Origin of the sequence: Roseovarius sp. (genome assembly GCF_030373445.1) — a bacterium.
GTDB lineage: Bacteria > Pseudomonadota > Alphaproteobacteria > Rhodobacterales > Rhodobacteraceae > Roseovarius.
In genome coordinates this window covers 55260-110125 of record NZ_JAUCYU010000016.1, presented here as the reverse complement: position 1 = coordinate 110125, position 54866 = coordinate 55260, and the positions used below count along the sequence as shown (strand labels likewise).

Annotated in this window: 59 protein-coding genes (2 of these 59 cut by a window edge); 42 read left to right on the top strand and 17 right to left on the bottom strand. The window is 66.0% G+C overall.

Going from position 1 to position 54866, the window contains the following annotated elements; all coding sequences use genetic code 11:
- The 3 genes in view from rpoB to rpoC are tightly spaced (at most 5 nt apart) and all read left to right on the top strand, a layout consistent with a single transcriptional unit that may run on beyond the window.
- Positions 1-699 carry the 3' end of a DNA-directed RNA polymerase subunit beta gene (gene rpoB, locus QUV18_RS22805; protein WP_300896462.1) on the top strand. It extends 3438 nt beyond the left edge of the window, so the window shows 699 of its 4137 coding nt (coding positions 3439-4137); its start codon lies beyond the left edge, outside the window; it ends in the stop codon at positions 697-699.
- Between the two features lie 5 nt (positions 700-704).
- Positions 705-1073 (top strand): hypothetical protein, encoded by a 369-nt coding sequence (locus QUV18_RS22800; RefSeq protein WP_300896461.1) that lies wholly within the window; start codon positions 705-707, stop codon positions 1071-1073.
- Positions 1070-5314: a DNA-directed RNA polymerase subunit beta' gene (rpoC, locus tag QUV18_RS22795; RefSeq protein WP_300896460.1), complete on the top strand. Its 4245-nt coding sequence runs from the start codon at positions 1070-1072 to the stop codon at positions 5312-5314. The genes QUV18_RS22800 and rpoC overlap by 4 nt, the downstream gene beginning before the upstream one ends.
- 69 nt (positions 5315-5383) lie before the next feature.
- Here the strand turns inward: rpoC and QUV18_RS22790 are convergent, their stop codons facing one another.
- Positions 5384-6802, bottom strand: a complete 1419-nt coding sequence (locus QUV18_RS22790; protein ID WP_300896459.1) for a DUF4189 domain-containing protein — start codon at positions 6800-6802, stop codon at positions 5384-5386.
- A gap of 157 nt (positions 6803-6959) precedes the next feature.
- Here QUV18_RS22790 and QUV18_RS22785 point away from each other — a divergent pair, with 157 nt between their 5' ends.
- Together QUV18_RS22785 and QUV18_RS22780 are read left to right on the top strand one after the other, a co-directional pair.
- Positions 6960-7331, top strand: coding sequence for a hypothetical protein (locus tag QUV18_RS22785; protein ID WP_300896458.1), 372 nt, complete (start codon positions 6960-6962; stop codon positions 7329-7331).
- On the top strand, positions 7328-7525 hold the full coding sequence (locus QUV18_RS22780; RefSeq protein ID WP_300896457.1) for a helix-turn-helix transcriptional regulator: 198 nt from the start codon (positions 7328-7330) through the stop codon (positions 7523-7525). The genes QUV18_RS22785 and QUV18_RS22780 overlap by 4 nt, the downstream gene beginning before the upstream one ends.
- A gap of 151 nt (positions 7526-7676) precedes the next feature.
- Here the strand turns inward: QUV18_RS22780 and map are convergent, their stop codons facing one another.
- Together map and sfsA are read right to left on the bottom strand one after the other, a co-directional pair.
- Positions 7677-8531: a type I methionyl aminopeptidase gene (map, locus tag QUV18_RS22775; RefSeq protein ID WP_300896456.1), complete on the bottom strand. Its 855-nt coding sequence runs from the start codon at positions 8529-8531 to the stop codon at positions 7677-7679.
- Positions 8532-8722: 191 nt separating this feature from the next.
- Entirely contained in the window at positions 8723-9436 is a 714-nt protein-coding gene (gene sfsA, locus QUV18_RS22770; protein WP_300896455.1) for a DNA/RNA nuclease SfsA, read from the bottom strand.
- A gap of 48 nt (positions 9437-9484) precedes the next feature.
- Between sfsA and QUV18_RS22765 the strand changes: the two genes are divergently transcribed.
- From QUV18_RS22765 to QUV18_RS22740, 6 genes are all read left to right on the top strand, one after another.
- Positions 9485-10207 carry a molybdopterin-binding protein gene (locus tag QUV18_RS22765; protein ID WP_300896454.1) on the top strand — a complete coding sequence of 241 codons (723 nt, stop codon included), beginning with the start codon at positions 9485-9487 and terminating at the stop codon, positions 10205-10207.
- On the top strand, positions 10204-10938 hold the full coding sequence (locus QUV18_RS22760; RefSeq protein ID WP_300896453.1) for a GNAT family N-acetyltransferase: 735 nt from the start codon (positions 10204-10206) through the stop codon (positions 10936-10938). The genes QUV18_RS22765 and QUV18_RS22760 overlap by 4 nt, the downstream gene beginning before the upstream one ends.
- Entirely contained in the window at positions 10935-11507 is a 573-nt protein-coding gene (locus QUV18_RS22755) for a peroxidase-related enzyme (RefSeq protein WP_300896452.1), read from the top strand. The genes QUV18_RS22760 and QUV18_RS22755 overlap by 4 nt, the downstream gene beginning before the upstream one ends.
- A 62-nt stretch (positions 11508-11569) precedes the next feature.
- Positions 11570-12466: an OmpA family protein gene (locus QUV18_RS22750; protein ID WP_300896451.1), complete on the top strand. Its 897-nt coding sequence runs from the start codon at positions 11570-11572 to the stop codon at positions 12464-12466.
- A 5-nt stretch (positions 12467-12471) separates the two neighbouring features.
- The gene (locus QUV18_RS22745; RefSeq protein ID WP_300896450.1) at positions 12472-13311 is read left to right on the top strand and encodes a carbon-nitrogen hydrolase family protein; all 840 of its coding nucleotides are present in this window, start codon (positions 12472-12474) and stop codon (positions 13309-13311) included.
- An 80-nt stretch (positions 13312-13391) separates the two neighbouring features.
- Positions 13392-13847: a methylated-DNA--[protein]-cysteine S-methyltransferase gene (locus QUV18_RS22740; RefSeq protein WP_300896449.1), complete on the top strand. Its 456-nt coding sequence runs from the start codon at positions 13392-13394 to the stop codon at positions 13845-13847.
- Here the strand turns inward: QUV18_RS22740 and QUV18_RS22735 are convergent.
- The 4 genes from QUV18_RS22735 to fsa are packed head-to-tail and all read right to left on the bottom strand — an operon-like array spanning position 13844 to position 16893.
- Positions 13844-14548, bottom strand: coding sequence for a CDP-alcohol phosphatidyltransferase family protein (locus QUV18_RS22735; protein WP_300896448.1), 705 nt, complete (start codon positions 14546-14548; stop codon positions 13844-13846). The two genes, QUV18_RS22740 and QUV18_RS22735, sit on opposite strands and share 4 nt — an antisense overlap.
- A 35-nt stretch (positions 14549-14583) precedes the next feature.
- A complete protein-coding gene (locus QUV18_RS22730) occupies positions 14584-15498 on the bottom strand; it encodes a tyrosine recombinase XerC (protein WP_300896447.1) in 915 nt (304 codons plus the stop codon).
- Entirely contained in the window at positions 15495-16202 is a 708-nt protein-coding gene (locus tag QUV18_RS22725) for a DUF484 family protein (protein WP_300896446.1), read from the bottom strand. Before QUV18_RS22725 ends, QUV18_RS22730 begins: the two co-directional genes overlap by 4 nt.
- A 37-nt stretch (positions 16203-16239) precedes the next feature.
- Positions 16240-16893 carry a fructose-6-phosphate aldolase gene (fsa, locus tag QUV18_RS22720; protein ID WP_300896445.1) on the bottom strand — a complete coding sequence of 218 codons (654 nt, stop codon included), beginning with the start codon at positions 16891-16893 and terminating at the stop codon, positions 16240-16242.
- Between the two features lie 87 nt (positions 16894-16980).
- Here fsa and QUV18_RS22715 point away from each other — a divergent pair, with 87 nt between their 5' ends.
- From QUV18_RS22715 to QUV18_RS22695, 5 genes are all read left to right on the top strand, one after another.
- A complete protein-coding gene (locus tag QUV18_RS22715; protein ID WP_300896444.1) occupies positions 16981-19179 on the top strand; it encodes a primosomal protein N' in 2199 nt (732 codons plus the stop codon).
- A 46-nt stretch (positions 19180-19225) separates the two neighbouring features.
- Entirely contained in the window at positions 19226-20356 is a 1131-nt protein-coding gene (locus tag QUV18_RS22710; RefSeq protein ID WP_300896443.1) for an NAD(P)/FAD-dependent oxidoreductase, read from the top strand.
- A 63-nt stretch (positions 20357-20419) separates the two neighbouring features.
- The gene (locus QUV18_RS22705) at positions 20420-21652 is read left to right on the top strand and encodes an MFS transporter (protein WP_300896442.1); all 1233 of its coding nucleotides are present in this window, start codon (positions 20420-20422) and stop codon (positions 21650-21652) included.
- 22 nt (positions 21653-21674) lie between these two features.
- Positions 21675-22550, top strand: coding sequence for a 50S ribosomal protein L11 methyltransferase (locus tag QUV18_RS22700; RefSeq protein ID WP_300896441.1), 876 nt, complete (start codon positions 21675-21677; stop codon positions 22548-22550).
- 113 nt (positions 22551-22663) lie between these two features.
- On the top strand, positions 22664-23008 hold the full coding sequence (locus QUV18_RS22695; RefSeq protein WP_300896440.1) for a hypothetical protein: 345 nt from the start codon (positions 22664-22666) through the stop codon (positions 23006-23008).
- A gap of 142 nt (positions 23009-23150) precedes the next feature.
- On the opposite strand, the gene QUV18_RS22690 is transcribed toward QUV18_RS22695, so the two are convergent.
- Positions 23151-23339, bottom strand: a complete 189-nt coding sequence (locus tag QUV18_RS22690) for a DUF1127 domain-containing protein (RefSeq protein WP_300896480.1) — start codon at positions 23337-23339, stop codon at positions 23151-23153.
- Positions 23340-23651: 312 nt separating this feature from the next.
- On the opposite strand from QUV18_RS22690, the gene ruvC reads away from it, so the two are divergent.
- From ruvC to thpR, 5 genes are all read left to right on the top strand, one after another.
- The gene (gene ruvC / locus QUV18_RS22685) at positions 23652-24143 is read left to right on the top strand and encodes a crossover junction endodeoxyribonuclease RuvC (RefSeq protein WP_300896439.1); all 492 of its coding nucleotides are present in this window, start codon (positions 23652-23654) and stop codon (positions 24141-24143) included.
- Entirely contained in the window at positions 24140-24808 is a 669-nt protein-coding gene (gene ruvA, locus QUV18_RS22680; RefSeq protein WP_300896438.1) for a Holliday junction branch migration protein RuvA, read from the top strand. The genes ruvC and ruvA overlap by 4 nt, the downstream gene beginning before the upstream one ends.
- Positions 24809-24862: 54 nt before the next feature.
- Positions 24863-25891 (top strand): Holliday junction branch migration DNA helicase RuvB, encoded by a 1029-nt coding sequence (gene ruvB / locus QUV18_RS22675; protein WP_300896437.1) that lies wholly within the window; start codon positions 24863-24865, stop codon positions 25889-25891.
- A 110-nt stretch (positions 25892-26001) separates the two neighbouring features.
- Positions 26002-26631 carry a hypothetical protein gene (locus tag QUV18_RS22670; protein WP_300896479.1) on the top strand — a complete coding sequence of 210 codons (630 nt, stop codon included), beginning with the start codon at positions 26002-26004 and terminating at the stop codon, positions 26629-26631.
- A gap of 11 nt (positions 26632-26642) precedes the next feature.
- The gene (gene thpR / locus QUV18_RS22665; protein ID WP_300896436.1) at positions 26643-27194 is read left to right on the top strand and encodes an RNA 2',3'-cyclic phosphodiesterase; all 552 of its coding nucleotides are present in this window, start codon (positions 26643-26645) and stop codon (positions 27192-27194) included.
- A gap of 6 nt (positions 27195-27200) precedes the next feature.
- Here the strand turns inward: thpR and mscL are convergent, their stop codons facing one another.
- Positions 27201-27614, bottom strand: a complete 414-nt coding sequence (gene mscL, locus QUV18_RS22660; protein WP_300896435.1) for a large conductance mechanosensitive channel protein MscL — start codon at positions 27612-27614, stop codon at positions 27201-27203.
- 91 nt (positions 27615-27705) lie between these two features.
- Positions 27706-28512 carry a mechanosensitive ion channel domain-containing protein gene (locus QUV18_RS22655; RefSeq protein ID WP_300896434.1) on the bottom strand — a complete coding sequence of 269 codons (807 nt, stop codon included), beginning with the start codon at positions 28510-28512 and terminating at the stop codon, positions 27706-27708.
- Positions 28513-28693: 181 nt separating this feature from the next.
- Between QUV18_RS22655 and ybgC the strand changes: the two genes are divergently transcribed.
- The 14 genes from ybgC to QUV18_RS22585 all read left to right on the top strand — a co-directional run bounded on the left by ybgC (position 28694) and on the right by QUV18_RS22585 (position 42253).
- Entirely contained in the window at positions 28694-29080 is a 387-nt protein-coding gene (gene ybgC, locus QUV18_RS22650) for a tol-pal system-associated acyl-CoA thioesterase (RefSeq protein WP_300896433.1), read from the top strand.
- 70 nt (positions 29081-29150) lie between these two features.
- A complete protein-coding gene (locus tag QUV18_RS22645) occupies positions 29151-30413 on the top strand; it encodes a SulP family inorganic anion transporter (RefSeq protein WP_300896432.1) in 1263 nt (420 codons plus the stop codon).
- 175 nt (positions 30414-30588) lie between these two features.
- Positions 30589-31284 (top strand): protein TolQ, encoded by a 696-nt coding sequence (gene tolQ / locus QUV18_RS22640; RefSeq protein ID WP_300896431.1) that lies wholly within the window; start codon positions 30589-30591, stop codon positions 31282-31284.
- 3 nt (positions 31285-31287) lie between these two features.
- Positions 31288-31758: a protein TolR gene (gene tolR / locus QUV18_RS22635; RefSeq protein ID WP_300896430.1), complete on the top strand. Its 471-nt coding sequence runs from the start codon at positions 31288-31290 to the stop codon at positions 31756-31758.
- 10 nt (positions 31759-31768) lie between these two features.
- Positions 31769-32929: an energy transducer TonB gene (locus QUV18_RS22630; RefSeq protein WP_300896429.1), complete on the top strand. Its 1161-nt coding sequence runs from the start codon at positions 31769-31771 to the stop codon at positions 32927-32929.
- On the top strand, positions 32926-34263 hold the full coding sequence (gene tolB, locus QUV18_RS22625) for a Tol-Pal system beta propeller repeat protein TolB (protein WP_300896428.1): 1338 nt from the start codon (positions 32926-32928) through the stop codon (positions 34261-34263). Before QUV18_RS22630 ends, tolB begins: the two co-directional genes overlap by 4 nt.
- Positions 34264-34373: 110 nt before the next feature.
- The gene (pal, locus tag QUV18_RS22620; RefSeq protein WP_300896427.1) at positions 34374-34880 is read left to right on the top strand and encodes a peptidoglycan-associated lipoprotein Pal; all 507 of its coding nucleotides are present in this window, start codon (positions 34374-34376) and stop codon (positions 34878-34880) included.
- 15 nt (positions 34881-34895) lie between these two features.
- The gene (gene ybgF / locus QUV18_RS22615) at positions 34896-35777 is read left to right on the top strand and encodes a tol-pal system protein YbgF (RefSeq protein ID WP_300896426.1); all 882 of its coding nucleotides are present in this window, start codon (positions 34896-34898) and stop codon (positions 35775-35777) included.
- The gene (gene tilS, locus QUV18_RS22610) at positions 35774-37027 is read left to right on the top strand and encodes a tRNA lysidine(34) synthetase TilS (protein WP_366914699.1); all 1254 of its coding nucleotides are present in this window, start codon (positions 35774-35776) and stop codon (positions 37025-37027) included. Before ybgF ends, tilS begins: the two co-directional genes overlap by 4 nt.
- An 80-nt stretch (positions 37028-37107) precedes the next feature.
- Positions 37108-39030: an ATP-dependent zinc metalloprotease FtsH gene (gene ftsH / locus QUV18_RS22605; protein WP_300896425.1), complete on the top strand. Its 1923-nt coding sequence runs from the start codon at positions 37108-37110 to the stop codon at positions 39028-39030.
- A gap of 56 nt (positions 39031-39086) precedes the next feature.
- Complete coding sequence (locus QUV18_RS22600) at positions 39087-39812, top strand: methyltransferase domain-containing protein (protein WP_300896477.1); 726 nt, start codon at positions 39087-39089, stop codon at positions 39810-39812.
- A gap of 105 nt (positions 39813-39917) precedes the next feature.
- Entirely contained in the window at positions 39918-40517 is a 600-nt protein-coding gene (locus tag QUV18_RS22595) for an MOSC domain-containing protein (RefSeq protein WP_300896424.1), read from the top strand.
- A 10-nt stretch (positions 40518-40527) separates the two neighbouring features.
- Complete coding sequence (locus QUV18_RS22590; RefSeq protein WP_300896423.1) at positions 40528-41700, top strand: benzoate/H(+) symporter BenE family transporter; 1173 nt, start codon at positions 40528-40530, stop codon at positions 41698-41700.
- 43 nt (positions 41701-41743) lie between these two features.
- The gene (locus QUV18_RS22585) at positions 41744-42253 is read left to right on the top strand and encodes a L,D-transpeptidase family protein (protein ID WP_300896422.1); all 510 of its coding nucleotides are present in this window, start codon (positions 41744-41746) and stop codon (positions 42251-42253) included.
- Between the two features lie 9 nt (positions 42254-42262).
- Here QUV18_RS22585 and QUV18_RS22580 read toward each other — a convergent pair whose 3' ends face one another.
- The gene (locus QUV18_RS22580) at positions 42263-42652 is read right to left on the bottom strand and encodes a hypothetical protein (RefSeq protein ID WP_300896421.1); all 390 of its coding nucleotides are present in this window, start codon (positions 42650-42652) and stop codon (positions 42263-42265) included.
- Positions 42653-42729: 77 nt separating this feature from the next.
- On the bottom strand, positions 42730-43380 hold the full coding sequence (locus tag QUV18_RS22575; protein ID WP_300896420.1) for a YggS family pyridoxal phosphate-dependent enzyme: 651 nt from the start codon (positions 43378-43380) through the stop codon (positions 42730-42732).
- Between the two features lie 165 nt (positions 43381-43545).
- Here QUV18_RS22575 and QUV18_RS22570 point away from each other — a divergent pair, with 165 nt between their 5' ends.
- Positions 43546-44028 (top strand): DUF3576 domain-containing protein, encoded by a 483-nt coding sequence (locus QUV18_RS22570; RefSeq protein ID WP_300896419.1) that lies wholly within the window; start codon positions 43546-43548, stop codon positions 44026-44028.
- Positions 44029-44045: 17 nt separating this feature from the next.
- On the opposite strand, the gene QUV18_RS22565 is transcribed toward QUV18_RS22570, so the two are convergent.
- Complete coding sequence (locus QUV18_RS22565) at positions 44046-45305, bottom strand: glycosyltransferase family 4 protein (protein WP_300896418.1); 1260 nt, start codon at positions 45303-45305, stop codon at positions 44046-44048.
- Between the two features lie 149 nt (positions 45306-45454).
- Here QUV18_RS22565 and leuS point away from each other — a divergent pair, with 149 nt between their 5' ends.
- Genes leuS through holA form a run of 3 tightly spaced genes read left to right on the top strand, consistent with a single transcriptional unit; the run spans position 45455 to position 49516 of the window.
- Positions 45455-48019 carry a leucine--tRNA ligase gene (gene leuS / locus QUV18_RS22560; RefSeq protein WP_300896417.1) on the top strand — a complete coding sequence of 855 codons (2565 nt, stop codon included), beginning with the start codon at positions 45455-45457 and terminating at the stop codon, positions 48017-48019.
- On the top strand, positions 48006-48494 hold the full coding sequence (gene lptE / locus QUV18_RS22555; protein ID WP_300896416.1) for an LPS assembly lipoprotein LptE: 489 nt from the start codon (positions 48006-48008) through the stop codon (positions 48492-48494). Before leuS ends, lptE begins: the two co-directional genes overlap by 14 nt.
- The gene (gene holA / locus QUV18_RS22550) at positions 48491-49516 is read left to right on the top strand and encodes a DNA polymerase III subunit delta (protein ID WP_300896415.1); all 1026 of its coding nucleotides are present in this window, start codon (positions 48491-48493) and stop codon (positions 49514-49516) included. Before lptE ends, holA begins: the two co-directional genes overlap by 4 nt.
- Here holA and QUV18_RS22545 read toward each other — a convergent pair.
- Together QUV18_RS22545 and QUV18_RS22540 are read right to left on the bottom strand one after the other, a co-directional pair.
- The gene (locus QUV18_RS22545) at positions 49513-50709 is read right to left on the bottom strand and encodes an MFS transporter (RefSeq protein WP_300896414.1); all 1197 of its coding nucleotides are present in this window, start codon (positions 50707-50709) and stop codon (positions 49513-49515) included. The two genes, holA and QUV18_RS22545, sit on opposite strands and share 4 nt — an antisense overlap.
- A 16-nt stretch (positions 50710-50725) precedes the next feature.
- Positions 50726-51154: a GFA family protein gene (locus tag QUV18_RS22540; protein ID WP_300896413.1), complete on the bottom strand. Its 429-nt coding sequence runs from the start codon at positions 51152-51154 to the stop codon at positions 50726-50728.
- Between the two features lie 145 nt (positions 51155-51299).
- Between QUV18_RS22540 and QUV18_RS22535 the strand changes: the two genes are divergently transcribed.
- Together QUV18_RS22535 and QUV18_RS22530 are read left to right on the top strand one after the other, a co-directional pair.
- Entirely contained in the window at positions 51300-51887 is a 588-nt protein-coding gene (locus tag QUV18_RS22535; RefSeq protein ID WP_300896412.1) for a glutathione S-transferase family protein, read from the top strand.
- 71 nt (positions 51888-51958) lie between these two features.
- Complete coding sequence (locus QUV18_RS22530) at positions 51959-52252, top strand: HNH endonuclease (RefSeq protein ID WP_300896411.1); 294 nt, start codon at positions 51959-51961, stop codon at positions 52250-52252.
- Here QUV18_RS22530 and QUV18_RS22525 read toward each other — a convergent pair.
- Complete coding sequence (locus QUV18_RS22525) at positions 52249-53169, bottom strand: LysR family transcriptional regulator (RefSeq protein WP_300896410.1); 921 nt, start codon at positions 53167-53169, stop codon at positions 52249-52251. The two genes, QUV18_RS22530 and QUV18_RS22525, sit on opposite strands and share 4 nt — an antisense overlap.
- A gap of 107 nt (positions 53170-53276) precedes the next feature.
- Between QUV18_RS22525 and QUV18_RS22520 the strand changes: the two genes are divergently transcribed.
- Positions 53277-54512, top strand: coding sequence for a urate hydroxylase PuuD (locus QUV18_RS22520; protein WP_300896409.1), 1236 nt, complete (start codon positions 53277-53279; stop codon positions 54510-54512).
- Between the two features lie 253 nt (positions 54513-54765).
- Here QUV18_RS22520 and arsC read toward each other — a convergent pair whose 3' ends face one another.
- Positions 54766-54866, bottom strand: partial view of an arsenate reductase (glutaredoxin) gene (gene arsC / locus QUV18_RS22515; protein ID WP_300896408.1) — the 3' end only. It continues 241 nt past the right edge of the window; 101 of the gene's 342 nt are visible here — the last part of the coding sequence; its start codon lies off the right edge, out of view — the gene reads right to left on this strand; the stop codon is at positions 54766-54768.

The following is a 54866-nucleotide window of genomic DNA, read 5'->3' as shown; positions in this document are numbered from 1 at the left end:
ACCCACATGGGCTGGGCGGCCCGCGGCCTCGGCATCAAGATCGACGAGGCACTGCAGGAATACCGCCGCTCGGGCGACCTGACCCCGGTCCGCGAGGCGATGAAGATCGCCTATGGCGACGATGTCTACGAAGAAGGCATCGCTCCCATGTCCGAGGAAGGGCTGGTGGAAGCCGCCGGCAACGTCACCCGTGGCGTGCCGATCGCGACCCCGGTCTTCGACGGTGCGAAAGAGCCTGACGTGAACGACGCGCTGAAACGCGCGGGCTTCGACGAAAGCGGCCAGTCCATCCTGTATGACGGCCGCACCGGCGAACAGTTCAGCCGCAAGGTGACCGTCGGCGTCAAGTACCTGCTCAAGCTGCACCACCTTGTCGACGACAAGATCCACGCACGTTCCACCGGGCCGTACAGCCTCGTCACCCAGCAGCCGCTGGGCGGCAAGGCCCAGTTCGGCGGCCAGCGCTTCGGCGAGATGGAGGTCTGGGCGCTGGAAGCCTACGGCGCGGCCTACACCCTGCAGGAAATGCTGACGGTGAAATCCGACGACGTGGCCGGCCGGACCAAGGTCTACGAGTCGATCGTCAAGGGCGAGGACAATTTCGAGGCCGGCGTGCCCGAAAGCTTCAACGTGCTGGTGAAGGAAGTCCGCGGCCTCGGCCTCAACATGGAACTCCTTGACGAAGAGGAGGACGAGTAAGCCGGATGTTCAGGGCGGGCCTGTTTCTTTTGTTGAGCCCCTTTGCCAGCGGCTGTGATGCTGGCAAAGAGTGCAACAACGGAGAAGCAGGAATGGGCCCGTGCTTCGCTGGGGTTCAGGATGAGATTGGCAATGGTTACATGATGCTGCATTCATCCTTTGGTCCGCGTGGTCGCCAGTTAGCTGTCGAAAGGGCTTTGTCCTATTGCGAGCTGCCCCTGAACACCGATCCCTCCGTAGTCGAGTTTAAAGACGCCATCAGTTATTCCGACCTAAGTCTCCCAAACCAACAGGGCCCTGTGATGATCCCCGAAGTAATCGACATAGAAGATTACTACTTCCGCTGCCCTGAGCCTGGAAAGGACACCCAATGAACCAGGAACTCACGAACAACCCGTTCAACCCTGCGGCCCCCGCCAAGGTGTTCGACGAAATCAAGGTCTCGCTCGCCAGCCCGGAACGCATCCTCAGCTGGTCCTACGGCGAGATCAAGAAGCCCGAAACCATCAACTACCGCACGTTCAAGCCCGAGCGTGACGGCCTGTTCTGCGCGCGCATCTTCGGCCCGATCAAGGACTACGAATGCCTGTGCGGCAAGTACAAGCGGATGAAATACCGCGGCGTCGTCTGCGAGAAATGCGGCGTCGAGGTCACGCTCCAGAAGGTCCGGCGCGAGCGCATGGGCCATATCGAGCTGGCCGCCCCCTGCGCCCATATCTGGTTCCTGAAATCGCTGCCCTCGCGTATCGGCCTCATGCTCGACATGACCCTGCGTGACCTCGAGCGCGTGCTCTACTTCGAGAACTACGTGGTGATCGAGCCGGGCCTGACCGACCTGACCTACGGCCAGATGCTCACCGAAGAAGAGTTCATGGACGCCCAGGACGCCTACGGCATGGATGCCTTCACCGCCAATATCGGCGCCGAGGCGATCCGCGAGATGCTGCAGAACATCGACCTCGAATCCGAGGCCGAGCAGCTCCGCGCCGACCTGGCCGAGGCCACCGGTGAACTCAAGCCCAAGAAGATCATCAAGCGCCTGAAGGTCGTCGAGTCCTTCCTCGAATCCGGCAACCGCCCGGAGTGGATGGTCATGACCGTGATCCCGGTCATCCCGCCGGAACTGCGCCCGCTCGTCCCGCTGGACGGCGGCCGCTTCGCCACCTCCGACCTCAACGACCTCTACCGTCGCGTGATCAACCGGAACAACCGCCTCAAGCGGCTGATCGAACTGCGCGCGCCCGACATCATCGTCCGCAACGAAAAGCGGATGCTGCAGGAATCGGTCGACGCGCTCTTCGACAACGGCCGCCGCGGCCGGGTCATCACCGGCGCCAACAAGCGCCCGCTCAAGTCGCTCTCCGACATGCTCAAGGGCAAGCAGGGCCGCTTCCGCCAGAACCTTCTCGGCAAGCGGGTCGATTTCTCGGGCCGTTCGGTCATCGTGACCGGCCCGGAACTCAAGCTGCACCAGTGCGGCCTGCCCAAGAAGATGGCGCTCGAACTCTTCAAGCCGTTCATCTACTCGCGGCTCGAAGCCAAGGGCATGTCCTCGACCGTCAAGCAGGCCAAGAAACTGGTCGAGAAAGAGCGCCCCGAAGTCTGGGACATCCTCGACGAGGTGATCCGCGAGCACCCGGTTCTCCTGAACCGCGCGCCCACGCTTCACCGTCTCGGCATCCAGGCCTTCGAACCCACGCTGATCGAAGGCAAGGCGATCCAGCTTCACCCGCTCGTCTGCTCGGCCTTCAACGCCGACTTCGACGGTGACCAGATGGCCGTGCACGTCCCCCTCTCGCTGGAAGCCCAGCTCGAGGCGCGCGTCCTGATGATGTCGACCAACAACGTCCTGTCGCCCGCCAACGGCGCACCGATCATCGTGCCCTCGCAGGACATGGTTCTCGGCCTCTACTACACCTCGATCATGCGCGAAGGCATGAAGGGCGAAGGCATGGTCTTCTCCTCGATCGACGAGGTGCAGCACGCGCTCGACTCGGGCGAGGTGCACCTGCACGCCAAGGTCACCGCGCGCCTTCCCCAGATCGACGAGGAAGGCAACGAGGTGATGCAGCGGTTCGAAACCACCCCGGGCCGCGTCCGCATCGGCGCGCTCCTGCCGCTCAATGCCAAGGCGCCCTTCGAACTGGCCAACCGCCTCCTTCGCAAGAAAGAGGTGCAGCAGGTCATCGACACCGTCTACCGCTACTGCGGCCAGAAGGAGAGCGTGATCTTCTGCGACCAGATCATGGGCATGGGCTTCAAGGAAGCCTTCCGCGCCGGCATTTCCTTCGGCAAGGACGACATGGTCATCCCCGAGCAGAAATGGACCATCGTCGAAGAGACCCGCGAACTCGTGAAGGGCTTCGAGCAACAGTACATGGACGGCCTGATCACCCAGGGCGAAAAGTACAACAAGGTTGTCGATGCATGGTCGAAATGTAACGACCAGGTGACCGAGGCGATGATGGGCACCATCTCGGCCGAGATCACCGACGAGAGCGGCGCCGTGCAGGAACCCAACAGCGTCTACATGATGGCGCACTCGGGCGCGCGGGGCTCGGTCACGCAGATGAAACAGCTGGGCGGCATGCGCGGCCTGATGGCCAAGCCGAACGGCGACATCATCGAGACGCCGATCATCTCGAACTTCAAGGAAGGCCTGACCGTGCTGGAGTACTTCAACTCCACCCACGGCGCCCGGAAGGGTCTGTCGGACACGGCGCTCAAGACCGCCAACTCCGGCTACCTGACCCGCCGTCTCGTCGACGTCGCGCAGGACTGCATCGTGCGCCAGCACGATTGCGGCACCGAACGCGCGATCACCGCCGAGGCCGCCGTCAACGACGGTGAGGTGGTGGCGTCGCTGGCCGAGCGCGTGCTGGGCCGTGTCGCGGCCGAGGATATCGTCGACCCGGCAACGGGCGAGGTGGTCGTGGCCCACGGCCAGCTCATCGACGAGCGCCTCTCCGACGCGATCGACAACGCGGCGGTCCAGACCGCCCGGATCCGCAGCCCGCTGACCTGCGAGGCCGATGACGGTGTCTGCGCCATGTGCTATGGCCGCGACCTCGCCCGCGGCACCATGGTCAACACCGGCGAAGCGGTCGGCATCATCGCCGCCCAGTCGATCGGCGAACCCGGCACCCAGCTCACGATGCGGACCTTCCACATCGGCGGCGTGGCGCAGGGTGGCCAGCAGTCGTTCCTCGAAGCCAGCCAGGAAGGCACGATCGAGTACGAGAGCGCCCAGACGCTCGAGAACTCGTCGGGCGAAACCCTGGTCATGGGCCGCAACATGAAACTGCGGATCATGGGCGAGAACGGCGCCGAGCTGGCCAGCCACAAGATCGGCTACGGCTCCAAGCTGTTCCTCAAGGAAGGCGACAAGGTCAAGCGCGGCGACAAGCTGTTCGAGTGGGATCCCTACACCCTGCCGATCCTTGCCGAGAAAAGCGGTACGGCCCGGTTCGTCGACCTCACCACCGGTGTCTCGGTGCGCGAGGTGACCGACGACGCCACCGGCATGACCCAGCGGATCGTGTCCGACTGGCGCGCCGCGCCCCGCGGGAACGAGCTGAAGCCGGAGATCCTGATCGCCGACGCAGATGGCGAACCGGTGCGCAACGATGCCGGTCACCCGGTCACCTACCCGATGTCGGTCGACGCCATCCTGTCGATCGAAGACGGGCAGGAGGTCAGCGCCGGCGACGTGGTCGCCCGGATCCCGCGCGAAGGCGCCAAGACCAAGGACATCACCGGCGGTCTGCCGCGTGTGGCCGAACTCTTCGAGGCACGTCGCCCGAAGGATCACGCCATCATCGCGGAAATCGACGGCTACGTCCGCTATGGCCGCGACTACAAGAACAAGCGCCGGATCAGCATCGAACCGGCCGACGAGTCGCTCGAGCCGGTCGAATACATGGTGCCCAAGGGTAAGCACATCCCCGTTCAGGAAGGGGATTACGTGCAGAAGGGCGACTACATCATGGACGGCAACCCCGCGCCCCACGACATTCTGTCGATCATGGGGGTCGAGGCTCTGGCCGATTACATGATCAACGAGGTGCAGGAGGTCTATCGTCTGCAGGGCGTGAAGATCAACGACAAGCACATCGAGGTGGTCGTCCGGCAGATGCTCCAGAAGTGGGAGATCCTCGACAGCGGGGAAACCACGCTTCTCAAGGGCGAGCATGTGGACAAGGCCGAATTCGACGCGGCCAACGAAAAGGCCATCGCCAAGGGCAAGCGCCCGGCACAGGGCGAGCCGATCCTTCTGGGGATCACCAAGGCCTCGCTCCAGACCCGGTCGTTCATCTCGGCGGCGTCGTTCCAGGAAACCACGCGCGTGCTGACCGAAGCCTCGGTCCAGGGCAAGCGTGACAAGCTGGTCGGCCTCAAGGAAAACGTCATCGTCGGCCGCCTCATCCCGGCGGGCACCGGTGGCGCGACACTCAAGGTTCGCCAGGTCGCCCAGGGCCGCGACAACGTGGTCATCGAGGCCCGCCGCGAAGAGGCCGAAGCGGCCGCCGCGCTGGCGGCCCCGGATGCCAACGACGTGGTCGGCGGCGACGATTTCGACAACTTTGTCGAAACGCCGGAAAGCCGCGAAGACTGAGCATCGGCCTGATGGAAACAACAAAGGCCCCGCCACCCGGCGGGGCCTTTTTCGTTCGCGGCAACGCCCTCAGGGCAGGGCGTAATCCAGCACCCGCATCGCCGAATTCGGCTCTGACGCATCTTCCTTCCACGCGCGGATTGTCTCGTCGGTGATCGGGTTAGTGCGCAACAACACCCGGGTCCCCCGGCTTTCGCAACGCGGATAGGCGGCCAGAACCTTCGACCGGAAATCCCGCATGACCCCGGTGATCTCCGCCCTCTTGGCATCGGAGATCGCGCCCGCATGGCGGTTGCGCTTGCCCCAATTGCCGCCCTCGTCGAGGTTGACTTCCTTGGCTCTGTCCGTCCCGCACCCCTCGAGCGCGATGGGCTGTTTCGGCAGCCCGTGGATGGTCACCGACGACAGCTTTTGCCCGTCATAGGTCGCGTTCAGGAAGTTGCTGCAAAACTGCATCAGCCGGGCATAACACCCGCCCTCCGCCACCGGCGCCGCGCTCGCTTCGGGCATCGGCGCGCGCAACAGAACGTCCATCGGCGCCTCGGTGCGGTCGTTGCAGACCCAGGCCGACCCGCCGCAGGCGCTGCCGCCGTTCCGCTTCCGGCATTCTTGCGCCGCGCGGCCTTCCACCGCCGACCGTGTCGCGCCCACGGCCCAGCCATGCGCCGTGGCCGACCCGCCGGCATAGTGATAGGCCATGCACCCCTTGCCCGAGCCGAACAGCTTGATCTGGCAATCTTCCCCGCCGCGCGCCTCGCATTCGCCCTGCGCCCGGGCCCGCGCCTCGGCCGGGTCGGGGAAGTCATGGGCAAACCCGAAGCCGCCGTCGCTGATCGACACCGCCAGCGCCGCGAACTGCCGCGCGGCCACAAGCCCCTCCGGCACAGCGTTGCCCCTTGCCTGCTCGGTCTCGGCAATCCGCCGGACCTTGCCCCGCACGAGGCGCAGCTCGCTCGCCTTCACCCCCTCGTCTTCGGCGATGGCCAGCATCTCGGCTGCTTTCGCAAGGTCGCGCGGCACCCGTCTGCCGTCGGCATAGGCCGCGGCCAGGATCACCGCCGCCTCTCCGAACCCGCCCCGCGCGGCCCGCCCCAGCATGGCGGCACCGGCCTCGGGGTCGTCGGGCACCCCATCGCCTCCGCCCGTCAGCATGGCCTCGCCATAAACCTTCAGCGCCACCGGATAGCCCAGCTCCGCCGACTGGCGCACATAGCCCATCGCCTCCGCGCGCGATACCGACAGGAAGGCTTTGCAGCGCTTGCGCAGCCAGTTCATGTTGTTCAGCAGAACCGGATCGCCGCCCTCGACCCCCTCCCAGACCTGCCGGATCGCGGCCGTCTCGCCGTCACAGGCCCGGTCAGTCAGGGCGTTCCCGGCATCGCGCTGTTGCTGCCAGAAACCGGGCAGATCATCCGCCGCGGCGGGCAGTGTCGTGGAAAGCGAAAGAAAAGTCGCGGCGTAAATACCTGTAATGAAATGTCTAAACATGAATACCTTCAATGCTTTGAGTGATAAAACACTGTCACGCTAACAAGCGCCCGACCCCCGCGCAACTGGCGCGGCTTGGGCGCGATGTAAACCGTCCTTGACATTTCCTGATAAGACCTCCAAATGTAAAGCACACTTTACAACAGAAGGCCGCCCGATGAAACGCAACCTCGCCCTCATGCTCGTGGGCTTTGCCGCCTACGCCGTCGCCCTGGTCTTCTCGCAGAAGCTCCTGCAAGCCGGTCCCCACGGCGCGACCGCCCGCATCCTCCTCTCCCTCGCCCCCATGCTGCCGGCGGTCTTCATCTGCGGCGTCATCATCCGCACCATCCGCCACCTCGACGAAATGCAGCGCAAGCTGCAATTCGAGGCGCTGGCCTTCGCCTTCGCCGGCACCGCCCTCTTGACCTTCGGCTATGGCTTCCTCGAAGGGGCGGGCCTGCCGACGCTGTCGATGTTCGTGGTCTGGCCGCTGATGGCGGCGCTCTGGGTGATCGGCACCGTCATCGGCCGCATCCGCTACGGATGAGGAACCGCATTCAGGAACTGCGCCGCCAGCGCGGCTGGTCGCAAGCCGACCTCGCCAGCCAGCTCGGCGTCTCCCGCCAGACGGTCAACGCCCTCGAACGCGGCCGCTACGATCCCAGCCTGCCGCTGGCCTTCACCATCGCCCGCCTGTTCGGCGCCGCCATCGAGGAGGTGTTCGAGCCCGATCCGGAGTGAATCGCAACGCCCGGCGCGTTAACCCGGCCCGACAGGCCGGGATGTCGGCAAAAAATACCGACGTAATACCGACGTGTTACCGACGCGATACCGACATCGCGTTTCGCCGTATTCTCAGTGAATTAACCCTGATTCGCCAAGGGCAGGGCGGTCAGCCCCAGGTCGGGTGGAATTTACCCGCTGTCGACAGCGTGAATATCTCGCACCCGTCTGCCGTCACCCCGATGGAGTGCTCGAACTGCGCCGAAAGCGACTTGTCCCGCGTGATCGCCGTCCAGTCGTCCGACAGCACCTTGGTTTCCGGCCGCCCGAGATTCACCATCGGCTCGATGGTGAAGAACATGCCTTCCTCCAGCACCGGCCCCGTCCCGGGGCGGCCATAGTGCAGCACGTTGGGCGGCGCATGGAACACCCGGCCCAGCCCGTGACCGCAGAAGTCCCTGACAACGCTCATTTTATGACCTTCCACGAAGCTCTGGATCGCATGGCCGATATCGCCGAACGTGTTGCCCGGCTTCACTGCCTCGATCCCTTTCATCAGGCTGTCATGGGTCACCTGCATCAGCCGCTCGGCATAGGGCTTCGGCTGGCCGGCCACGAACATCCGGCTGGTGTCGCCATACCACCCGTCGACGATCACCGTGACGTCGATATTCAGGATATCGCCATCCATCAGCGTATCATCCGTGCGCCGGTTGGTGTCGTTCTTCCATTTCGGCAGCTTGCTTCCCGGAATCCCGTGGCAAACCACGTGGTTGACGCTGATACAGCTCGCGTGCTGGTACCCCTTGTACCCGATCGTCGCCGAGGTCGCCCCGGCCCTATTTACATGGTCCTCGATCATCCGATCGAGCGCGCCCGTGGTCTGGCCAACCTGCACATGCGGCGCCACCTCGTCGAGGATACGCGACGCCAGCTCGCCCGCCTTGTGCATGCCGGCAAAGTCGTCCCGCTCATGGATGCGGATCCCGTCGCGTGTCAGTTTGCCGCGATGTTCGTTCTTCACGGTTGGCTCCCGTAACTTACCGTTTCGGCGTCTATTTATGACAGATGCGCCCGATGTGCCAGAGGCCCCGCCTGCGGCCTACTGTGCGCTGCTCCAGCATTGCAATATCTTACGTCACTCGGATGAAAGGTAATGCAATTGCCGGATTTTCCAAGAGTTTCCGCGATTTGCCGGGTCGGCACGGGCCCCATTCAACGGGGCGTTGAAAAACCGAGCGGCCCCGCCACCTGAACCGCTTCCGGCGTGATGGCACAGCCAAGGCAGATCGTCTCGACGCCGGCTGCCTCTGCCTCTGCAAAAGCGGCGGCATAGGCCGGGTCGATATCCGAAGCCAGCGTGACCTCGGCGCAATCCGTCCTCTGAACCAGGAACAGCATCACCGCCCGGTGCCCGGCCCGGGCCATTTCCGCCAGTTCCAGCAGGTGCTTGCGCCCCCGCGCCGTCACGCTGTCGGGAAACTCCGCAAGCCCCGCCTGCCGCGACAGCGTCACCGACTTCACCTCCACGTAGGCATCCGGCAACCCCTTCTCCTGCAACAGGAAATCGATCCGGCTGCCGGCCCCGTACTTCCGTTCGGGCAGCACCGTTCCATACCCCTCCAGCCCCGGCACTGCCCGCGCCTCCAGCGCGGCTTTCAGCGCCCGGTTCGGCAGCCCGGTATCGACCCCGGTGAAATGCCCATCGCCGTGATCCACCAGCCGCCAGCCATAGTTCAGCTTCTTCCGCGGGTCGTCATTCGGCTCGACCCAGATGCGCATCCCCGGCTCGGCCAGCCCCATCATCGAGCCCGGATTGGCGCAATGCGCCACCTCCTCGCGCCCGTCCGCCTCCAGCCGGATATCGGCCAGGAACCGTTTGTACCGGCGAAGAAGCCGCGCCGGCTCAAGAGGGGTTTGAAAGCGCATGAATCAGGGCCTATACCGATCTGACGACCCGTTCAAGAAAGGCCGCCGATGCCCAACCCCACCGCCGCCATGCTCGTCATCGGGGATGAAATCCTCTCGGGCCGCACGCGCGACGCCAACATGCACCACCTCGCAAAGGTGCTGACGGGCCGCGGCATCGACCTGCGCGAGGTGCGCGTGGTCAGCGACGACCCCGACGCCATCGCCAACGCCGTGAAAACGCTGTCGGACACCTACGATCACCTCTTCACCTCGGGCGGCATCGGCCCCACCCATGACGACATCACCGCCGACAACGTGGCCCGCGCCTTCGACACCCCGATCGACGTGCGCGAGGATGCCCGCGCCCTGCTTGCGGCCCATTACGAGAAAGGCGGCCAGACCCTGAACGACGCCCGCCTGCGCATGGCCCGCATCCCCGAGGGCGCCACCCTCATCGACAACCCGGTCAGCATCGCGCCGGGCTTCACGCTGGGCAACGTGCATGTCATGGCCGGCGTCCCGCGCATCTTCGAGGCGATGCTGGAAAGCGTGCTGCCTTCCATCACCGGCGGCTCGCCCGTGCTGTCGCAAACACTTCGGATCATGCGCCCCGAGGGCGATACCGCGGGCCCGCTGGCCGAGCTGGCAAAGCGCTATCCCGACCTGTCCATGGGCTCCTACCCGTTCCAGCGGGAGGGGGCTTTCGGCGCCAACGTCGTGCTGCGCGGGCCCGATCCCGCAAGGCTCGACGCCGCGATGGCCGAGCTGCGCAAGGCCTTCCCGGAATGACCCCGGACATCGAAACCCTCTACGGCGTGATCGACGCGACATGGGCCCCCGCCGCCATGACGCAGGCCGGCCCATGGACGATCCGCGAAGGGCAGGGCGGCGGCCAGCGCGTCTCGGCCGCCACGGCGAACGGCCCGGTCACCGAAGGCGACTTGCCGCAAGCCGAAGCGGCGATGCGCGCGCTTGGCCAGACACCGCTTTTCATGATCCGCAAGGGGGATGACGCCCTCGACTCCACGCTCGACGCGCGCGGTTACAAGGTGGTCGACCCGGTCAACCTGTGGATCGGCCCGGCCCAGCCCCTCGCCGACGCGGCCGGCCCGCGCGCCAAGGCCTACGCCGTGTGGGAGCCGCTGGCGATCCAGGTCGACATGTGGGCCGACGGCGGCATCGGCCCCGGCCGGATTGCGGTGATGCACCGGGTCGCCGGCCCCAAGACCTCGATCATCGGCCGGTTCGAGCACACCCCCGCTGCCACCGCCTTCGTCGGCCTGCACGCGGGCGTCGGCATGATCCACGCGCTCGAAGTGCCCGCAGCCCTGCGCCGCAAGGGTGTGGCCGCGCGCGCCTGCCGCCAGGCCGCGCTCTGGACGGTGCAGAACGGCGGCACCTTCATCTCGGCCCTCTGCACACAGGCCAACACCGGCGCCAACGCCCTCTATGCTTCCCTCGGCCTTGGGGTTGTGGGACAGTACCACTACCGCAAACTACAGGAAGACAGCCCGTCATGAGCCAAGACGATCAGCCCACCGCCCTCGATCTGCCGATGGCGGACCCGCTGCCGCCCGAGACGCAGAAATACTTCGACGTCTGCATGGACAAGCTGGGCATGGTGCCGAACGTGCTGAAGGCCTACGCCTTCGACATCGACAAGCTCAACGCCTTCACGGCCATGTACAACGACCTGATGCTGGCCGACAGCGGGCTGACCAAGCTCGAACGCGAGATGATCGCGGTGGTCGTCTCCTCCATCAACCGCTGCTGGTACTGCCAGGTGGCCCATGGTGCCGCCGTGCGGGCGCTCTCGGGCAGGCCAGAATTGGGCGAGGCGATGGTGATGAACTGGCGCATGGCCGACCTCGACGCCAAACAGACCGCCATGCTGTCCTTCGCCGAAAAGGTCACCAAGGCCAGCGCCGAGGTGACCGAGGATGACCGGCAGGCCCTGCGCGACGCGGGCTTCTCCGACCGCGATATCTGGGACATTGCCAGCGTCGTCGGCTTCTTCTCGATGTCGAACCGCGTGGCCAGCGCGACGGGGATGCAGCCCAACCCCGAATACCACGCCCAGGCGCGCTAACGCCGTTGGCCGGGCTGGCGCGCCTCCTTCTCCTGTTCCCGCTTCTGGCCGGGGGGGCCTGCATGGCGCAGGCGCTCGACCTGACCGTGCCGGGCGATGCCGACCTCACCCGCGAAGAACAGAGCGCGGCGGAGTCCTACCTCCTGCCCACCGGCCCCTTCGCCGACGGACAGGTTCCCTCGATCGACGTCGAGGGGATTGTCACCCGGCAGGCCTGGCGGATCGAGGGCGAAGAGCTGACCACGCTCAAGCTGCTGACCCCCCTGCGGGATCAGTTGCAGGAGGCGGGCTACGAAATCCTCTTCGACTGCGCCGACCGGGAATGCGGCGGGTTCGATTTCCGCTTCAACGTCAGCGTCCTGCCCGCGCCAGACATGTTCGTCGACCTGTTCGACTTCCGCTTCCTGTCGGCGCGGCGAAAGGATGGCGCCGCCGCGGAATATGTCACCTGCCTTGTCAGCCTGACGGGCGAGACCGGCTACCTGCAACTCGTCACCGTGGGCGGCGGGCAGGCCCCAACGGTCGAGATCGGCGATATCGGAACCCTGACCCCCGCGACCCCGCCACAACCGGTCGAGGCGGCGAAGCTGGTCGAGCAACTGGTAGGGCAGGGGCACGTCGTGCTCTCCGATCTCGAGTTCGACAGCGGCTCGGCAGCGCTGGCAGAGGGGCCTTACGGTTCCCTCGCGGCCCTGGCGGCGTTCCTGAACGCCGATTCCGCCCGCCGTATCGCGCTGGTGGGGCATACCGACACGGTGGGCGGGCTCGACCCGAACGTCGCCCTTTCCCGCCGCCGCGCCGCCTCTGTGCTGGAACGGCTGGTGTCGCGCTACGAGGTGCCGCGTGCGCAGATGGAATCGAACGGAATGGGTTACCTCTCGCCCGTGGCGCCCAACACCACCGAGGCCGGGCGCGAGGCCAACCGCCGGGTCGAAGCCGTCCTGCTGAACGCCGAGTGACGGGGATGACCGACCCCGCCTCGCTCCGCCTGCTCGCCTGCCAGATCGACGTGCCACCCATGACCCGCGCGGAGGAGCGCGACGCGCACCTGTCCCGGACAACCCGGCTGGTCTCCGACGCGCTGTCCGAGCGGCCCGCCGATCTCGTCGTACTGCCCGAACTGTCCAGCATCGACTACGCCCGCCCCGCCTTCGATGCGCTGGATGATCTGGCCGAACCGCTGGAGGGCCCGTCTTTCCAGGCATGGGCCAGCGTCGCGCAGGCGCATGGCACCCACGTCGTTTTCGGCTTCGCCCGGCAGGCCGGCCCCGACAGGTTCATCAGCATGGGCGTGGCCGCCCCGGATGGCACCTGCCTCGGCGCCTATGACAAGCTGCATCTCTGCCAGTACGGCGCCTCGATGGAGAAGGAATATTTCACCCGCGGTGACCACGTCCTGACCTTCGAGGTCAACGGCCTCACCTGCGCTCCGATCATTTGCTACGATATCCGCATCCCGGAACTGCCCCGCAGCCTGACCCTGAAGCACGGGGCCGACGTCATTCTGCACAGCGGCGCCTATTACCGCGACGAGAGCTTTGCCACCTGGCACGAATTCATCACCGCCCGGGCGCTGGAAAACCAGGTCTACCTGCTCAGCCTGAACCGGGCGGGCGCACATTTCGGCGGCTCGGCCTTCTGCCGGCCGTGGATGGACGAGACGCAGCCTAAGATGCCCTTCGACGCCCACGCCGAAGACCTGCGCTGGTTCGACGTGACCAGGAGTGAAATCGCCGAGGCGCGGGAAGGATACACCTTCCTGAAGGACCGCCTGCCAGATTACGACGCCCTCCCGCGCAGTTAGCCGCGTCAATGCGCAGGTTTCGGGGCGCACGGGCCTCCGAAACGCGCTATCCTTCGCGGCAACGCCGAAGGAGGCCGCCCATGTATTCCGCCACCCTGCCAACGCCGGTCGGCCCGCTGACCGTTACCAGCAACGGCACCGCCATCACCCGCGTCACGTGGGACGCGCCCAAGGGTCACGACGACCGCCCCGAACTGGCCGAGGCCCTGTCACAGCTCAAGGCTTATTTCGACGGAACACGCAAGGAATTCGACCTCCCCCTTGCCGTCGAGGCGCCCGATTTCCAGGTCTCGGTCTGCGACGTCATGCAATCCATCCCCTTCGGCGAAACGCTCACCTACGGCGAAATCGCCAAGCGCCTCGGGGTGCCGGCCCAGGCCGTCGGGCAGGCCTGCGGCGGCAACCCGATCCCGGTGATCATCCCCTGCCACCGCGTGTTGGGCGCCACCTCTCTCGGCGGGTATTCGGGTGAAGGCGGGGTGGAAACGAAAGTCTGGCTTTTACGCCACGAGGGCGCGGCGGGCCTGTTGATCTAGGCCTTGCGCCGTTCGGGAATGACCTGCTGCACGATCCCGGCAAACAGCAGGTAGAGGCTCGTCGCCACCAGACCCCAATGCGCCCAGCTTTCCGGGTGGAAATCGACCCAAGCCGCCCAGCCGGCAAAGAAGGTCCACGCCACGGCCACCGGCAGCGACACGACCCTCCAGCGCTTCGTCCGCGCCGGGTGGACGAATTTCAGCGGCAGGAACATTGCCACCGCCATCGCCACCACCAGCACGAGGATCAGCCAGAAATTCGGCTCGACCGCGAACAGCACCAGCACCAGCACCAGCATGTTCCAGCAGCCGGGAAAGCCGTGGAACGAGTTATCCTTGGTCTTCATCTTGGTGTCGGCGAAGTACATCGCGCTGGCATAGGTGATCACGATGATCGCGAACCATCCCGTCCAGCCCGGCAACAGGTCCGAGCTGAACAGCGCAAAGGCCGGGATGAAGACATAGGTCAGGTAATCGATGATCAGGTCGAGCAGTACGCCGTCGAACCGCGGCGAATACTTCTGCACCTGGTAGTGCCGGGCCAGCGGCCCGTCGATGCCGTCGACGGCAAACGCCACCACCAGCCACAGGAACATCAGGTCCCATTTCTCGTCCACCGCCGCCAGCATGGCCAGCATGGCGAACACCGCACCCGTGGCGGTCAGAAGGTGAACGAGGAGGGCCTTGAACGTGTCCGTCATGTGGGTGTCATGAAGCAAAAGCGCCCGCGGCGCAATTAGGCTTTGGGATGGGCACGGCGATAGACCTCCATCAGGCGGGCCGTATCGACGGCGGTGTAGGCCTGCGTGGTGGAAAGCGAGGCGTGCCCGAGCAGTTCCTGAATCGCCCGCAGGTCGCCCCCGGCATTCAGCAGGTGTGTCGCGAAGCTATGGCGCATGGCATGCGGCGTCACGCTGGCGGGCAGGCCAAGCTGCAGGCGGACCTGCTCGACCACCTTTTGCACCGCCCGCGGCCCGAGCGCCCCGCCGCGCACGCCGCGGAAGACGGCCGCCCCCGGTTCGGCAGGGTAGGGGCAAAGCCGCAGGTACACCGCCACCGCGTCTCGCGCCGGCGCAATCACCGGCACGATCCGTTCTTTGCCGCCCTTGCCGGTGATCCGCAGCACCTCGCCAAGCGGCAGGTCGGCGCCTTTCAGGCCAAGCGCCTCTGATATCCGCAGCCCGCAGCCGTACAGCAGTGTCACCACCGCCTGGTCCCGTGCCGCGACCCACGGCTCCTGCGATTGCAGGTCGAGCGTGTCGATCACTCCCTGCGCCGCATCCTCGGCCAGCGGGCGGGGCAGCTTCTTCTGGAACTTGGGCGCCTTCGCCGCCATCACCGTGGTGGCGTCGAAATTCTCGCGCTCGGACAGCCAGCGATAGAAGCTCTTCACCGCCGACAGTTTCCGCGCCAGCGACCGCGCGCCAATCTCCTGCCCGCGGCAGCGCGCCATCCAGCTTCGCATGTCCGACAGGGTTACCGTCTTGAGCGCGCCGATGCCCTGCAGCGCGCCCTTGTGCTCGGTCAGGAAGGCCAGGAAACCCGAAACGTCGCGCCTGTAGGCGTCAAGCGTGTTGGCCGAGGCGCCCTTCAGGGCCTTCTGCGATTGCAGCCAACCCTGAAGCGCGGCCTGCGCGGCGTCGGAAATCATGACAGCCAGCGGCGCATCGCCCTTTCGAAAACGCCGGTGAAGAAGGCCAGCAGGTCGGTGCCCTGCTGTGGGCTGAACTGGTGCGGGTCCTCGGCCCCCATGGCCAGCATGCCCGGAAGGCGCCCCTTGCCGAAGTCGAGCATCAGGCAGGCTTCCGACCGGATATACTCGGCCCGTTCACCATAGATCTGTGCATCGCCCTCGCTCAGCTGGCGCAGGGTGACCTGCCGCGCCGGGCCGGGGCGGCCCGCGGTCAGGTAATCCTCGATGAAACCGGGCTCGGCCACCGAAAGAACATCGCCCAGCTTGCGTACCGCCGGATCCTCGTCATCCTGCACCGATTCCAGCACCAGCTTGACGCTATCCACCCGCAGGATATCCGCCACCTCGCCGCCGAGGTCGCGCAGGAAGGTCTCGAAATCCGTCGGGTCCAGCATCCGCAGCACGGCGCGGTGCACCTGGTTGGTGCCCGAGAGGTTTTCATAGGCCGCCGCGATCACGCTGCGATGCGTATCCTCCAGCCGGGCAAGCCGTGCCTCGAGCCGTTCCATCGCGATCCCGCGAAGGTCGACGATATTGCCGCCCATCGCACGCTCGTTGGCCGCGATCAGGGCGCGCATAAGGTCCTGATCCTCAAGGATGACATCCGGTTGCGAGATGATTTTCTCGCGCATCTGGTCGTTCATGGCTGGGCTGCTGCTCATTCCTGCCTCTTTATCTTTTTCGATTTTATAGCACGCCCTACAGGATTTTCTGCCCTGTTTTTTCCCAATCGCTCAGGAACGCCTCGAGCCCCTTGTCGGTCAGCGGATGCTGCGCCATTTTCTTGATCACGTCCGGCGGCGCGGTCATCACGTCAGAGCCGATGCGCGCGGCCTCGAAGGCGTGATTCACCGTGCGGATCGAGGCGGCCAGGATCTCCGTCTCGAAATCGTAATTGTCGTAGATTTGCCGGATATCCGCGATCAGTTGCATCCCGTCGAGGTTGATGTCGTCCAGCCGGCCGATGAAGGGGCTGATGAAACTCGCCCCCGCCTTGGCGGCCAGCAGCGCCTGGTTGGCCGAGAAGCACAGCGTCACGTTGACCATGTGGCCTTCGTTGGTCAGCACGTTGCAGGCCTTCAGCCCGTCCCATGTCAGCGGCACCTTCACGGCGATATTGTCGGCGATCTTGGCCAGTTTGCGACCCTCGGCGATCATGTCGTCGGCCTTCAGCGCCACCACCTCGGCGCTGACCGGGCCGCTGACGATCTCGGTGATCTCCTTGGTCACCTCGAGGATGTCGCGCCCCGATTTCAGGATCAGCGAGGGGTTCGTCGTGACCCCGTCGACGACGCCGAGGTCGTTCAGTTCCTTGATCGCGTCCACATCTGCGGTATCTACGAAAAACTTCATGGCGCACCCTTTCAAGCGGCTTGGGTCTGGTTGGCTTTGCGTTTACCCCATAGATTGATTTGCCGAAACCCTTGAAGGAGCGATTGCGTGGCCAAGGCGCCGGGATTCTTTGCCGAAGGCGAGCTGGTGGGGGTGTTGACCACCCAGCCCCTCGACCGGCTGCTCGACTACAAGGCACCCGAGGGCGGCTGCCAGCCCGGCGCCTTCGTCGAGGTGCCGCTGGGCCCGCGCAAGGTTCTTGGCGTGGTCTGGGGGCCGGGCAAGGGCGATTTCGACGCCTCGAAGATCCGCTCGGTGATCCGGGTGCTTGACGTGGCGCCGATGCGCGAAGAGTTGCAGGCCTTCCTCGAACGCGCCGGCGACTACACGCTCACTTCCATGCCCGCGATGCTGCGGCTGGCCACCCGCGCACCGGGGCTGGGCGACCCACCCTCGATGCGCAAGATCTATCGCCTCGGCGAGGCGGAGCCCGAGCGCATGACCGATGCGAGACGCCGGGTACTCGAGGTGCTGCGCGATTATGGCGGGCTGTCCTTCACCTTGAAGGAACTGGCCGAACAGGCGGGCGTCACCTCTTCGGTGGTCAAGGGGCTGGTCAAACACGGCGCCGTGCGGGAAGAGGACACGCCGCGCGACGTGCCCTTCCCGACGCTTCAACCCGATTTCGCCGGGGTCGACCTGACCGGCGAACAGGGCGAGGCAGTCGAGGCTCTGCAAGAGGGTATCCGTTCCGGCGCCTACGGCACGACGCTGCTGCGGGGGGTGACCGGGTCGGGCAAGACCGAGGTCTATCTCGAAGCCGTGGCCGAAACCCTGCGCCAGCGGCGTCAGGCGCTGGTGCTGCTGCCCGAAATCGCGCTGACCACCGAGTTCCTCACCCGGATCGAGGCCCGCTTCGGCGCCCGCCCCGCCGAGTGGCATTCCGGCGCCACCATGACCGAGCGCCGCCGCATCTGGAAGATGGTGGGGCAGGGCGGCGCGCAGGTCGTCGTCGGCGCCCGCTCGGCCCTCTTCCTGCCTTTCCGCGACCTTGGCCTGATCGTCGTCGACGAGGAACACGACACCTCCTACAAGCAGGAGGATGGCGTGCTCTACAATGCCCGCGACATGGCCGTTCTGCGGGCCAGCCTTTGTGGCGCTCAGGTGGTGCTGGCCTCTGCCACGCCCAGCCTTGAAAGCTGGGCCAACGCCGAGGCGGGCAAGTACCGCCGGCTCGACCTCACCGCGCGCTTCGGCGAGGCGGTGATGCCCGAGATGCGCGCCATCGACATGCGGGCCGAAACCCTGCCGTCGCAACGCTGGGTCTCGCCCACCCTGCAAAAGGCGGTCGAGGCGCGGCTGGCGAAAGGGGAACAGGCGCTCCTCTTCCTTAACCGCCGCGGCTATGCCCCGGTGACGATCTGCCGTGCCTGTGGGCACCAAGTGGGCTGCGACCACTGCGACGCGCGGATGGTCGAGCACCGCTTCCTCAAGCGCCTGATGTGCCACCAGTGCGGCGAGACGAAACCGATGCCGCAGGTCTGCCCAAGCTGCGGCGCCGAGGACCGGATGGCCGCCGTCGGCCCCGGTGTCGAACGGATGTCGGAAGAAGCCGCCGCGCTCTTCCCCGACGCCCGGATTGCCACGCTCTCCTCCGACCTCTTCGGTTCGGCCCGCGCGCTGAAGGAGCAGATCGCCGAGATCGCCGAGGGCGGGGCCGATATCATCATCGGCACGCAGCTTGTCGCCAAGGGGCACAACTTCCCCAACCTCACGCTGGTCGGCGTGATCGACGCCGATCTCGGGCTTCAGGGCTCCGACCTGCGTGCCGCCGAACGCACCTTCCAGCTCATGCGCCAGGTGGCGGGCCGCGCCGGGCGCACCGACAAGCCGGGAACCGCGCTCCTCCAGACCTTCCAGCCGGAACACCCGGTGATACGTGCCATTCTCTCGGGCGACGAGGAAGGTTTCTGGGCCGCCGAGGCCGACGAGCGGCGTCAGGCGGGTGTGCCCCCCTATGGCCGGATGGCGGGCATCGTCCTCTCCTCGACCGACATGCAGGAGGCCTTCGACATCGGCAACCATCTCGCCCGCAACGACGCCCCCCTCCGGGCCGCCGGCGCGCAGGTCTTCGGCCCGGCCCCCGCCCCCATCGCCCGGGTGCGCGGGCGACACCGGGTGCGGCTCCTTGTCAAGGCGCCCAAGGGCGTGGCGCTTCAAGGCCCGGTGGCGCAATGGGTGGGGCAGGTGCGCGGCTCGAACCAGTTCCGCCTGAGTGTCGATATAGACCCGCAAAGTTTTTATTGATCCGCCCCCGGTTGACCGGCTGACAGTGGTTCCGTCCAATGCGGATATGGAGGATGTCATCGTCATAGGCGCGGGGCCGGCTGGGCTTGCGCTGGGCGCCTGCCTGAAAGGCGAAGGGCTGTCGCCGCTGATCCTTGAGCGTGAAGAAAAGGTCGGCAGCGCGTGGCGCCGCCACTACCGCCGGCTGGCCTTGCATACCGACAAGGCGCGCTCCTCCCTGCCCGGACTGCCCTTCCCCGAGGATGCGCCGCGCTACGTCCCACGGGCCCAGGTTGTCGCCTATCTCGAGCGCTATGCCGAGGCGTTCGACCTGCAGCCTCGCCTCGGCGCCGAAGTCGCCCGGGCGGAACCAATGGAAACCCACTGGCATGTGACGCTGACCACGGGCGAGACACTCGCCACCCGCGCCCTCGTCTTTGCCACCGGTGTCTCCGAAACACCGCATTTCGCCACGTGGCCGGGCCTCGACAGCTTTCCCGGCCCGGTGATCCATTCCCGCGCCTACCGCGCCCCCGGCGACCTGCCGGGAGAGCGCGTGCTGGTGGTGGGTTTCGGCAACTCGGGTGGCGAGCTTGCCATCGACCTGTCGGAAGCCGGCCGTAAGGTCGATATCGCCGTTCGCAGCCCCGTCAACCTTCTCCCGAAAGAGCTCTTCGGCCGGCCCATCGGCAACTGGGAGGTGCTGCAACGCATCTTCCCCTACCGCGTGGTCGACGCGATCACCGCCCCGATCCTGCGGTGGAAGATGGGCAACTATGCCCGCCTCGGCCTGCGCAAATCAGAAAAGGGGCCCATCGCACAAGTGCGCGAAGACGGGCGAATACCGCTGATCGACCTCGGCACACTCGACCTGATCCGCCGCGGGCGGATAAAGGTACGCCCCGGCCTGTCGCGGATCGAGGGAGCACTGGTCACGTTCGACGACGACACCAGCGCGCAATACGACGCGATCCTGCTGGCCACCGGTTACGAGGTCGACCTGCGCCCGATCCTCGGGCCCATGCCGGGCGTGCTCGACGACACCGGCCGTCCCTTCGCCTCGGGCGAGGAGCTGGCGCCGGGGCTGTGGTTCTGCTCCTATCACACGGTGCCCAATGGCCAGCTTCGAGAGATATCGCGGCAGGCGCCGGTGATTGCACGTGCCGTGGCAGCGCGCCTGACACGGGACGCCGCCTGACGCACAGTTCACTGTGCGTCAATAGCGCTCGCCATTCCCTGCACTTCGGCGTAAAGCACGAACATGACCCGCACCGTGCCCCTTGCCGAAGCCCAAACCCTGCCCGTCTGGCGGCGCCCGGTGACGCTTCTGTTCCTGATGGCCGCCGCCATGCCCGTGGCTTTCGCCACGTGGTCGGCCCTGCTCAACAACTTCGTCATCGAGGTGGCGGGGTTCGACGGCAAGGATATCGGCTGGCTGCACACCGTGCGGGAAATCCCCGGCTTCCTTGCCATCGGCGTGATCGCCATCATCATCTTCATGCGCGAACAGGTGCTGGGGCTGGTGTCGCTGCTGCTTCTCGGCGTGGCGACGGCGGTGACCGCGTGGTTCCCCAGCCTTGGCGGCATCCTGACCATCACCATGCTCAGCTCGATCGGCTTCCACTATTACGAGACGGTCAACCAGTCGCTGCAGCTGCAATGGCTCGACAAGCTGCGCGCGCCCAAGATGTTGGGCTGGCTGCTGGCGGCGGGGTCGGCGGCAACGCTGGTGGCCTATGGCCTGATCGTCGCCACCTGGGAGACGCTGGGCCTGACCTACAACATCGTCTACCTGCTGGCGGGCGGCTTCACAGCGGCCGTGGCGATTTTCTGCATGTTCGCCTACCCGCAGTTCGAGGCGCCCAATCCGCAGGTCAAGAAGATGATCCTGCGGCGCCGCTACTGGCTCTACTACCTGCTTCAGTTCATGGCCGGTGCCCGGCGGCAGATCTTCGTGGTTTTCGCCGGGTTCATGATGGTCGAGAAGTTCGGCTTCCAGGTGCACGAGGTGACGGCGCTCTTCCTGATCAACCTCGTCGCCAACATGATCTTCGCCCCGCTGATGGGCCGGGCCGTGTTCCAGTTCGGCGAGCGCGCCACGCTGATCTTCGAATATGCCGGTCTGGTGATCGTCTTCCTGGCCTATGGCGGAATCTACTACTTCGGCTGGGGTGTGCTGCTGGCCGCCGTGCTCTACGTGATCGACCACATGCTCTTCGCGCTGGCCTTGGCATTGAAGACATACTTCCAGAAGATCGCCGATCCGGGCGATATCGCGCCCACCGCCGCCGTCGCCTTCACCATCAACCACATCGCGGCGGTTTTCCTGCCGGCGCTGCTGGGCTATCTGTGGCTCGTCTCGCCCGGGGCGGTGTTCCTGCTGGCGGCCGGGATGGCGGGCACCTCGCTGTTGCTGGCCATGCTGATCCCGCGTCACCCCGAACCGGGGCACGAGACGATCCTGTCGGGCGCGGCCCCCGCCCCGGCCGAGTGACGTACGACAAAGACGAGGCCCCATGCCCACCTTCACCGCGCTGACCACCCTGTCCGGCAAAGCCGCCGCCGAGGCGCTGGGCGAGGATCTCGACCGTCTCACACCCGAACCCACCGGCATCGGCACGTTCGAGATCGAGGACGGCTCCGGCCTGTGGGAGGTCGGCGCCTATTTCGACGAACAGCCCGACGAGGCCGGGCTGGCCGTTCTGGCTGCGATGCATGGCGCCAATCCCTTCGTCGTGTCCGAGCTGCCCGAGGTCGACTGGGTCGCCAAGGTCCGGCGCGAGCTGGTGCCCGTCGAGGCGGGGCGCTTCTTCGTCTACGGCAGCCACGATGCCGACAAGGTGCCGAGCGACAGCGTGCCGCTGCTCATCGAGGCATCGATGGCCTTCGGCACGGGCCACCACGGCACGACCCAGGGCTGCCTCCGGGCGCTCGACAGGCTGGCAAACGAAGGCTTCAACGCCGGTCGCGTGCTCGACCTTGGCTGCGGTACCGCGGTGCTGGCCATGGGGGCAGCGCATATCTGGCCCGAGGCGACGATCCTCGCCAGCGATATCGACCAGGTGGCGGTCGAGGTGGCAGAGGCCAACCTTGCGGCCAACGGGCTCACCGGCCGGGTCGGCTGTCTCGAGGCCGAAGGGCTCGACCATCCGGGCATCGCCGGTGCCGCCCCCTTTGACCTGATCTTCGCCAACATCCTCAAGGGCCCGCTCATCGCGCTGGCACCCTCGATCACCGAGGCGCTCGCGCCGGGGGGATTCGTGATTCTCTCCGGCATTCTCAATGAACAAGCCGACGAGGTGATCGCCGTCTATTCGGAGGCTGGAAACAGTCTTTTCGACCGTTCCGAGATTGGTGAGTGGACCACGACAGTTCTCCGCAAACCTGTCTGAAAAGCAGTGAAAAAGCGGTCTTTTCAAGGCGCGCGCCCAAGTTTCGCCACATTTCCTGCCTAGTTCTCGCCGCAATGTGGTGGGGGCCACGTTGTAAGAACATTGGTGCTGTCATGAGTAAATGGTTCGAGAAATCGCGCGGTCTGCAACACGCGGTCAAATCCCTTCAGTCATGGTCCGACAATGACGGCCGGGCGGATGCCGTCGAAGACGGTGTGATCGTTATGACGAGCCACCGGCCCGAGGCGGCGATCACCCTCAAGGGGTTCATGCTCCTGGTTGCAGCGTTCCTCGTCTTCAAGGGGGCCGTGATCGCGTATCTGGGCCTTCCCGTCTATTCCGAGGCCATCGTGATGCTGGAACACGGCTCGATTCTGGAACAGGCCGGCGCCTTCATCATGCGCCCGGATTTCGCCTCGCAGGCCGTTGCCGGCCAGCTGATTCAATTCGTTCAGTAAGCTCGGGTTCCTTGCCCGGTCCGTTCCGTCCGGGCAGGCCGTTTCACGAACGTCTCTCAAAAACGGAAAAGCCCTGTGCCGATGGTCCCGGCGCAGGGCTTTTGCGTGAGTGGTGGCCCCGGAAACGGGGGCCGCGGAAAACTCAGAACGTGATGCGGTCGATGTCGCCGCGGACAAGACCGATATCGTCAAGCTCACGGTCGCTCAGTTGCGACAGGGCCTTGCGGGTCATGCGGGCATCGTTCCATGCGGCGACGGTGCCAAACAGTTTGAACAGGCCGCCGAAAAGGCCGGCATGCGATGCGGTGCGAGTGGTGTCCAGGACAGCCATTGGTTTCTTCCTTCTAAACGCGCGGATTGCGGATGTGAGTGATTTATAAAGCGCCAGATAATTGGGCATCGAAACATCAGCAAGCGGGCTTCCTGCATAGTCCATATGCATTTCCTGCAAGGCTCGGCGGCGGATAAATGCCTGTTAATAAGACGTTTTTGTGACAGGTGGCCTGAAAATTCTGCGCCGCGGCACGGAATCGACCCCCTGTGGTCTGGAAACGCCACCTTGTCGGGCAAAACCGCAATCCGCTTGGCGTATGTTCCCGTTTCGTGCTAAGGATTGCAAAACGACAAGAGCGGGCAGTGGAACATGCGGGTAGTGGGAATCGACCCCGGGTTGCGAAACCTCGGCTGGGGCGTGATCGAGGTGGAGGGCAGCCGTCTAACGCATATCGCCAACGGCGTGTGCAAGTCACAGGGCGCGGATCTTGCAGAGCGGCTCCTGTCACTGCACCGCCAATTGACAGAAATCCTGAACCGGTTTTCCCCCCAGGCCGCGGCGGTCGAACAGACCTTCGTCAACAAGGATGGGGCCGGCACGCTCAAGCTGGGGCAGGCGCGCGGAATTGCCATGCTGGTGCCCGCGCAGTTCGGGCTGGCGGTGGGTGAATACGCCCCCAACACGGTCAAGAAGACGGTCGTTGGCGTGGGTCACGCCGACAAGGTCCAGATCGCCCACATGGTGAAGGTGCAACTGCCCGGCGCCGAGATCACGGGGCCGGACGCCGCCGACGCGCTGGCCATCGCCATCTGCCACGCCCATCACGTGCGAATGCCGGCGATGCGGAGGGTCGGCACATGATCGGGCGCCTCGCCGGCCGGATTGATTACCGCGCCGCCGATCACGTGCTGATCGACGTGCGCGGCGTGGGATACCTCGTCTATTGCTCGGAACGGACCCTGCGCGCCCTGCCGGGAGTGGGAGAGCACGTGGCGCTTTATACTGACCTGCTGGTCCGCGAAGATTTGCTGCAGCTCTATGGTTTCAACACGCTGGCCGAGAAGGAATGGCACCGCCTGCTGATGAGCGTGCAGGGCGTGGGGGCCAAGGCCTCGCTCGCCATTCTCGGCACGCTGGGGCCGGACGGCGTGGGTCGGGCCATCGCGCTGGGCGACTGGAACGCCGTCAAGGCCGCCAAGGGCATAGGGCCGAAGACAGCGCAGCGGGTGGTGAACGAGTTGAAGGACAAGGCACCCGAGGTGATGGCGATGGCGGCGGTCTCGTCCCAGGCGGCCCCTGCGCCGGACGCCGAAGGCGACGTGATCGAACCTGCGATACCTGCCACACCCTCTGCCGCCCCATCCGGCCCCGGCGCACAGGCCGAGGCCTTGTCGGCACTGACCAACCTGGGCTATGCCCCGGGCGAGGCCGCCGGCGCCGTGGCGCAGGCGGCAGGCGATGCGCCCGAGGCCGAGACGGCGGAGCTGATCCGCCTGTCGCTTCGCCTGCTGGCGCCGAAAGGGTAGGGACATGGCACCGCTCACCGGACTTTACAGCCCGTTTCGCGACAAGGCCCCGGCATGACCGGCCCCGACCCCACCCTGCGCCCCGACCCGCTGCCCGAGGATGCCGAGCGCAGCCTGCGCCCGCAGGCCTTGCAGGACTTCATCGGTCAGCAGGAGGCCAAGGCCAACCTGCGCGTCTTCATCCAGTCGGCCCGCCAGCGCGGCGAGGCGATGGACCACACGCTCTTTCACGGTCCCCCCGGATTGGGCAAGACCACGCTGGCCCAGATCATAGCCAAGGAACTTGGCGTGGGCTTCCGCATGACCTCTGGCCCGGTGCTGGCCAAGGCGGGCGACCTGGCGGCGATCCTGACCAATCTTGAAGCCAATGACGTGCTGTTCATCGACGAGATTCACCGCCTCAACCCGGCAGTGGAGGAGGTGCTCTACCCGGCGATGGAGGATTTCGAGCTCGACCTCGTGATCGGCGAGGGGCCGGCGGCGCGCACCGTGCGGATCGAGCTGCAGCCCTTCACGCTGGTCGGAGCCACCACCCGGCTGGGCCTGCTGACCACGCCATTGCGCGACCGGTTCGGTATTCCGACGCGCCTGCAGTTCTATACCGAGGACGAATTGCACGAGATCGTCACCCGCAACGCCCAGCTCCTTGGCGTCCCCGCCGATAATGACGGCGCGCGCGAGATCGCCCGCCGCTCGCGCGGTACGCCGCGGATCGCCGGGCGCCTCCTGCGCCGGGTGGTTGATTTCGCGGTGGTCGAGGGCGACGGGCATATCACCAAGGCGCTGGCCGACGGGGCGCTCACCCGATTGGGGGTCGACCACCTCGGCCTCGACGGGGCCGACCGGCGATACCTCGCGCTGATCGCCGAGGCCTACCAGGGCGGGCCGGTGGGTATCGAGACCATGAGCGCGGCGCTGTCGGAAAGCCGCGATGCGCTGGAGGAGGTGATCGAACCCTTCCTGCTGCAGCAGGGCCTGATCCAGCGCACGCCGCGCGGACGGATGCTGGCACAGCGGGGCTGGCGGCATCTGGGGCTCGAGGCGCCGGGGCCGAATGGGCAGAACGACCTGTTCGGCAAGTGAGATCGCCCGTGCCGGGCGATGCCTTCGGCGAGGATATTTGGAGCCAGAAGAAGCCGGGCGGGATTGCGCCGGCGGGCGCGGCTGCGTAAGTCGGGGCCATGGCAGAGACGATGACCCCGCAAGAGATCGAGGCGCTGTTCACCCGCGCTGATGGCAGCTACCTTTTCGCCCGCTGGGGCCGGCCGATCGTGCCGGTGGTCTTCGGTGTCGACGACAAGACGCTTGGCACCGTGAAGGGCGCGATCGAGGCGGTGGTCGGGCTGGCGGGGCACCAGATGGCAGAAACCGACCCGGAACTGGGCGTGAACTGCATGTTCTTCTTCTTTCGCGAGTGGGACGAATTGCTAGAGGTCCCTGATCTGGACCGGCTCATCGAGGGGCTGGGCCCGCTTGTGGCCAAGCTGAAAGAGGCCGATGCCAACCAGTACCGCGTGTTCCGCTTCGACGAGCGCGACGCGATCAAGGCGGCCTTCGTCTTCCTGCGGATGGATCAGGAGCTGAGCCGGATCCCCGCCGACACGCTGGCGCTGGGGCAGGTGGTGCAGACCATCCTGCTCTGGTCGGACACCGCCTTTACCGACACCTCGCCGCTGGCGCGGGTGCCCGAGGGCGACCGGGTGATCCTGCGGCCCGATATCGCCGGGGTGATCCGGGCGGGATATGACCCGGTGATGCCGGCGGTCGCCCAGGACCCGAGCCACGCGCTGCGGCTGGCGGCAAGGCTCGGGCGGGAACAGTAGAGGCCGCGGCGATGCGCAGCTTTCTCGCCATTCCCGTTCCCGAAGATCTGGCCGAGCCCCTGCTCGACGTGCAGCACGCGTTGGAGGTGGGCCGGGTGGTGCCGCCCGAGAACTGGCATGTCACGCTGGCCTTCCTCGGCAACCAGCCGGAGGACGCTCTGGAGCATCTGCACGACCGTCTGTCGGAACTCGAAGCGCCCGCCTTCGACATGCGCATCGCCGGGGTCGCCATCTTCGGCGGCCGCAAGCCCAACCTGCTTTACGCCGGGGTCGACCTGACGGATGCCCTTGGCCACCTGCGCAAGAAGGTCCGCCAGGTGGTGCGAACCGCGGGCATCGACCTGCCCCGCGAACGCTTCCGCCCGCATGTTACACTGGCGCGGTTCCGCAAGCGGATGACCATGCTGGAAACCCAGCGCATCGCCGGTGTTCTGGAAGCCTGGGGCGATGTGGAGGCCGGAGTGATCCCGGTGGGGGAGTTCACCCTGTACCGCTCGATCGCCGGCCCCGACGGGTTGATCTACGAGCCGCTGGCCGAATACCCGCTCGGACAGCGCGTCTGAGGCTTGTCACTTCTTCAGTGCGTCACGGATTTCCTTCAGAAGATCCAGCTCGGTCGGGCCGGCCGGGGCCGGATCGGGCTTCTTCTCCTCCTTGCGCTTGAGGCTGTTGACCCCCTTCACCAGCAGGAACACCACGAAGGCGATGATCAGGAAATTGATGACCGCCATGATGAACCGGCCATAGGCAAAGATCGCGGCTCCGGCCTCTTCCGCTTCGACGATGCTGGGATACTCGCCCGCTCCCAGAACCACGAACAGGTCCGAGAAGTCGACTCCGCCGAGGAAGAGCCCGATCACCGGATCGATCAGGTCGGCCACGAGCGAAGAGACGATCGCGGTGAAGGCGGCGCCGATGATGATGCCTACGGCCATGTCCATGACATTGCCGCGGGAAATGAAGGTTCTGAATTCGCTGAGCATTTCGTTCCTCAAATGCCGATGACACACAAGGTCGCATGCTAGCACGAAGTTTCCGATCCGGAACGGAAATCGACCCGAAGCGGGAAACGGCTCAGCCCTCCCGCTTGATCTCCACCGAATGCGGATAGGGGATCGAGATGCCGCCCTTGTCGAAGGCTTCCTTCACCGCCTTCGTCATGTCGAACTTGAGGTTCCAGTAGTCGGCGGCATTGCACCACAGACGCACGCCCAAGTCGACGCTGCTGTCGCCCAGGTTGGTAACCCGAACCCACGGTTCGGGGTCCTCGAAGACGCGCGTGTCGGCCTTTGCCAGGTCGAGGATGATCTTCATCGCCGCATCCGGGTCGTCGGAATAATCGATGCCGAAGGATAGGTCACAGCGCCGGGTGTCGTGATGCGAGTAATTGATGATGATCGCGCCCCAGGCCTGGCCGTTGGGGACGATGATCTGCACGTTGTCAGGCGTGACAAGCTCGGTCACGAAGAGGTTGATGTCGACCACCGTGCCGGCAGTGCCGCCGATATCGACGAACTGGCCGTTCTTGTAGGGCCGGAACAGGATGATCATGAAGCCCGCCGCCAGGTCGCCCAGCGTGCCCTGGAGCGCAAGCCCGATGGCCAGCGTTGCGGCGCCGAGTACAGCGACGAGGCTGGTCGCCTCGATCCCGAACAGGCCGAGGATCGCGGTCAGCACCATCAGCAGGATCACCCACTTGGCGATACTGGCGACGAAGTTGCCGATTGTGTTGTCGATCTTCGGGTTCGCGTTGACGCGTCGGCGGATCAGCCCGCTGACGGCCCCGGCGACGATCCAGCCGAGGACCAGGACGATGATCGCCTTGATCGCGTTGATCACCAGCGGGGCGTACCCGTTGGCCGTTTCCATGAAGCCTTCCATCTGTCCCTCCTGCTGCAACCGGCCGGTCGGGCTGGTACGGTAATTGCATTCAGTGCGGGAAAAGTGTTGGCAGAGGATGGCCGGAAAATAAAGGCCGGCACGATCCGGAGGCCCGGATTTGTCGCCATGGGCCCGAGAATTCGGGTTTCGGGCCGGGATATCCCCGGCTAACCTCCGCGGCATGACACATCGCTTCGCCATCCGCGTTTACTATGAAGACACCGACATGGGCGGTATCGTCTACCACGCGAACTTCCTGAAGTTCATCGAGCGGGCCCGCAGCGAGTGGGTCGCCGGGCTCGGCCTTGATCAGAACGCCATGCGCAACGAAGGGATCGTCTTTGCCGTGCGCCGGATCGAGGCGGACTACATGCTGCCCGCCCGTTATGGCGACGAGCTCGAAGTACGCACGACGACGGCCTCGGTCAGCGGGGCGCGGCTGGTGATGGATCAGAAGGTCATGCGCGGCGAAGAGGTCCTGTTCACGGCACAGGTTGTCGTCGCCTGCATTACCATGGATGGGCGCCCGGTGCGGCTACCCGCCGGGATCCGGAGGATCGTGAACTGAAGCGCAACGGTGTCTGCCATGTTCGTCCGGCCTTTCGGCCGGCCCAGTCTGCCAGGCTTGCGATCACGCCATGAAACCGAAGATCCTCACCACCCTTAAAGAATACGACCGACAGACGTTCCTGGCAGATATCGCGGCCGGTGTCACCGTGGCCATGGTGGCCCTGCCGCTCAGCCTTGCCATCGCCATCGCGTCGGGGGCGAGCCCGGCGAAAGGGCTGGTCACGGCCATCGTTGCAGGGTTCCTCATATCGCTTCTGGGGGGCAGCCGGGTCCAGATCGGCGGGCCGACCGGGGCGTTCATCGTGGTCGTCTTCGGCATCATTGCCGAGCAGGGCTATGACGGGCTGGTCCTGGCAACGTTCATGGCGGGGGCTATCCTTCTGCTTGCCGGGGCGCTGCGGGCGGGACGGCTGATCCAGCTGGTACCGGAGCCGGTAATCAACGGCTTCACCATCGGGATCGCGATCATCATCGCCACCAGTCAGCTGCAAAGCCTGTTCGGCCTGACCCTGGCCGAGGTGCCGGCCGAGTTCTTCGCCAAGCTCGGCGCGCTGTGGTCGGCGGGGGATACGCTGAACGTGCCGGCGCTGATGATCGGGCTGGTCACAATGGGTCTGATCGTCTGGCTGCGCCGGCTGGCGCCCCGGTGGCCCGGGCTGATCGTCGCCGTGGCGGCGACCTCGGCCATCGTCGCGCTGGCCGGATTGCCCGTCGAGACGATCCAGTCGCGCTTCGGCGAGATGCCGCGAAGCCTGCCGATGCCCGCCTTTCCGGAGGTAAGCCTTGCGCGCATGCGAGAGCTGTTGCCGGATGCCTTGCTGATCGCCTTCCTTGCCGGGGTCGAATCCCTGCTTTCGGCGATGGTGGCCGATCGGATGGTTTCGGGCCGGCACCGCCCGAACGCCGAGCTGATCGCGCAGGGTGCGGCGAACCTCGGGTCGGCCTTCTTCGGCGGTCTGCCGGCCACCGGGGCCATCGCGCGCACGGCGACCAACGTGCGCGCCGGCGGACGTACGCCAGTGGCCGGGCTGGTCCACGCCGTGACAATCCTGATCGTGATGCTGGTGGCGGCACCCCTGGCCGGCCACCTTGCGATGCCCGCGCTGGCGGGGCTGCTGATCCTGACCGCGTGGAACATGAGCGAGCCGCATCGCTGGCGCGGCTACCTCGACGACAGGCGGTCGGATCAGGTGCTTCTGCTGCTGACCCTCGTGCTGACCGTCGTGACCGACCTGGCCGTCGCCATAGGTGTCGGCGTTGCGGTCGGCCTGGCCCTGCGCCTGTGGCGGCGCAACGTGCCGCCCTCTGACTGGAAACCGCCCGAAAGATAGCCGAAAACCGATGCGGATACCCTGCCAGGGCGGCAATTATCCGCCTTCCCCCGTGGGACTGCACGTGCTGACGCGGAAGTGATGGCTTTCCTTGTGGATTTCCGCTAGGTTCCGGGGCAATGAGGCCGGTGAACAAGGCCCTTCGGGACGAAACGACGTCAAAAAGAGCAGGCAGATGGAAGCAGAAACCCTGGCAATGGCACAGGAGATGGATTTCTCCCTGTGGGCGCTGTTCGCGCGTGCCACGATCGTAGTCAAACTCGTGATGATGATGCTTATCATCGCCTCTTTCTGGGCGTGGTCGATCATCATCCAGAAAATCATCACCTATCGCCGTGCGCGTGCCGAGGCAGAGCGGTTCGACGGGCGGTTCTGGTCGGGCGAGCCGCTGGACGAGCTGTTCGACGAGATCGGCCCCGATCCCAACGGCCAGTCGGAAAGGGTGTTCGCTGCCGGCATGATGGAATGGCGGCGGTCCCACCGCGACGATGGCAAGCTGATCCCCGGTGCGACCGCGCGGATCGACCGGAACATGGACGTGGCCGTCGCCAAGGAGGCGGATTCGCTGCAGAGTGGGCTGTCGGTTCTGGCCACGGTCGGCTCGACCGCGCCGTTCATCGGCCTTTTCGGCACGGTCTGGGGCATCATGCACGCCTTCATCGGCATCGCCGAGCAGCAGAACACCAACATCGCCGTCGTGGCGCCCGGCATCGCCGAGGCGCTTCTGGCTACGGGCCTGGGCCTGCTGGCCGCCATTCCCGCGGTGATCTTCTACAACAAGCTCAGCGGCGACAGCGACAGGATCGTGGCGGGCTACGAGGCATTCGCCGACGAGTTCTCGACCATCCTCAGCCGCCAGCTGGACAGCTGACCCATGGGTGCAGGTGTCGTTCAGAAAACCGGTGACGGGGGCCGCAGGCGGCGCGGCCGTGGCCGCTCGCGCCCGATGGCCGAGATCAACGTCACGCCCTTCGTCGACGTGATGCTGGTGTTGCTGATCATCTTCATGGTCGCCGCGCCGCTGATGACCGTCGGCGTGCCGGTGGAACTGCCCAAGACCGCCGCCTCGGCCCTGCCGACCGAGCAGGAGGAACCGCTTACCGTGACGATCACGCCCGAGGGCACGGTGATGCTTCAAACCACCGAGATCGCCACCGAGCAGCTTGTCACGCGCCTTCGCGCCGTGGCCGCCGAACGCGAGAGCGCGCGGATTTTCCTGCGTGCCGATGGCAACGTGCCCTATTCGCTTGTGATGCAGGTGATGGGCGCGCTCAATCGGGGCGGATTTGCCAATATCGGCCTCGTGACCGACACCGGCGGGCCGACGCTCGACGAGGACGGCTGACGCGTGCGGCATGAACACCGGTCAGATCATATCCGGGGCCGGACACGCTGGCCTGATCTTCTGGGCTCTGTTCGGAGGGGCGTTTCGTGACGTGCCGCCGCCCAATGAAGTGACCGAGGTCACCGCCATCTCGGCCGATGATTTCGCCGCGCTGATGGCGCCGGAACAGTCGCCCGAGGCCGTCGCCAACGTCGACACGCCCGAACCGCCCGAGGCGGGCGAAGCGCCGGGCATGACGTCCGAGACCGATGCCGTGCCCGAGACGGCCCAGCCGGAGGTCACCGAATCCTCCGAGCCCGACACACCCCCCGAGGTGACCGAGCCCGACCCGCCGGCCCAGGCCGAGGTCAGCGAGGAACCACCTGTCATGCAGCCCCCGCAGGAGGACACGGCGGCGCTGGTTCCCGACCGTTCGCCCGACGTCCGCCCGCGGGAGGCCCCGCGCGTGGCCCCCGAACCCGTCGCCCAGCCAGAGCCGGACGTGCAGATCGACGATGTCGATCAGCAGGAGACGGCGCCGGACGAAAGCGCCGAACCGGTCGAGGAAGACCAGGAAGAAACCGCCCGCCAGGAGGCCACGACCGAGATCGTGACCGAGGCCGACGACCCGGCAGATGCCGCGCCGAGCCGTTCCTTGCGACCGCGCCCCCGTCCGACACGCCAGGCCGAGGCCGAGCCGGAACCCGAGACGCAGCCCCAGGACGATCCGCAGCCCGCCGCGCAGGAGCCGGAACAGACCGAAACCGCGGCCCCGCAGAGCCCCGAGGTCGACGAGAACGCCGTCGAGAACGCACTCGCCGAAGCCCTCGGCGGCAGCGATACGCAGCCCGACAGTACCCCCTCCGGCCCGCCGCTCACCACCGGCGAGAAGGAAGGTCTGCGCGTCGCGGTGCAGCAATGCTGGAACGTCGGCAGCCTCTCCTCCGAGGCGCTTGCCACCACCGTTGTCGTGGGCGTCTCCATGTCGGAAGACGGCCGGCCGATCACCGCATCGATCAAGATGCTCGGCTCGTCCGGGGGAAGCAACCCCGCCGCCCAACAGGCCTTCGAGGCCGCCCGCCGCGCGATCATCCGCTGCGGCGCGGACGGCTACAAATTGCCACCGGAGAAGTATGATCAGTGGCGCGACATTGAAATGACATTCAATCCGGAGAAAATGAGGATCAAATGATGCGATACGTGCTCAGCCTCCTTGCGGCCCTTTTCATGCTGGCCGCGCCCGCCCTCGCCCAGGACACGGCCGAGAGTGACGGGCCACTCCGGATCGAGATCACCGAGGGCGTGATCGAGCCGTTGCCCTATGCCGTGCCCTCCTTCGTGGCCGACACCGCGGCGGCCTCTGAATGGGCCGACAAGATTTCCCGCGTCGTCGCCTCTGACCTGAACGGCACCGGCCTCTTCCGCGAGATCCCGGCCGAGGCGCATATCGCGCGGATCAGCAACTTCTCCAGCCCGGTGCAGTTTTCGGACTGGAAGGCGATCAACGCGCAGGCGCTGATCACCGGTGCTGTCAGAACCGAAGGGTCCGGCCGGATCGTGGTCAGCTTCCGCCTCTACGACGTGTTCGCCGGGCAGGAGATGGGGCAGGGTCTTCAGCTTGTCGGAACCGAGCAGGGCTGGCGCCGCATTGCCCACAAGGTGGCCGACCAGGTCTACAGCCGTCTGACCGGCGAGGACCCGTATTTCGACAGCCGGGTGGTCTTCGTCTCGGAAGACGGCCCGAAGGATGCGCGCCAGAAGCGGCTGGCGATCATGGATTACGATGGCGCCAACGTCACCTACCTGACCGACAATTCCTCGCTGGTCCTGGCGCCCCGGTTCTCGCCGCAGGGGGACCAGGTGCTCTACACCAGCTACGAATCCGGCTTCCCCCGCATCTACGTGCTGAACGTCGAAACGGTGGGCCGGCGCGTACTGGAAAGCCAGGACGGCACGATGAGCTTTGCCCCGCGCTTCGCCCCCGACGGGCAGACCGTGGTCTACAGCCTGACGCGCGGCGGCAATACCGACCTCTACTCGATGCAGATCGGCTCGAGCCAGAGCACCCGGCTCACCAACGCCCCCTCGATCGAAACCGCCCCCAGCTTCAGCCCGGATGGCAGCCGCATGGTCTTCGAGAGCGATCGTTCCGGCACGCCGCAGCTCTACATCATGCCCGCTGGCGGCGGCGAGGCGCAGCGGATCAGCTTCGGCCAGGGCCGCTACGGCACGCCGGTCTGGTCGCCGCGCGGCGACCTCATCGCCTTCACCAAGCAGTCGAAGGGCCGCTTTCACATCGGCGTCATGCGCACCGACGGCAGCGAGGAGCGCCTGCTGACGGCCTCCTTCCTCGACGAGGGGCCCACATGGGCGCCGAACGGGCGGGTCATCATGTTCTCGCGCGAGACGCAGGGCGCGCAGGGCAGTACCAGCCTCTATTCCGTCGACATCACCGGCCGGAACCTCAAGCAGGTGCCAACGCCCTCCGGTGCATCCGACCCGTCCTGGTCCCCGCTGCAGAAATGAATGGCATGACGAAAGGCCCACGTTTCCAACGCCGCAGCGCTGTGCTAGAAGGTTAACGAGGACCAGGATCAACATTGGACCGATACAAATCTGATACGTGAGGCATCGACATGACTTTTCTCAGCAAGGCAATCCTGGTGACCGCGGGGCTGGTTCTGGCCGCCTGCAGCAACCCCGACCGTTTCGACGAATCCGGGTCTGCATCCGCCAACGCCAATGCCAGCATCGCAGGCACGGCGCAGGACCCGACATCGCCGCTCTACTTCCAGCAGGCCGTGGGCGACCGCGTGCTGTTCGAGGTGGACCAGTCCAACCTGACGCCCACCGCGACCGCCACGCTTGACGGGCAGGCCCAGTGGCTGATGCGCAATTCCGACTACAACGCGGTGATCGAAGGCCACGCCGACGAGCAGGGCACGCGCGAGTACAACGTCGCCCTGGGCGCGCGCCGCGCGAACTCGGTCCAGGAATACCTGATCACCAAGGGCGTCGCCGCCAACAGGCTCAAGGTCGTGTCCTACGGCAAGGAACGCCCGATCGAGATCTGCAGCGAGGAAGCCTGCTATGCCAAGAACCGCCGCGCGGTGACGGTGATCTCGGCCGGGCCGACGAGCTAGGGGAGTATGGCCGTAATGCGCCCGGTTTGGATTGGAATTCTGGTTGCCGTTCTGGCCACGGCCAGCGCGGGCCATGCACAGAACAGGGACGAAACCCTTGCCGACATCCGCCAGGAGATGTCGGTGCTGTATGTCGAGTTGCAGAAGCTCAAACGCGAGCTCAGCACCACGGGCGGCGTCAGCAGTGCGCAGATCGGCGGCTCGGTGATCGACCGGGTCGGCGCCATCGAAAGCGAGCTTCAGCGCCTGACCTCGAAAACCGAGGAGCTGGAGTTCCGCATCGACCAGGTGGTCAATGACGGCACCAACCGGTTGGGCGATCTCGAGTTCCGGCTCTGCGAGCTCGAGACCGATTGCGACGTAGGGCAGCTCGGCCAGAGCACCACGCTGGGCGGCACGGCGCCCTTGACCGGAAGCACCGCCGGCTCGCAATCCGGAACAGGCAGCAGCATCGGCAGTGACAGTTCGTCCAGCAACACCGCCACCGGCTCGGAAACGAGCGGCGTGCAGATGGCGGTGGGCGAACAGGCGGATTACGACCAGGCCGCCAAGGCGATGGAAGAGGGTGATTACGCCGCCGCCGCCGAGCAGTTCGCGCTGTTCGTCAAGAACTACCCCGGCAGCCCGCTGGAGGCCGAGGCCGGGATCAAGCGGGGCGAGGCACTGGAGAAGGCGGGCGAGACATCCAAGGCCGCCCGCGCCTATCTCGACACGTTCAGCGCCGCGCCGAACGGGCCCAAGGCCGCCGACGCGCTGTTCCGCCTCGGTCGGGCGCTGGGCCAGCTTGGCCAGACCGAAGAGGCCTGCGTGACCCTGTCCGAGGTCGGCTTCCGCTTTCCCAACACCCAGCCCGCGCAAAACGCGCAGGCCGAAAGACAGGCCCTCTCCTGCCAGTGACCGACCTGCCCGCGCGGCTGCGACAACAGATCGCCGGGGCTATCGGCGCGGACAGGCCAGACCGGCTCGGCGTGGCAGTGTCCGGCGGCAGTGACTCGCTGGCCCTTCTGACATTGCTGAACGACTGGCGTGCCACGGGCGGGCCTGACCTCCATGCCGTCACGGTCGACCATGGCCTGCGGCCCGAAGCGGCGGAGGAGGCGCGGATGGTCGGGAATCTCTGCGAGGGCTGGACCATTCCCCACACCACGCTGCACTGGACGGACTGGGACGGCACCGGCAACCTGCCCGACGCGGCAAGACGGGCACGATACAGGCTCATGGCGGAATGGGCGATGGAAACGGGCATTCCCGCCATCGCGGTGGCCCATACCGCTGACGATCAGGCGGAAACCTTCCTCATGAGGCTCTCGCGTGCGGCCGGGCTCGACGGGCTGTCGGCCATGGCGCCGCGCTGGCAGCAAGGCGGCATCACCTTCCTGCGGCCGGTCCTCAATGCCGCCCGTGAAGATCTGCGCGAGGTTCTGCGGGCCCGGGGCATCACCTGGGCCGACGACCCGACCAACGCCGACCCCGCTTATGAACGCGTGCGGGCGCGGCAGGTGCTTGAAACCCTCGCGCCGCTCGGCATCGAGGCGGCCACGCTGGCCGAAGTCGCGGGCAACCTTGCCGATGCGCGCCATGTCATCGACGGTCAGGTGGCCTTCGCCGCGCGGAACGTGGCCCGGATCGAGGCGGGCGACGTGCTCGTCGACCGCACCGCGCTGGCCCGGATCGAGCCCGAGATCACCCGGCGGCTACTGCAGAAGGCTATCCTCTGGATCAGTGGCGCCGACTACCCGCCGCGCGGGCTCGCCCTCAAACGTCTGATGCGTGCCATTGACGCAGGCGACAGCGCCACCCTTCACGGCTGTCGCTTCGTCACTCGCGCGGAAAGCCTTCGCATCACGCGGGAAGAGCACGCCGTGGCGGGGTTCACGGCGCATCCCGGGGACATCTGGGACGGACGCTGGCGCCTCTCGGGCCCCGAAACCAGGAACGCAGTCATTGCGGCCTTGGGCGAAAACGGGCTCAGGCACTGCCCGGACCGGCGAAATTCCGCATTGCCGGCCGCCTCCCTGCGCGCGTCTCCGGCGGTCTGGCAGGGCCAGACCTTGCTGGCCGCACCGCTGGCCGGGCTCGAAAACGGCTGGACGGCAGAGCTCGTGCGCCGGGAAAACCACGACTTTGCCGCACTAATATCGCATTGAACCGCCAGAGATGATGGCTATTTTAGACAGGTACCGCTTGTGCTAGAGCAAGCCGACCCCCTTCTGTTAGGAGAATGTCCTTGGGTAACGCGAGAAACATAGCCTTCTGGCTGGTGCTCTTTCTGCTGATACTGGCGCTGTTCAACCTGTTCAGCGGCTCCGGCAGTACCCTGCAAAGCAAGCAGATCCGCTATTCCGAGTTCGTGCAGGCGGTCGAGGACGGAACGGTCAGCCAGGTCACCCTGGACGGCGAGAACGTGCGCTTCCGCAGCACAGACGGTCAGGACTACGTGACCATCAAGCCGGAAGATGCCGAGCTGACGCCGATGCTGATCGACCAGAACATTCCGATCACGGCCGAGCCGCAGGAACAGTCGGGCTTCCAGACCTTCCTGATCTCGCTCCTGCCTTTCGCGCTGCTGATCGGCGTGTGGATCTACTTCATGAACCGCATGCAGGGCGGCCGCGGTGGCGGCGCCATGGGGTTCGGCAAATCCAAGGCCAAGATGCTGACCGAAAAGCATGGCCGCGTGACATTCGACGACGTGGCCGGCATCGACGAGGCCAAGGAAGAGCTCGAGGAGATCGTCGAGTTTCTCCGCAACCCGCAGAAATTCTCGCGCCTCGGCGGCAAGATCCCGAAGGGCGCGCTGCTGGTCGGCCCTCCGGGCACCGGTAAGACGCTTCTGGCCCGCGCCATCGCGGGTGAGGCGGGCGTGCCCTTCTTCACCATCTCCGGCTCTGACTTCGTTGAAATGTTCGTTGGTGTCGGCGCCTCCCGCGTGCGCGACATGTTCGAACAGGCCAAGAAGAACGCGCCCTGCATCGTCTTCATCGACGAGATCGACGCCGTCGGCCGTCACCGTGGCGCCGGCTATGGCGGCGGCAACGACGAGCGCGAACAGACCCTCAACCAGCTCCTGGTCGAGATGGACGGGTTCGAGGCCAATGAAGGCGTGATCATCATCGCGGCCACCAACCGGAAAGACGTGCTCGACCCCGCGCTGCTGCGCCCGGGCCGGTTCGACCGCCAGATCACCGTGCCGAACCCCGATATCAAGGGCCGCGAAAAGATCCTTGCCGTGCACGCCCGCAAGACGCCGCTGGGCCCGGATGTCGACCTGCGGATCATCGCCCGCGGCACGCCCGGTTTCTCGGGGGCCGACCTTGCCAACCTCGTGAACGAGGCGGCGCTGATGGCCGCCCGCGTGGGCCGGCGCTTCGTGACCATGGATGATTTCGAGAACGCCAAGGACAAGGTGATGATGGGCGCCGAGCGCCGCTCGATGGTCCTGACCGACGACCAGAAAGAGAAAACCGCTTATCACGAGGCGGGCCATGCCATCGTCGGCCTTGCCCTGCCGAAATGCGACCCTGTCTACAAGGCCACGATCATCCCGCGCGGCGGCGCGCTGGGCATGGTCGTCAGCCTGCCCGAGATCGATCGCCTGAACTGGCACAAGTCGGAATGCGAGCAGAAGCTTGCGATGACGATGGCCGGCAAGGCTGCCGAGATCATCAAGTACGGCCCCGACAACGTGTCGAACGGCCCGGCCGGCGATATCCAGCAGGCCAGTGGTCTTGCCCGCGCCATGGTGCTGCGCTGGGGCATGTCCGACAAGGTCGGCAACGTGGATTACGAACAGGCCCACGAGGGCTACATGGGCAATGCTGCCGGCGGCTTCTCGGTCTCGGCCCACACCAAGGAACTGATCGAGGAAGAGGTCAAGCGCCTGATCGACGAGGCCTACGAACACGCCCACGCGATCCTGACCGAGAAGAAAGACGAATGGGAACGGCTGGCCCAGGGCCTTCTGGAATACGAAACCCTGACCGGCGAGGAGATCGAGCGCGTGATCCGCGGCGAGCCGCCCGAGTCGGATGATGACGGCAGCGCTCCCGAGAAGGAGGAGAAGCCCTCGGTCACGGCCATTCCCAAGACCAAGCCGAAATCCTCGCCGGGATCAGGCGAAGGCGGCATGGAGCCCGAACCCTCCACGTGACGACGAAGACACGCAATTCAGACTGGAACCCGGGCGCCTATGCCCGGTTCCATGATTTGCGCCTCCGCCCCGGTCTCGACTTGCTGAACGCGGTCAGCCGGATGGGGGCGGGTGACATTGTCGATCTTGGCTGCGGCAACGGGGCTATGGGTGACGCGCTGAAGGCCCGCTCCGGTGGGCGCGACGTGATCGGCGTCGACACATCGCCCGCGATGCTCGAGAAAGCCCGCCAGACCCAAGCCTATACTAAGTTGCAACAGGCCGATATGCGCGACTGGCACCCCAACCGCGCGCCCGGGCTGATCCTGTCCAACGCGGCGCTCCACTGGGTGGGCGGGCATGAAAAGCTCATGCCGCGGCTTGTCTCGATGCTGGGCAAGGGCGGCACGCTGGCCGTCCAGATGCCGCACCAGAACAAGGCTCCCTCGCACCGTGTCTGGCTCAGCCTCGTCGAGGAAATGTTCCCCGGACGGGTCGAGAAGATGGGCACGCCCGGCGTCATGGCCCCGGTGAAATACGAGGAACTGCTCGGATCGAAGGGCCAGTTCCGCATGTGGGAAACCGAGTATTACCAGCGTCTCGTGGCCGAGGGCGGCAGTCACCCGGTTCGGCGCTTCACCGAAAGCACATACGCGCGCCCGGTGTTGCAGGCGCTCGAGGAAGACGAGAAGGCCGAGCTCATCCGCCGGTACGAGGACGTCATGCGCGCGGCCTACCCGGTGCGCAAGGACGGGTCTGTCCTGTTCCCCTTCCGGCGGCTCTTTTTCACCCTCACCGTCTGAACTGCGCCCGCATGGCGCGATTGTTCCGAACACAAGTTACCGATTGACCCCCGCCGCCGCTTTGCCGAAGCTGCGCGCGAACTGCCGTTTCGGAAAGGACACGCCATGCCCGCGCTCATACCCACCGACTTCGAAGGCACCGTCACATGGCTGGGCCTCGTGGGGGAAGAGCGCGAGGGCATCCGCTCGGCCGCCAACCCCAAGGTTTTCGCCAGCTTCGCCGGTGTCGAGGGCGAGATTCACGGCGGGCTGACGCGGCCCTCCTGCGTGCGTGTGACGACGCAGTATCCCGAAGGCACCGAGATCGCCAATGTGCGGCAGTTCACCATCGTTTCGGCCGAGGAGCTGTCGGCCATCGCCGAGGCCATGGAAATGGACGAGATCAAGCCGGAATGGCTCGGCGCCTCGATCGTGGTCGAGGGCATCCCCGATTTCACCCATGTCCCGCCCTCGGCGCGGCTGCAGAACGAGGCGGGCACCTGCCTTGTCATCGACATGCACAACCGCCCCTGCATCTTTCCGGCGAAGGAGATCGAGAAGGATCACCCCGGCCTCGGCAAGCGCTTCAAACCCGCAGCCGAGGGGCGCCGCGGTGTCACCGCCTGGGTCGAGCGCGAAGGCCCGATGGCGGTGGGCGACGTGATGCGCCTGCACGTTCCCGACCAGCGCGCCTGGTCGCTGCTGGACGAAGCGCGCCAGGCCTGATCCAATTCCGATGCCGACGTCTTTGCCGCCTTTTCAGACGGTCTCGACCGGGTTCGTCGTGGCCATGGTCGGGTTCTTCAGCTCTTTCCCCATCCTGCTGCAGGGTATCCAGGGCGTCGGGGCCAGCCCGTCGCAATCCGCCTCTGGATTGATGGCTGCGGCCGTGGCGATGGGACTGGCCGGGATCATCCTGAGCCTCTGGACCAGGGCGCCCGTCTCCGTCGCATGGTCGACCCCGGGCGCCGCGCTGCTGGCGGTATCGGCGTCGGTCGAGGCCGGGTTCGCAGGGGCCGTGGCCGGGTTTCTGACGGCCGGGGCGCTGACGGTGCTGGCCGGGCTCTGGAAGCCGCTGGAACGGTTGGCATCGGCGATCCCGACGCCATTGGCCCATGCAATGCTGGCAGGCGTGCTGATGCCCATCTGCCTGGCACCCGTGATCGCACTCGGCGAGGCACCGATCGTCATCGGGCCGACAATTCTGACATGGTTCCTGCTGGGGCGTGTCAGCCGCCTGCTGGCGGTTCCCGGCGCCGTGTTGGCAGCCGCCATTACCATCGCGGTGACCGCCGACCTGTCGGCATGGGCCCCCGGAGATCTGCTGCGTGCGCCGGATTTCGTATCGCCGCAATTTTCGCTGTCCGCCGTGGTCGGCATCGGCCTGCCGCTCTTCATCGTCACGATGGCCACCCAGAATATTCCCGGCATCGCCGTCATGCGCAGCTTCGGGTTCACCCCGCGGCCCGGCCCGCTCTTCGCGTCGGTGGGTGGCTTCTCGATCCTGTCGGCCCCGTTCGGTGCGCCGGCCACTTGCCTTGCGGCCATAACCGCGGCGATGTGTTCGAACGAGGAGTCGCACCCCGACCCTTCGAAACGCTATTGGTCGGCGGTCATGGCCGGCGTGTTCTATTGCATCCTCGGCCTCTTCGCGGGCGTTATCACCAGCTTCGCGGGCCTCGCGCCACCGATGCTGATGGCGGCCGTGGCGGGGGTGGCGCTGCTGGGGGTGTTCGCCGGTTCGGCCGCCGCCGCGCTGGAACCCCAGCGCACGCGCGAAGCGGCTGCGATCACTTTCGTCGTCACGGCATCCGGTGTCACCGTCTTCGGGCTGGGCGGGGCGGTCTGGGGCCTGCTCGCGGGCGGAATTGTCCAGCTTCTGCGAGAGACCGGGTGGGGCAAGGCCTGATCCGGGGCTTTCCTTGCGGCGCCGGTTGCGGCATGACATCAGCATGACGCCCGATGACCTTGTCCTCACCCCGCTTGGCCTGCGGTTCCGCGGCCGCCGCTACCCCTGCACGATCGGGCGTGGCGGGTTGAGCGGTGACAAGCGCGAAGGCGACGGGGCGACCCCGGTTGGCGAGCACCTGATCGTGGGCATGCTCTACCGTCCCGACCGGATGGCCCGGCCTGCCGCGTGGGCAAAACCGATCCGGCCCGGAGATCTCTGGTCGGACGCGCCGGACGACCCCGAGTACAACCACCTGGTCAGCCGCCCCTATGCCGCCTCCCACGAGGTGATGCGCCGGGGCGATCCGCTATACGACCTCGTGCTGGTGACCGACTGGAACTGGCCCGACGCGGTACCCGGGCGCGGCTCCTGCATCTTCCTGCACCGCTGGCGTCGGCCTGGCTACCCGACAGCCGGCTGCGTCGCGTTCCGGCCGGAACACCTGCAGGAAATCGCAGGCCGCGTGCGGCCGGGCGCGCGGCTGATCGTGCGCCCGGGGTCGTTTCGATAGTCGCTCCGTCTATTCCGGAAATTTCCGGCTCGCGGCGGCCGTTCCCAGAACCGTGTTGCCTTTACGCGCCGTGGCCGTCCATTGGTAGGTATGGACCCGGCCGGGCGGGCAGGGGCTTTTGTACTTGAAGATACCCGCCGGCACCGTCCCGTTCCCGGCCATCCGGACCTTGCCGCCGCCGTGGTTGTATTGCGGGTAGTCGAGGTCCTTCATCCGGAACTCCACCGTTTCGGTTCCGGCCGGAAGGCCGCGCACGACGAAAGCCGGGTTTCCGATGGTCTTGGCCCGACCGTTGTTGCAAGCCGGCGTGTTGCCCCATTGGAAGCTTATGGTGAATTCGGCGGCGGCGGCGGTGGCCGACAACCCCAGAACGGCAACGGAAAGTAACAAGCTGCGCACGAATGTGTCTCCTGAAAATCAAGCAGTGAGGCACATTACGCCGAATCCCGACAAGCCCATACGGCTAAATCGCGCTGTCAGCCTGTCCGTTCGCCAAAGATGGCACTGCCCACGCGCACATGCGTGGCGCCGAAGGAAATCGCCTTCTCGAAATCCCCGCTCATGCCCATCGATAACCCTGTCAGGCCGTTACGCTCTGCGATCCTGGCAAGCAGGGCGAAGTGCAGGCTGGCCTCCTCATCCACCGGGGGAATGCACATCAGGCCCTGAACCGGCAGATCGAGCGCCCGGCATTCCGCTATGAACCCGTCCGCGCCGCCCGGAAGTATCCCGGCCTTCTGCTCCTCCTCGCCGGTATTCACCTGGATGAACAGGTCGGGGCAGTGTCCCTCCTCCTGGGCCAGCCGGGCGAGCGTCTTGGCCAGCTTTGGGCGGTCCACGGAATGGATCGCCTGGAACAGCTCGAGCGCCTGACGTGCCTTGTTGGTCTGCAACGGCCCCACGAGATGCAGGTCGATCCCGTCGAACCGCTCGCGGAATTCCGGCCACTTGCCGGCGGCCTCCTGAACCCGGTTCTCGCCGAAACAGCGGTGGCCCTCTTCCAGCACGGCGGCGACCCGATCGTTCGGCTGTTTCTTGGAAATCGCCACCAGCCGAACGCTTCCTGACGCGCGGCCGGCCTCGTGTTCCGCGTCGGCGATCCGGGCTTTGATGGTCTCGAGGGTCACGGGCGGTTCCTTCCCTTGTAGCGTCGCTCACAGGTCTGCCACAGGGCGTTCGACTGCACAATCTCTGCCGCACTCGCGCAAGGGTTTGGTGACACTGGGGTAAACTCCTTGCCCCGGTCCCTGTCGTTGGATAGTAGAGGGGGGAAACAGTGACGGGCGACTAAGATGATCCACCTCCGTTTGAGAACAGCGATCCTCGTGCTTCTGTGTGCCGGGCTGGTCGCATCGTGCAGCGCGTTCGGTAACACCAAGCTGCGCGAAAGCGCCTATGAAATCGAGTCGGGCCCCGATGCCGGCAGTGCGGTCGACGACGGGTCGAGCCTGCTCGATATCTTCCGCGACGGCGGCGCGAAGGTGAAGGTGAACCGTTACCTGTGGAACGCGGCCCTTCAGACGCTCGACTTCCTGCCCGTCCAGAGTGCCGACCCGTTCACCGGCGTCATCACGACCGGCTATGGCCGCCCGCCGGGTGGCGGACGCGCCTATCGCGCGACAATCCTGATCAGCGATCCCGCATTGGACGCCCGCTCGCTCAACGTTGCCCTGCAAACGCAAAGCGGCCCGGTCAGCGCCGGCACCCAGCGCGCGGTGGAGGATGCGATTCTCGCCCGCGCACGTCAGCTTCGGGTCCAGGCCGGGAAATACTGACCGACAGGTTTTGAGCTTCAGTCGCGCGGCGGCCCGGGTGGGGCGCTGCGCATGACGCTATCGACCCAAGTGAGTTGCCCCGGCAGGCAGGTCTTGTGCAGGTCATACTCGTCGATCATCAGGCGCCGCGCGGCTTGCCCCAGGGCGCGGCGTTGCTCCTCGTCCTCGAGCAGCTCGCAAACCCGCCCGACCAGCCCTTCCTGGTCGAAGAAATCCACCAGCCGCCCGCTCTCGCCATCGCGAATCACCTCGCGCACGGGCTCCGTGCCGCTGGCCACGATGGCTGCCCCGCAGCTCATCGCCTCCATCAGGCTCCAGCTCAACACGAAGGGATAGGTCAGGTATACATGCACCCGACTGACCTGCAGCAGTTGCACGAACTGGCTGTAGGGGATGCGCCCGAGGAAATGCACGCGTTGCCAGTCTTTCGCCGGGATGCGCCCCCGCACCTCGTCGATGAAGATTTGCTTCCACGTCTTTCCCTTTGGCGGCTGGGCGCCATAGCTCACCTCGTCGCCGCCGACGATCAGCACGGTGGCGTTCGGCCGTTCCTTCAAGAGCCGCGGCAGGGCACGCATGAAGACGTGGTAGCCGCGATAGGGCTCGAGGTTGCGGTTGACGAAGGTGATCACCTCGTCATCGCGGGTGACGTCCAGGTCGCCGATCTGGAGCCGCACGCTCGGGTTCGGGCGAGCCGCGTCTGTGTCGATCCCGTCATGGCAGACGGTGATGCGGTCGCGGAACTCTGGCGGGAAGGTATCGGCCTGGAACCGCGTCGGGCTGATCCCGGCGCTCGCGGCGGGAAAATGCAGGTGGTTGTTGATGTTCTTCATCCGGATGCGCAGCGGCTGCAGCTCGGCATCTCCGGTCTCGAACTCGGGGTCGAAGGCCAGGTGCGGAAAGCCCGACCGGTGGTAGAGTTCGCAGTAAAGCCCGATCCGTGCCCCGGGCCAGACATCGTGCAGGAACATCGCCTCGCCCCAGCCCGGATGGGCGAGGATCAGGTCGGGCACGAAGCCGTTGTCGCGCAGCTTGCGGGCCGCAAGGAAACAGGCCTGCCCGCGCGTGACCTTGCTGTCGAGGTCCAGCAGCCACGGGTGCACCTTCTGCCCGCCCCGGTCCGGCAGGGCATAGGGTAACACCTTGACCCCCTTCCACGTGATCGGCTCCTTCACACGCAAGGTAAGCGACACGCATTGATGCCCCTTCGACGCCAGCAGCGGGGCAAGGTGCTTGTACTGGCCCGGAAAATTCTGGTGAATGAAAAGGATCTTCATCGCAATCGCGGCCCGCTCGACTTTTTCCCCTTATAGGCCCGCACCTTCCCGGTGCAAAGTCGCGCATTTTTCACCTGTCCGCACTGGACCCTCGCGCGCTCTGCGCCTATCACCCCAGAGGATCAGACAGTTGCAAGGACGGGCAGGCCATGTCGCGCTATTCCGCCGCCGAAATCGAAGCCAAGTGGCAAGAGGCCTGGGACAAGGCCGGGGTGTTCCGCGCCGAGCGGTCGCAGGACAAGCCCAAGTACTACGTGCTCGAGATGTTCCCCTACCCCTCGGGCCGCATCCACATGGGTCACGTGCGCAACTACACGATGGGCGATGTGATTGCCCGGCACAGGTTGGCGACCGGCCATAACGTGCTGCACCCGATGGGCTGGGACGCCTTCGGCATGCCGGCCGAGAACGCCGCGATGGCCTCGGGTGGCCACCCGAAAGACTGGACCTATGGCAACATCGCCGACATGCGCGGCCAGATGAAACCGCTGGGCCTGTCGATCGACTGGAGCCGCGAATTTGCCACCTGCGACCCGGAATATTACGGCCAGCAACAGGCGCTGTTCCTCGATTTCCTCGAGAAGGGCCTCGTCTACCGCAAGAACGCCGTGGTCAACTGGGATCCGGTGGATATGACCGTGCTTGCCAACGAACAGGTGATCGACGGCAAGGGCTGGCGGTCCGGCGCCGAGGTCGAGCGGCGCGAGCTCACCCAGTGGTTCTTCAAGATCTCCGACTTCTCGGAAGAGCTGCTCGAGGCGTTGGGCGGGCTCGACAACTGGCCCGCCAAGGTGCGGCTGATGCAGGAGAACTGGATCGGCAAGTCGCGCGGGCTTCAGTTCAGTTTCGAGCGCACCGATGGCGGCGAGATCGAGGTCTACACCACCCGGCCCGACACGCTGCTTGGCGCGTCCTTCATCGGCATTTCGCCCGATCATCCGCTGGCGAAGGAGTTGGCGGAGAGCAACCCCGACGTGGCTGCCTTCCGTGCAGAGTGTTCCAAGGGCGGCACCACGGAAGAGGCACTTGAGAAGGCCGAAAAGCTGGGCTTCGACACCGGTCTGACCGTGAAGCACCCGCTCGACCCCAACTGGGAGCTGCCCATCTGGATCGCCAACTTCATCCTGATGGATTACGGCACCGGCGCCATCTTCGGCTGTCCGGCCCATGACCAGCGCGACCTCGATTTCTGCCGCAAGTACGACCTGCCGGTGATCGACACCTTCTTCGCGATGGACGACCAGACGCCGGTCGCGACCGAGGCTTTCGTGCCGCCCAAGACCGACAAGGTGAAGTGGGTGAACCACTTCGCGGGCATCGACGTGGCCACCGGGCAGGAAGCGATCGACGCCACCATCGACTATGCCGAGAAGCAGGGTTGGGGCACCGGCGTCACCAAGTACCGCCTCCGCGACTGGGGGCTTTCCCGCCAGCGCTACTGGGGCTGCCCGATCCCCGTGGTGCATTGCGAGAGCTGCGGCGTGGTGCCGGAGAAGAAGGAGAACCTCCCCGTCGAGTTGCCCTATGACGAGGACGGCAAGCCCATCGACTTCGCCACCCCCGGCAACCCGCTTGACCGTCATCCGACATGGCGCGACTGTGCCTGCCCGAAATGCGGCGCCCCGGCCAAGCGCGAGACCGACACGATGGACACGTTCGTCGACAGCTCGTGGTACTTCGCCCGCTTCACCGCGCCCCGCGCCGAGACGCCGACCAACTTGGTCGAGGCCGAGTACTGGATGAATGTCGACCAGTATATCGGCGGGATTGAGCACGCGATCCTGCACCTGCTCTATTCCCGCTTCTTCGCTCGCGCGATGCATATCTGCGGCCACCTGCCCGAGAAGGCGATCGAGCCGTTCGATGCGCTCTTCACCCAAGGGATGGTGACCCACGCGATCTACCAGACGAAAGATGACAAGGGCCGCGCGGTCTATCACTTCCCCGAAGACGTGGAAGAAGGCGAAGGCGGCATGCGTCTCAAGGCGACGGGCGAGGCGGTGGAGATCGTTCCTTCCGCCAAGATGTCGAAATCGAAGAAGAACGTGGTCGACCCGGTCAACATCATCCGCGAGTTCGGCGCCGATACCGCGCGATGGTTCGTCCTCTCCGACAGCCCGCCCGAGCGGGATGTCGAATGGACGGCAGCGGGCGCCGAGGCGGCGTTCAAGCACCTGTCCCGCGTGCACCGGATCGTCACCGAGATCGCCGCCAGCGACGCGCCGGCCAATGCCGAGGCCGACACTGCCCTGCTGCGCGAGATGCACAAGACCATCCACGACGTGACCGGCGGGGTCGAAAGCTTCGGCTTCAACGCCGCCATCGCCAAGCTCTACGCCTTCACCAACACGCTGGCCCGCGCGCAGGCCGGTGCCGGGGCCAAGCGCGAGGCGGCGGTGACGCTGGTGCAGCTCATGTCGCCGATGACGCCGCATTTGTCCGAGGACCTCTGGTCAACGCTTGGGCAGGACGGGCTTGTCGCCACCGCCAAATGGCCCGTGGCCGACCCCGCGATGCTCGTCGATGACACCATCACGATGCCGATCCAGATCAACGGCAAGCGCCGGGCCGAGATCGAGGTGCCCAAGGACATGGACAAGGCAGAGGTTGAAAAAGCCGCGCTGTCGAACGATGCTGTGATCAGGTCGCTGGATGGGGCCCAGCCCAAGAAGGTTATCGTCGTCCCCGGTCGGATCGTGAATGTCGTCGTTTAACCGCCGTCTCTTCCTGTTGTCGGGTGCCGCCCTGGCCGGCTGCGGCTTCACGCCCGCCTATGGCCCCGGCGGCGCGGCGGCCAAGCTGCAGAACGCGGTGCTGGTGGACGAACCCGACAGCAGGCCCGGCTATCTTCTGACCCGCCGCTTCGAGGAGCGGCTGGGCCGGGCGGAACCGGGGCGCTACGCCCTGTCCTACTCGATCCTGATCACCGAGAACGCCATCGCGATCTCGTCGAACAACGTCATCACCCGGTACAACATGCTGGGCAAGGTGACCTTTGCCCTGCGCGATATCGACACCGACCGCGTGCTGACCAGCGGCAAGGCCGACAGCTTCACCAGCTATTCCGCCTCGGGCACCACCGTCGCCACGCAAGCCGCGAAACGCGATGCCGAGGCGCGGCTGATGACCATCCTGACCGACATGATCATCACCCGGCTGACGGCCGAGGCCGCCACCCTTCCGGCATGAAACTCTCCTCGCGCGACGCGCCCGGCTATTTCGCCCGGCCCGAGCCGAATCGGGCAGGGCTGCTGATCTACGGCACGGACGCGATGCGCGTGGCCATGCGGCGGCAGGAGGTGATCAAGGCGCTGATCGGCCCGCAGGGTGAGGAGGAGATGCGCCTGACCCGGATGAACGGGGCCGAGCTGCGGAAAGATCCCGCGATGCTGCTCGACGCGGTAAAGGCGCAGGGCTTCTTTCCGGGGCCTCGGGTGGCTTTCGTCGAGGATGCGAATGACACCGTCGCGGGGCCGGTGACGGATGCCCTGACCGAGTGGCGCGAAGGGGATGCACAGGTGGTGGTGACCGCCGGGCAGCTCAAGGCCACGTCGAAGCTGCGCAAGCTTTTCGAGGGGCACAAGAATGCCTTTGCCGCCGCCATCTACGACGACCCGCCTTCGCGCGCCGAGATCGAGGAGGTGCTGAAGAAGGCCGGGCTGAAGGATATCGGTTCCGACGCGATGCGCGACCTCACCGCCTTGTCGCGAGAGCTCGACCCCGGCGATTTCCGTCAGACGGTCGAGAAGCTGTCGCTCTATAAGCTGGACGACGACCAGCCCGTCGGTTCCGGAGATGTCGCCGCCTGCGCGCCCTCGTCGACCGAGGCCGAAATGGACGACGTTCTGCATATCGTGGCCGAGGCCCGGCCCGGAGAGATCGGCCCGGTGATGAAGCGCCTGCGGGCACAGGGGGTTCAGCCGGTTGGGCTCTGCATGGCCGCCTCCCGCCATTTCCGCACGCTCTACGCCGCCGCCTCCGACCCGAACGGGCCGGCGCAGGGCATCGCCCGCGTGCGACCGCCGGTCTTCGGCCCCCGCCGCGACCGGATGCAGCGGCAGGCCCAGGCCTGGGGCGCGGCGAAGCTGGAGGAGGCGGTGACGCTGCTGACCGACACCGACCTGCGGCTCCGCTCGGCCGGGCAGACGGCCCCGGACATGGCGCTGGTGGAACGGACGCTAATCCGGCTGGCGATGATGGTACGGCGCTAGGCGGGCTCCACCCGCACGCGCCTGGCCGCCAGCACCAGCCCCACCAAAACCACCACCCCCACCAGCACCGACCAGCCCAGCACCGTCTGGATACCGGCGTGATCCATCTCCTCCGTGCCTGTCATCGTGCGGGAGACGAGGTAGAGCGTGGCGGCGAAAACGAGCCTTCCGCAGAAGCTTTGCAGGGACAGGTAGGTGGCCCGCCCGCCGTTGGTCAGGAGTGTCTGGACGCGGGCGAGGAGGAAGGGGCGGGAGAGGGAATCGGGCACCATGCGCAGGAAAAGGAAGGCGATGACGATGAGTGAGTCGCTGAGGGCCAGCACGCCGCAGAGGGCGATCTGCATGGCGAAGGCCACGAGCAGGATGGCGGGCAGGCCGAGGTATGATCTGAGGCGCGGGGCGAAGAGGGAGGCCGCGACCGAGATCACCATCATCGCGGAGGTGACACCGCCGCTGACCACCGGCGCCTCGGCCGCGAGGCCCGCCTTGGCGAGCGCGTCGAGGATGAAGGGCTGGCCGAAGACGAAGGGCAGGTGGCTGAAGCCGTACATCGCCACGCTGAGGACGAAGAGCCATGCCAGCACCGGCTGGCGGAGGGCGGCGCGCAAGGTGCCCAGTTGCGAGAGGGGGGTGGCCTCGTCGATCTCCTGTGGCGGTTCGCGGAAAGCGAGCGCAAGGGCCAGAACGACCAGTCCGGCGGCCGTGCTCGCCCAGAAGGGGGCGGTGATGTCGACCACGTAGAGCAGGCCACCGGTGACGGCCGAAAGCGCCAGCGCCGTGAAAGAGAAGCGCCAGGCAGCGAGCTCGTGATGCTCGACCTCGGTCTGGCGCCCGGTCGCGGCGAGGGATTCGTAGAGGAAAGCGCTGTCGGTGCCCGAGGAAAACGCCTTCGACGCGCCGATCAGGACCTGTGCCGCGCAGAACAGGACAAAGCTGTCGCCCGTGGCCAGCAGGGCCGCCCCGCCCACGCCGGTCAGCCCCGCCGCGATCAGCGTCGGACGGCGGCCCAGCCTGTCGGACATCCATCCCGACGGCACCTCGAGCGCCGTAGTCGCCACGTTGAAGATCGCGTAGAGCAGCACCGCCTCGGCCGCCGAGAGGGTGCCCTGGAAATACAGGAACCAGACCGCCTGCCAGAAGAGCAGGCCCTGGAAGAACTGGAACCACCGGTAGAGACGGATGTTCCGCGTCATCGACGCGGGCAAACTGTCAGCCCCCGGCTTCGAACTGGGCGATCAACTCGGCGCCGGTCAGCTTTTTCGTGTCGCCGGCGAAGGCATAGCCCTCGGGTTTCTCGTCGATGAAGGACTCCTCGGTCAGGGTGACGCCGGAGGGGTCGTCGAGCGTGCCGAAACAGACGAACATGTCGCCCTGGTGGGGGCCCGGGGCGGTGAGGCGGTAGAAGAGGTTGGCGCCGCAGGTCTTGCAGAAGGCGCGCTCGGCCCAGTCGGAGGAGGGGTAGAGGGCTATGTTCTCCTCGCCGCCGAAGGTGGCCTTGCCGGCGGGCACGGACAGCGCGAGGTAGACCCCGCCCGACCATTTGCGGCACATGCTGCAATGGCAGGCGCCGGTTTCCGTCGGGGCTTCGGCAAACTCGATGGTGACGGCGCCGCAAAGGCAGGATCCGGTGCAGGTCATGGTGAGGTCCTTCGATCTGGTGGGGTCGCGGTCATCCTATCCGATGCCCCCTGAAAGATCCTGTCAGGAATGGCCGGGCGGGATTGTCTTCGGCGCGACGCCGGGGCAGGGTGGCGCGTGGCGACCGCAAAGGGAGGGGCGTTCCATGTACAAGGTGATCGGCAGCCGCGCCTCGCGCGGGCTTCGGGTGCTGTGGATGCTGGAGGAGCTGGGCCAGCCCTACGAGCATGTCCCGGCCAAGCCCCGCAGCGAAGAGGCGCTGGCCGCGAACCCCTCGGGCAAGATCCCGGCGCTGGAGGTCGACGGCGAGACGATCACCGATTCTGTGGCGATCATGACCTACCTGGCCGACCGGCACGGGGCGCTGACCTATGGCGCCGGCACACTGGAGCGGGCACGGCAGGATGCGCTGACGCTGATGATTCTCGACGAGGTGGAGGCGCTGATCTGGATGGCGGCGCGGCACAGTTTCGTGCTGCCTGAGGAGCGGCGGATGCCGGAGGTTAAGAAATCGTTAAAGTGGGAGTACGAACAGGTTCTCCCGCGGCTGGAGGCGGCCCTGACCGGCCCATTCCTGACGGGCGAGATGATGACCATCCCCGACATGCTGCTGGCCCATTGCCTGAGCTGGGCCGAGCGGGCGGGTTTTGCCGAGGCGCCGGCGAAGCTGGCCGACCTGCGCGCCCGGATGGAGGCGCGGGATGCCTTCCAGCGGGTGCTGGCGATGCCGTGAGCGTGAGCGGCCTGTTCCGCCATTCGGTCGCCCGCTTGCCCGCCTGTCTGACAGCCACAGGTTAACGGGGTATGGATGACCCGATCTGCCCGCTCTGCGGCCGGCCTATCCCGCCCGATGCCAAACAGAGCCTGCATCATCTCGTGCCCAGGCTGAAAGGCGGCAAGGGCGGGCCGGTCGTGCTGTTGCACCAGATTTGCCACAACGAGATCCACGCGACGCTGACCGAGGCGGAGCTGGCAAGGGAGTATGCCAGCATCGACGCGCTGAAGGCGCATCCGCGGCTGGCGAAGTTCATCCGGTGGGTGGCCAAGCGCCCGCCGGGGTTTCATTCCAAGACGCCCGGGGCACGGCGCAAGCGCTAGGCGGTTGCGGGCGTTTCGGCAAGTGCCGCCGTGATCCGCTGGGCCATGAAGTCGATCAGCAGGCGCGTCTTGGGGTCCTGGTGGCGGCGGTGGGCGTAGAGGCAGCCGAGTTGTACCGGCACCGGCGGGCAGTCTTCCAGCACCGGGAGAAGGCGGCCCGCGGCGAGGTGATCGGCCACCTCAAACCGGGGTTTGAGGATGATGCCGTGGCCCTCGAGCGCCCAGCTTGTCAGCACGTCGCCATCGTCGGATTCGAACGGCCCCTTGACCGAGTAGCGCTCGACCCCGTCGGGGGTTTCCAGCGGCCACTGGAATTCCTGCGCGCCGGGATAGCGGAGGTTGAGGCAGTCATGCGCGCCCGAGGTCAGGTCGGTCGGGCGTTTCGGATGGCCCTTGCTTTCGAGGTAGGCGGGCGCGGCGCAGAGGATGCGGGGACAGTCAGCAATCTTGCGCATCTTGAGGGTGGAGTCGCGCGGCAGGCCGAGGAAGAAGGCCACATCGAGCCCTTCGCCCGCAAGGTCGACCGCCCGGTCCGACAGGCGCAGGCGGATGTTGATGAGGGGGTAGGCTTCCTTGAACGCGGGAACGTGCGGCGCGATCAGGCGGCGGCCGATGCCCAGCGGCGCGGCGATGAACAGCGTGCCGCGCGGCGTGCGGGTGACGGATGTGATCTCGGCCTCGGCATCCTCGACCGCCTCGAGGATCTTGCAGGCGCCGGGGTAGAACAGGCGGCCTTGTTCGGTGGGGTTCAGCTGCCGCGTGGTGCGCTGGAACAGGCGGACGCCAAGGTGTTCCTCCAGTTGTGAAATCCGGGCCGAGGCGACGGCTGCCGAGATCCGCTGATCACGGGCGGCGGCGGACATGTTGCCCAGTTCGTAGACACGCACGAAAGTCCGGATATTGTCGAGATAGGCCATGGCAGGGTGATCTTCAGGTTCTGTTTGAAACTGATCTGTTTTTTCATTCAATAGAGAAGAATATGCAGGCGCGCTAGGGTGGTGCCGTCTGAAGGAGTTTTCGGCCAATGTACGAACTGACGATCATCTGGGACTGGCTTGGCTTCGCCATCCGCTGGCTGCATGTCATCACGGCGATGGCGTGGATCGGGTCTTCGTTCTACTTCATCGCGCTGGACCTTGGCCTGCGGAAGGCGCCGGATTTGCCGGAGGGCGCGCATGGCGAGGAATGGCAGGTGCATGGCGGCGGGTTCTACCATATCCGCAAGTACCTCGTGGCGCCGGAGCGGATGCCGGAGCACCTGACATGGTTCAAGTGGGAGAGCTATTCGACGTGGCTTTCCGGCGCCGCGCTGCTGGCGGTGGTCTACTGGGCCGGGGCGGAGTTGTACCTGATCGACCGGACGAAGGCGGATCTGGCCGTCTGGCAGGGGATCGCGATTTCGGCGGCCTCCCTGGGCGTTGGCTGGCTGGTCTATGACCGGCTGTGCAAGTCGCCGCTGGGAGAGCGGCCGACGCTGTTGATGGTGCTCTTGTTCGGGCTGCTGGTGGCAATGGGGTGGGGCTATACGCAGGTCTTTACCGGCCGGGCGATGATGCTGCACCTCGGCGCCTTCACGGCGACGATCATGACGGCGAACGTGTTCCTGATCATCATCCCGAACCAGAAGGTGGTGGTGGCGGACCTGAAGGCGGGCCGGGTGCCGGATGCCAAGTACGGGAAGATCGCGAAGTTGCGGTCGACGCATAACAACTACCTGACTTTGCCGGTTATTTTCCTGATGTTGAGCAATCATTACCCGCTGGCCTTTGCGACCGAGTGGAACTGGGTCATTGCGGCGCTGGTGTTCCTGATGGGGGTGACGATCCGGCACTGGTTCAATTCGCACCATGCGGGGACGGGCAACCCGCATTGGACATGGGCGGTGACGGTGCTGTTGTTCCTGGCGATCATGTGGCTGTCGACGGCGCCGCTGCGGCAGGGGGATATCGAGGCGGCGGAGGCAAGGGAAATGTCAGCGTCTGAAAGGGTTTACGCCGAGGCCGAGGGGTTCGAGGAGGCCCGCGATATCGTGCTGGGGCGGTGTTCGATGTGCCATGCGCGGGAGCCTGTGTGGCAAGGCGTCAGGCGGGCGCCGAAGAACGTTTTATTGGAGACGGAGGCCGAGATTGCCGCCCATGCGACGCCGATTTTCCTGCAGGCCGGGGCGAGCCATGCGATGCCGCCGGGGAACGTGACGTGGATGGAAGAGGACGAGCGGCGGGCGATCGTGGCGTGGTACCGGGGAGCGAACGGGGGGTAATTCCGGGCTGAAAATCGACGTCGGTATAACGTCGGTATTTTGTCGGTATTGCGTCGGTGCGGGTATCGGTTGGCCGGGGTTGGTCAACGGCGTTCGCAGGAGAGAGTCAGGGTGTGGTGGGTTGGCACCCACCCTACGGCAGATCGAGCGGTTTCGTATTGAAAATCGAGGGCCCGAACCGTTGTTTCGGCGACGCGAGGTCCCGGCTCGGGGCCGGGACGGGTAGGGTGGGTGCGAACCCACCTCGTGAGTCTCAGAGGATGTCGAGGGCCTTTTCCGGGGGGCGGGCGATGACGGCTTTCTCGCCGGAGAAGATGACGGGGCGTTCGATGAGTTTCGGGGCCTCGGCCATGG

Excerpts from the sequence above, each read along its gene's own strand:
- QUV18_RS22645 (WP_300896432.1), top strand. The coding sequence starts at position 29,151 with ATGAAACCGAAGATCCTCACCACCCTTAAAGAATACGACCGACAGACG.
- QUV18_RS22595 (WP_300896424.1), top strand. The coding sequence starts at position 39,918 with ATGCCCGCGCTCATACCCACCGACTTCGAAGGCACCGTCACATGGCTG.
- QUV18_RS22545 (WP_300896414.1), bottom strand. The coding sequence starts at position 50,709 with ATGACGCGGAACATCCGTCTCTACCGGTGGTTCCAGTTCTTCCAGGGC.
- QUV18_RS22745 (WP_300896450.1), top strand. The coding sequence starts at position 12,472 with ATGACCGACCCCGCCTCGCTCCGCCTGCTCGCCTGCCAGATCGACGTG.
- QUV18_RS22705 (WP_300896442.1), top strand. The coding sequence starts at position 20,420 with ATGACCCGCACCGTGCCCCTTGCCGAAGCCCAAACCCTGCCCGTCTGG.
- QUV18_RS22710 (WP_300896443.1), top strand. The coding sequence starts at position 19,226 with ATGGAGGATGTCATCGTCATAGGCGCGGGGCCGGCTGGGCTTGCGCTG.
- tolQ (WP_300896431.1), top strand. The coding sequence starts at position 30,589 with ATGGAAGCAGAAACCCTGGCAATGGCACAGGAGATGGATTTCTCCCTG.
- fsa (WP_300896445.1), bottom strand. The coding sequence starts at position 16,893 with ATGAAGTTTTTCGTAGATACCGCAGATGTGGACGCGATCAAGGAACTG.
- ruvC (WP_300896439.1), top strand. The coding sequence starts at position 23,652 with ATGCGGGTAGTGGGAATCGACCCCGGGTTGCGAAACCTCGGCTGGGGC.
- pal (WP_300896427.1), top strand. The coding sequence starts at position 34,374 with ATGACTTTTCTCAGCAAGGCAATCCTGGTGACCGCGGGGCTGGTTCTG.
- QUV18_RS22630 (WP_300896429.1), top strand. The coding sequence starts at position 31,769 with ATGAACACCGGTCAGATCATATCCGGGGCCGGACACGCTGGCCTGATC.
- QUV18_RS22755 (WP_300896452.1), top strand. The coding sequence starts at position 10,935 with ATGAGCCAAGACGATCAGCCCACCGCCCTCGATCTGCCGATGGCGGAC.
- QUV18_RS22735 (WP_300896448.1), bottom strand. The coding sequence starts at position 14,548 with ATGACGGACACGTTCAAGGCCCTCCTCGTTCACCTTCTGACCGCCACG.
- ruvB (WP_300896437.1), top strand. The coding sequence starts at position 24,863 with ATGACCGGCCCCGACCCCACCCTGCGCCCCGACCCGCTGCCCGAGGAT.
- leuS (WP_300896417.1), top strand. The coding sequence starts at position 45,455 with ATGTCGCGCTATTCCGCCGCCGAAATCGAAGCCAAGTGGCAAGAGGCC.
- QUV18_RS22730 (WP_300896447.1), bottom strand. The coding sequence starts at position 15,498 with ATGATTTCCGACGCCGCGCAGGCCGCGCTTCAGGGTTGGCTGCAATCG.
- holA (WP_300896415.1), top strand. The coding sequence starts at position 48,491 with ATGAAACTCTCCTCGCGCGACGCGCCCGGCTATTTCGCCCGGCCCGAG.
- rpoC (WP_300896460.1), top strand. The coding sequence starts at position 1,070 with ATGAACCAGGAACTCACGAACAACCCGTTCAACCCTGCGGCCCCCGCC.
- QUV18_RS22690 (WP_300896480.1), bottom strand. The coding sequence starts at position 23,339 with ATGGCTGTCCTGGACACCACTCGCACCGCATCGCATGCCGGCCTTTTC.
- QUV18_RS22760 (WP_300896453.1), top strand. The coding sequence starts at position 10,204 with ATGACCCCGGACATCGAAACCCTCTACGGCGTGATCGACGCGACATGG.
- QUV18_RS22525 (WP_300896410.1), bottom strand. The coding sequence starts at position 53,169 with ATGGCCTATCTCGACAATATCCGGACTTTCGTGCGTGTCTACGAACTG.
- ruvA (WP_300896438.1), top strand. The coding sequence starts at position 24,140 with ATGATCGGGCGCCTCGCCGGCCGGATTGATTACCGCGCCGCCGATCAC.
- ybgC (WP_300896433.1), top strand. The coding sequence starts at position 28,694 with ATGACACATCGCTTCGCCATCCGCGTTTACTATGAAGACACCGACATG.
- QUV18_RS22670 (WP_300896479.1), top strand. The coding sequence starts at position 26,002 with ATGACCCCGCAAGAGATCGAGGCGCTGTTCACCCGCGCTGATGGCAGC.
- sfsA (WP_300896455.1), bottom strand. The coding sequence starts at position 9,436 with ATGCGCTTTCAAACCCCTCTTGAGCCGGCGCGGCTTCTTCGCCGGTAC.
- QUV18_RS22740 (WP_300896449.1), top strand. The coding sequence starts at position 13,392 with ATGTATTCCGCCACCCTGCCAACGCCGGTCGGCCCGCTGACCGTTACC.
- mscL (WP_300896435.1), bottom strand. The coding sequence starts at position 27,614 with ATGCTCAGCGAATTCAGAACCTTCATTTCCCGCGGCAATGTCATGGAC.
- QUV18_RS22565 (WP_300896418.1), bottom strand. The coding sequence starts at position 45,305 with ATGAAGATCCTTTTCATTCACCAGAATTTTCCGGGCCAGTACAAGCAC.
- tolB (WP_300896428.1), top strand. The coding sequence starts at position 32,926 with ATGATGCGATACGTGCTCAGCCTCCTTGCGGCCCTTTTCATGCTGGCC.
- QUV18_RS22785 (WP_300896458.1), top strand. The coding sequence starts at position 6,960 with ATGAAACGCAACCTCGCCCTCATGCTCGTGGGCTTTGCCGCCTACGCC.
- QUV18_RS22540 (WP_300896413.1), bottom strand. The coding sequence starts at position 51,154 with ATGACCTGCACCGGATCCTGCCTTTGCGGCGCCGTCACCATCGAGTTT.
- QUV18_RS22590 (WP_300896423.1), top strand. The coding sequence starts at position 40,528 with ATGCCGACGTCTTTGCCGCCTTTTCAGACGGTCTCGACCGGGTTCGTC.
- QUV18_RS22790 (WP_300896459.1), bottom strand. The coding sequence starts at position 6,802 with ATGTTTAGACATTTCATTACAGGTATTTACGCCGCGACTTTTCTTTCG.
- thpR (WP_300896436.1), top strand. The coding sequence starts at position 26,643 with ATGCGCAGCTTTCTCGCCATTCCCGTTCCCGAAGATCTGGCCGAGCCC.
- tolR (WP_300896430.1), top strand. The coding sequence starts at position 31,288 with ATGGGTGCAGGTGTCGTTCAGAAAACCGGTGACGGGGGCCGCAGGCGG.
- lptE (WP_300896416.1), top strand. The coding sequence starts at position 48,006 with ATGTCGTCGTTTAACCGCCGTCTCTTCCTGTTGTCGGGTGCCGCCCTG.
- QUV18_RS22800 (WP_300896461.1), top strand. The coding sequence starts at position 705 with ATGTTCAGGGCGGGCCTGTTTCTTTTGTTGAGCCCCTTTGCCAGCGGC.
- QUV18_RS22530 (WP_300896411.1), top strand. The coding sequence starts at position 51,959 with ATGGATGACCCGATCTGCCCGCTCTGCGGCCGGCCTATCCCGCCCGAT.
- QUV18_RS22520 (WP_300896409.1), top strand. The coding sequence starts at position 53,277 with ATGTACGAACTGACGATCATCTGGGACTGGCTTGGCTTCGCCATCCGC.
- QUV18_RS22535 (WP_300896412.1), top strand. The coding sequence starts at position 51,300 with ATGTACAAGGTGATCGGCAGCCGCGCCTCGCGCGGGCTTCGGGTGCTG.
- QUV18_RS22695 (WP_300896440.1), top strand. The coding sequence starts at position 22,664 with ATGAGTAAATGGTTCGAGAAATCGCGCGGTCTGCAACACGCGGTCAAA.
- QUV18_RS22700 (WP_300896441.1), top strand. The coding sequence starts at position 21,675 with ATGCCCACCTTCACCGCGCTGACCACCCTGTCCGGCAAAGCCGCCGCC.
- ybgF (WP_300896426.1), top strand. The coding sequence starts at position 34,896 with ATGCGCCCGGTTTGGATTGGAATTCTGGTTGCCGTTCTGGCCACGGCC.
- QUV18_RS22750 (WP_300896451.1), top strand. The coding sequence starts at position 11,570 with ATGGCGCAGGCGCTCGACCTGACCGTGCCGGGCGATGCCGACCTCACC.
- QUV18_RS22765 (WP_300896454.1), top strand. The coding sequence starts at position 9,485 with ATGCCCAACCCCACCGCCGCCATGCTCGTCATCGGGGATGAAATCCTC.
- QUV18_RS22780 (WP_300896457.1), top strand. The coding sequence starts at position 7,328 with ATGAGGAACCGCATTCAGGAACTGCGCCGCCAGCGCGGCTGGTCGCAA.
- QUV18_RS22585 (WP_300896422.1), top strand. The coding sequence starts at position 41,744 with ATGACGCCCGATGACCTTGTCCTCACCCCGCTTGGCCTGCGGTTCCGC.
- QUV18_RS22655 (WP_300896434.1), bottom strand. The coding sequence starts at position 28,512 with ATGGAAGGCTTCATGGAAACGGCCAACGGGTACGCCCCGCTGGTGATC.
- QUV18_RS22570 (WP_300896419.1), top strand. The coding sequence starts at position 43,546 with ATGATCCACCTCCGTTTGAGAACAGCGATCCTCGTGCTTCTGTGTGCC.
- QUV18_RS22725 (WP_300896446.1), bottom strand. The coding sequence starts at position 16,202 with ATGAGCAGCAGCCCAGCCATGAACGACCAGATGCGCGAGAAAATCATC.